45 protein-coding genes (1 of these 45 running past the window's edge) are annotated in these 57,671 nt (G+C 56.4%); 26 read left to right on the top strand and 19 right to left on the bottom strand.

Going from position 1 to position 57,671, the window contains the following annotated elements:
- The 8 genes from BLP93_RS10325 to BLP93_RS10290 all read right to left on the bottom strand — a co-directional run.
- On the bottom strand, window positions 1-1,338 hold the 5' portion of the coding sequence (locus BLP93_RS10325; protein ID WP_092121022.1) for an NAD+ synthase. It extends 360 nt beyond the left edge of the window; 1,338 of the gene's 1,698 nt are visible here — the first part of the coding sequence; the start codon lies at window positions 1,336-1,338; its stop codon lies beyond the left edge, outside the window.
- A gap of 66 nt (window positions 1,339-1,404) precedes the next feature.
- Entirely contained in the window at window positions 1,405-1,938 is a 534-nt protein-coding gene (gene ybeY / locus BLP93_RS10320) for an rRNA maturation RNase YbeY (protein ID WP_092121019.1), read from the bottom strand.
- A complete protein-coding gene (locus BLP93_RS10315) occupies window positions 1,865-4,183 on the bottom strand; it encodes an HD family phosphohydrolase (RefSeq protein WP_092121016.1) in 2,319 nt (772 codons plus the stop codon). Before BLP93_RS10315 ends, ybeY begins: the two co-directional genes overlap by 74 nt.
- Window positions 4,143-5,120, bottom strand: a complete 978-nt coding sequence (locus tag BLP93_RS10310; RefSeq protein WP_092121013.1) for a PhoH family protein — start codon at window positions 5,118-5,120, stop codon at window positions 4,143-4,145. Before BLP93_RS10310 ends, BLP93_RS10315 begins: the two co-directional genes overlap by 41 nt.
- Window positions 5,121-5,290: 170 nt before the next feature.
- Window positions 5,291-6,334: a GTP 3',8-cyclase MoaA gene (gene moaA, locus BLP93_RS10305; RefSeq protein ID WP_092121010.1), complete on the bottom strand. Its 1,044-nt coding sequence runs from the start codon at window positions 6,332-6,334 to the stop codon at window positions 5,291-5,293.
- Window positions 6,335-6,379: 45 nt separating this feature from the next.
- On the bottom strand, window positions 6,380-7,921 hold the full coding sequence (locus BLP93_RS10300) for an NFACT RNA binding domain-containing protein (RefSeq protein ID WP_092121007.1): 1,542 nt from the start codon (window positions 7,919-7,921) through the stop codon (window positions 6,380-6,382).
- A 159-nt stretch (window positions 7,922-8,080) separates the two neighbouring features.
- Window positions 8,081-8,443 carry an RNA polymerase-binding protein DksA gene (dksA, locus tag BLP93_RS10295; protein ID WP_092121004.1) on the bottom strand — a complete coding sequence of 121 codons (363 nt, stop codon included), beginning with the start codon at window positions 8,441-8,443 and terminating at the stop codon, window positions 8,081-8,083.
- A gap of 272 nt (window positions 8,444-8,715) precedes the next feature.
- Complete coding sequence (locus tag BLP93_RS10290; RefSeq protein ID WP_092121001.1) at window positions 8,716-9,684, bottom strand: Tim44 domain-containing protein; 969 nt, start codon at window positions 9,682-9,684, stop codon at window positions 8,716-8,718.
- A gap of 213 nt (window positions 9,685-9,897) precedes the next feature.
- Here BLP93_RS10290 and BLP93_RS10285 point away from each other — a divergent pair, with 213 nt between their 5' ends.
- The 3 genes from BLP93_RS10285 to BLP93_RS10275 all read left to right on the top strand — a co-directional run bounded on the left by BLP93_RS10285 (window position 9,898) and on the right by BLP93_RS10275 (window position 14,183).
- Window positions 9,898-11,592, top strand: a complete 1,695-nt coding sequence (locus BLP93_RS10285) for an FAD-dependent oxidoreductase (RefSeq protein ID WP_092120998.1) — start codon at window positions 9,898-9,900, stop codon at window positions 11,590-11,592.
- A 127-nt stretch (window positions 11,593-11,719) separates the two neighbouring features.
- On the top strand, window positions 11,720-13,180 hold the full coding sequence (gene thrC, locus BLP93_RS10280; RefSeq protein ID WP_244148718.1) for a threonine synthase: 1,461 nt from the start codon (window positions 11,720-11,722) through the stop codon (window positions 13,178-13,180).
- A gap of 22 nt (window positions 13,181-13,202) precedes the next feature.
- The gene (locus BLP93_RS10275; protein ID WP_161946284.1) at window positions 13,203-14,183 is read left to right on the top strand and encodes an HD-GYP domain-containing protein; all 981 of its coding nucleotides are present in this window, start codon (window positions 13,203-13,205) and stop codon (window positions 14,181-14,183) included.
- Window positions 14,184-14,357: 174 nt separating this feature from the next.
- On the opposite strand, the gene BLP93_RS10270 is transcribed toward BLP93_RS10275, so the two are convergent.
- The 5 genes from BLP93_RS10270 to BLP93_RS10250 all read right to left on the bottom strand — a co-directional run bounded on the left by BLP93_RS10270 (window position 14,358) and on the right by BLP93_RS10250 (window position 18,552).
- Complete coding sequence (locus BLP93_RS10270) at window positions 14,358-16,133, bottom strand: aldehyde ferredoxin oxidoreductase N-terminal domain-containing protein (RefSeq protein ID WP_092120992.1); 1,776 nt, start codon at window positions 16,131-16,133, stop codon at window positions 14,358-14,360.
- On the bottom strand, window positions 16,126-16,560 hold the full coding sequence (locus BLP93_RS10265; protein ID WP_092120989.1) for a 4Fe-4S dicluster domain-containing protein: 435 nt from the start codon (window positions 16,558-16,560) through the stop codon (window positions 16,126-16,128). Before BLP93_RS10265 ends, BLP93_RS10270 begins: the two co-directional genes overlap by 8 nt.
- Before the next feature lie 225 nt (window positions 16,561-16,785).
- Window positions 16,786-17,313, bottom strand: coding sequence for a DUF6691 family protein (locus tag BLP93_RS10260; RefSeq protein WP_092120986.1), 528 nt, complete (start codon window positions 17,311-17,313; stop codon window positions 16,786-16,788).
- Window positions 17,310-17,825 carry a YeeE/YedE thiosulfate transporter family protein gene (locus BLP93_RS10255; protein ID WP_153304283.1) on the bottom strand — a complete coding sequence of 172 codons (516 nt, stop codon included), beginning with the start codon at window positions 17,823-17,825 and terminating at the stop codon, window positions 17,310-17,312. Before BLP93_RS10255 ends, BLP93_RS10260 begins: the two co-directional genes overlap by 4 nt.
- A 238-nt stretch (window positions 17,826-18,063) precedes the next feature.
- The gene (locus BLP93_RS10250; protein WP_161946283.1) at window positions 18,064-18,552 is read right to left on the bottom strand and encodes a Spy/CpxP family protein refolding chaperone; all 489 of its coding nucleotides are present in this window, start codon (window positions 18,550-18,552) and stop codon (window positions 18,064-18,066) included.
- Between the two features lie 875 nt (window positions 18,553-19,427).
- Between BLP93_RS10250 and BLP93_RS10245 the strand changes: the two genes are divergently transcribed.
- Genes BLP93_RS10245 through BLP93_RS10235 form a run of 3 tightly spaced genes read left to right on the top strand, consistent with a single transcriptional unit; the run spans window position 19,428 to window position 21,539 of the window.
- On the top strand, window positions 19,428-19,991 hold the full coding sequence (locus BLP93_RS10245; RefSeq protein ID WP_161946282.1) for an RNA polymerase sigma factor: 564 nt from the start codon (window positions 19,428-19,430) through the stop codon (window positions 19,989-19,991).
- Window positions 19,991-20,659, top strand: a complete 669-nt coding sequence (locus BLP93_RS10240) for an isoamylase early set domain-containing protein (protein WP_092120977.1) — start codon at window positions 19,991-19,993, stop codon at window positions 20,657-20,659. Before BLP93_RS10245 ends, BLP93_RS10240 begins: the two co-directional genes overlap by 1 nt.
- The gene (locus BLP93_RS10235) at window positions 20,634-21,539 is read left to right on the top strand and encodes a hypothetical protein (RefSeq protein ID WP_139162976.1); all 906 of its coding nucleotides are present in this window, start codon (window positions 20,634-20,636) and stop codon (window positions 21,537-21,539) included. The genes BLP93_RS10240 and BLP93_RS10235 overlap by 26 nt, the downstream gene beginning before the upstream one ends.
- A 139-nt stretch (window positions 21,540-21,678) precedes the next feature.
- Here the strand turns inward: BLP93_RS10235 and BLP93_RS10230 are convergent, their stop codons facing one another.
- From BLP93_RS10230 to BLP93_RS10220, 3 genes are all read right to left on the bottom strand, one after another.
- Window positions 21,679-23,289 carry a PP2C family protein-serine/threonine phosphatase gene (locus tag BLP93_RS10230; protein ID WP_092120969.1) on the bottom strand — a complete coding sequence of 537 codons (1,611 nt, stop codon included), beginning with the start codon at window positions 23,287-23,289 and terminating at the stop codon, window positions 21,679-21,681.
- 247 nt (window positions 23,290-23,536) lie between these two features.
- Entirely contained in the window at window positions 23,537-24,160 is a 624-nt protein-coding gene (locus BLP93_RS10225) for a class I SAM-dependent methyltransferase (RefSeq protein WP_092121245.1), read from the bottom strand.
- Window positions 24,161-24,218: 58 nt separating this feature from the next.
- Window positions 24,219-25,232: a chromate resistance protein ChrB domain-containing protein gene (locus BLP93_RS10220; RefSeq protein WP_092120966.1), complete on the bottom strand. Its 1,014-nt coding sequence runs from the start codon at window positions 25,230-25,232 to the stop codon at window positions 24,219-24,221.
- 153 nt (window positions 25,233-25,385) lie between these two features.
- Here BLP93_RS10220 and BLP93_RS10215 point away from each other — a divergent pair, with 153 nt between their 5' ends.
- The 17 genes from BLP93_RS10215 to BLP93_RS10135 all read left to right on the top strand — a co-directional run bounded on the left by BLP93_RS10215 (window position 25,386) and on the right by BLP93_RS10135 (window position 50,214).
- The gene (locus BLP93_RS10215; RefSeq protein ID WP_092120963.1) at window positions 25,386-25,952 is read left to right on the top strand and encodes an HDIG domain-containing metalloprotein; all 567 of its coding nucleotides are present in this window, start codon (window positions 25,386-25,388) and stop codon (window positions 25,950-25,952) included.
- A 34-nt stretch (window positions 25,953-25,986) separates the two neighbouring features.
- Window positions 25,987-26,283 carry a hypothetical protein gene (locus BLP93_RS10210; RefSeq protein WP_208596618.1) on the top strand — a complete coding sequence of 99 codons (297 nt, stop codon included), beginning with the start codon at window positions 25,987-25,989 and terminating at the stop codon, window positions 26,281-26,283.
- 313 nt (window positions 26,284-26,596) lie between these two features.
- On the top strand, window positions 26,597-27,856 hold the full coding sequence (locus BLP93_RS10205) for an MFS transporter (protein ID WP_092120960.1): 1,260 nt from the start codon (window positions 26,597-26,599) through the stop codon (window positions 27,854-27,856).
- 60 nt (window positions 27,857-27,916) lie between these two features.
- Window positions 27,917-31,063, top strand: a complete 3,147-nt coding sequence (locus BLP93_RS10200) for a PEP/pyruvate-binding domain-containing protein (protein ID WP_092120957.1) — start codon at window positions 27,917-27,919, stop codon at window positions 31,061-31,063.
- A gap of 3 nt (window positions 31,064-31,066) precedes the next feature.
- Complete coding sequence (chrA, locus tag BLP93_RS10195) at window positions 31,067-32,377, top strand: chromate efflux transporter (protein ID WP_092120954.1); 1,311 nt, start codon at window positions 31,067-31,069, stop codon at window positions 32,375-32,377.
- A gap of 364 nt (window positions 32,378-32,741) precedes the next feature.
- Window positions 32,742-33,521 (top strand): FadR/GntR family transcriptional regulator, encoded by a 780-nt coding sequence (locus BLP93_RS10190; RefSeq protein WP_092120951.1) that lies wholly within the window; start codon window positions 32,742-32,744, stop codon window positions 33,519-33,521.
- A 97-nt stretch (window positions 33,522-33,618) separates the two neighbouring features.
- Window positions 33,619-35,265, top strand: a complete 1,647-nt coding sequence (betA, locus tag BLP93_RS10185) for a choline dehydrogenase (RefSeq protein WP_092120948.1) — start codon at window positions 33,619-33,621, stop codon at window positions 35,263-35,265.
- Between the two features lie 64 nt (window positions 35,266-35,329).
- A complete protein-coding gene (locus BLP93_RS10180) occupies window positions 35,330-36,274 on the top strand; it encodes an ABC transporter substrate-binding protein (protein ID WP_092120945.1) in 945 nt (314 codons plus the stop codon).
- A gap of 241 nt (window positions 36,275-36,515) precedes the next feature.
- Window positions 36,516-36,971, top strand: a complete 456-nt coding sequence (locus tag BLP93_RS10175; protein WP_244148716.1) for a 4Fe-4S dicluster domain-containing protein — start codon at window positions 36,516-36,518, stop codon at window positions 36,969-36,971.
- Window positions 36,964-38,817 (top strand): aldehyde ferredoxin oxidoreductase family protein, encoded by a 1,854-nt coding sequence (locus BLP93_RS10170; protein ID WP_092120942.1) that lies wholly within the window; start codon window positions 36,964-36,966, stop codon window positions 38,815-38,817. The genes BLP93_RS10175 and BLP93_RS10170 overlap by 8 nt, the downstream gene beginning before the upstream one ends.
- 216 nt (window positions 38,818-39,033) lie before the next feature.
- Complete coding sequence (locus BLP93_RS10165) at window positions 39,034-41,238, top strand: CehA/McbA family metallohydrolase (protein WP_161946281.1); 2,205 nt, start codon at window positions 39,034-39,036, stop codon at window positions 41,236-41,238.
- Between the two features lie 178 nt (window positions 41,239-41,416).
- A complete protein-coding gene (locus BLP93_RS10160) occupies window positions 41,417-42,022 on the top strand; it encodes a four helix bundle suffix domain-containing protein (RefSeq protein WP_092120936.1) in 606 nt (201 codons plus the stop codon).
- 213 nt (window positions 42,023-42,235) lie between these two features.
- Window positions 42,236-43,681, top strand: a complete 1,446-nt coding sequence (locus BLP93_RS10155) for a DUF3375 domain-containing protein (RefSeq protein ID WP_092120933.1) — start codon at window positions 42,236-42,238, stop codon at window positions 43,679-43,681.
- 41 nt (window positions 43,682-43,722) lie between these two features.
- Window positions 43,723-44,376 carry a DUF4194 domain-containing protein gene (locus BLP93_RS10150; RefSeq protein WP_092120931.1) on the top strand — a complete coding sequence of 218 codons (654 nt, stop codon included), beginning with the start codon at window positions 43,723-43,725 and terminating at the stop codon, window positions 44,374-44,376.
- Window positions 44,366-47,821: an ATP-binding protein gene (locus BLP93_RS10145; protein ID WP_092120928.1), complete on the top strand. Its 3,456-nt coding sequence runs from the start codon at window positions 44,366-44,368 to the stop codon at window positions 47,819-47,821. Before BLP93_RS10150 ends, BLP93_RS10145 begins: the two co-directional genes overlap by 11 nt.
- Window positions 47,822-47,937: 116 nt before the next feature.
- Window positions 47,938-49,152, top strand: a complete 1,215-nt coding sequence (locus BLP93_RS10140; RefSeq protein WP_092120925.1) for a DUF3322 domain-containing protein — start codon at window positions 47,938-47,940, stop codon at window positions 49,150-49,152.
- Between the two features lie 123 nt (window positions 49,153-49,275).
- The gene (locus tag BLP93_RS10135; protein WP_092120922.1) at window positions 49,276-50,214 is read left to right on the top strand and encodes a glycosyltransferase family 9 protein; all 939 of its coding nucleotides are present in this window, start codon (window positions 49,276-49,278) and stop codon (window positions 50,212-50,214) included.
- A gap of 309 nt (window positions 50,215-50,523) precedes the next feature.
- On the opposite strand, the gene BLP93_RS10130 is transcribed toward BLP93_RS10135, so the two are convergent.
- Both BLP93_RS10130 and BLP93_RS10125 read right to left on the bottom strand, forming a co-directional pair.
- On the bottom strand, window positions 50,524-51,135 hold the full coding sequence (locus BLP93_RS10130; RefSeq protein WP_092120919.1) for an L-threonylcarbamoyladenylate synthase: 612 nt from the start codon (window positions 51,133-51,135) through the stop codon (window positions 50,524-50,526).
- Window positions 51,132-51,722: a TrmH family RNA methyltransferase gene (locus BLP93_RS10125; protein WP_092120916.1), complete on the bottom strand. Its 591-nt coding sequence runs from the start codon at window positions 51,720-51,722 to the stop codon at window positions 51,132-51,134. The genes BLP93_RS10130 and BLP93_RS10125 overlap by 4 nt, the downstream gene beginning before the upstream one ends.
- A 160-nt stretch (window positions 51,723-51,882) precedes the next feature.
- On the opposite strand from BLP93_RS10125, the gene BLP93_RS16665 reads away from it, so the two are divergent.
- The 3 genes from BLP93_RS16665 to BLP93_RS10115 all read left to right on the top strand — a co-directional run bounded on the left by BLP93_RS16665 (window position 51,883) and on the right by BLP93_RS10115 (window position 57,147).
- Window positions 51,883-52,068, top strand: a complete 186-nt coding sequence (locus tag BLP93_RS16665) for a hypothetical protein (RefSeq protein WP_139162975.1) — start codon at window positions 51,883-51,885, stop codon at window positions 52,066-52,068.
- Between the two features lie 29 nt (window positions 52,069-52,097).
- Window positions 52,098-56,285 (top strand): DEAD/DEAH box helicase, encoded by a 4,188-nt coding sequence (locus BLP93_RS10120; RefSeq protein WP_092120913.1) that lies wholly within the window; start codon window positions 52,098-52,100, stop codon window positions 56,283-56,285.
- A 67-nt stretch (window positions 56,286-56,352) separates the two neighbouring features.
- Window positions 56,353-57,147, top strand: a complete 795-nt coding sequence (locus BLP93_RS10115; RefSeq protein WP_161946280.1) for a hypothetical protein — start codon at window positions 56,353-56,355, stop codon at window positions 57,145-57,147.
- Window positions 57,148-57,342: 195 nt separating this feature from the next.
- Here the strand turns inward: BLP93_RS10115 and BLP93_RS17210 are convergent, their stop codons facing one another.
- Window positions 57,343-57,636 (bottom strand): transposase, encoded by a 294-nt coding sequence (locus BLP93_RS17210; RefSeq protein ID WP_425248224.1) that lies wholly within the window; start codon window positions 57,634-57,636, stop codon window positions 57,343-57,345.
- Window positions 57,637-57,671 lie beyond the last annotated feature (35 nt).

Here is a 57,671-nt window from a genome sequence, read left to right as displayed (position 1 = left end):
GTCCGCGATGACGCCCAGCCCGCCGGCCATGTCTCCGTACATGGTGCAATAGCCTACGGCCAGTTCGGATTTGTTGCCCGTGGTCAACAACATGGCCCGGTATTTGTTGGACAGCGCCATGAGCAGATTGCCGCGGATCCGGGCCTGGATGTTTTCCTCAGTCACGTCGCGGTCATGTCCGGCAAAAGCCGCGTCCAGACTCTGATCAAAGGCAGCCATCAGACCTTCAATGGGCAGGGTCAGATCCGAGATGCCCAGGTTTGCGGCAAGCTCCAGAGCGTCGTCGACGCTGGCTTGGCTGGTGTACGGTGAAGGCAGCAGCACGCCCAGGACATTGTCCGGTCCCAGGGCCTCGGCGGCAATGGCCGCCGTCAGGGCCGAGTCGATGCCTCCGGAAACGCCGAGCAGGGCCTTGGAAAATCCGAGCTTGTGCAGATAATCCCGCAATCCCAGAACAAGGGCGTTCCAGACTTCTTCCTCGCGGCAAACCGGGGGAAGGCAGTGGAGTCCGGTTGCGTGCGCGGCGTTGGGAGGCGCATCTGTGTCGGATGCGGACGATGTTTTGCAATTTTCGGCGATGTCGACCACGATCAGGTCCTCGGCAAATGAGGCCGCCGTGGCGATTATTTTGCCCCGGGAATCGAAGGCGCAACTGCGGCCGTCAAAAATCAGGTCGTCGTTCCCGCCGACCTGGTTGACATAGACCAGGGGCAGGCGGTGCTTTTTCGCCATGTCCTCGAGCATGCGCAGCCGGATGGCGTGTTTGTCCAGATGAAACGGGGATGCTGAGAGGTTGATGATGCATTGCACGTTCTGACGGGCCAGGTGTTCCACGGGATCGGAGCGGTAACGCCTGGACTTCCAGAAATCCTTGTCGTTCCAGATGTCCTCGCAAATGGTCACGCCGATGCGCCATCCACGCAGCTGGAACCAACCCGGAGCGTCGAAGGGTTCAAAGTAGCGGTCTTCATCGAAAACATCATATGTCGGCAGCAGGGTCTTGTGAAAGGTGGCCTCGACCACGCCGCTGCGCAACAAGGCCGCGCAGTTCCACAGGGCGCGGCCCTGGGACTGGGTGTTGTGCTCGGCCAGACCGGCCAGAACAGGTGGCGCATCTCGCAGTTCCAGACTGAGATTGCGCAGGACGGCCCAGCTTTTGTCGATGAAACTTTTGTTCAGCAGCAGGTCCCGAGGCGGGTACCCCAGCAGCGACAACTCGGAACAGACGCACAGATCCGCGTCCTGTTCGGCCGCCTTGCGGGCCGCAACCGCAATTTTGCGGGCATTCCCTTCAAGATCGCCGACAAGGTAGTTGTTCTGGAGCAATGCAATGCGCATATGGGACTCGATGTGGGTTGGCATGCCGAAGGAGGACGCGCCGGTCAGTGCCGGAGCGTTCCCGTCTTAAGATTCTGAATTCGCTGAATAGTTAACGAAATGTGTGCCTTGCATCAAAACCACGGTGTTCTCCGTCATTTCCTCCATGAGCTCTCCATGTTCGTACCCGGCCAGGTGGAGCAGGGCGTGGGTCAGGAGGCGGATGAAATGACTTTGGGGATCCTGCTGGTAGAGAAAGGCTTCCCGAAGAACCGCATCAGCACTGACAACAACCGAACCGAGATTGTCGTAAGATCCCGGGACGGAATTCTCAAGGGGGAAGCTGAGGACGTTGGTCGGCCCCATCCCGCCCAGGTGTCGGCGGTGCAGATCCGTGATCAGCTGATCCGAGGTGATGCGCAGCTCAACGCCCGCTCCCTGAAGCTGGTTCGCTGCCATGATCCGCTCCAGAATCTCCCGCAATTCCCTCCGGTTCAACGGCAATACGGGATGGCGTGAAGCCTCCGGATCTACCAGTAGGGTGATATCAGCGGGCCGCGGCGATGCGCAGCGCCGGGGCCTTGGCCGTTTCGACTTTGATCGGTGTTGTGGTTGCGGCATTGGCTCGGGGTTGGGGGTAGTCGATGCGTTGATGAAAGATTCCCGTAAGGATGCGCTGGAACGTCTCGCTGAGGATATTCAGGTCCTTCAGACTGAGATCCGAGTCGTCGAGCTGGCCCTCATTGAAGACCGCGCGCACTAGATTTTGAATATGATTGCGGACCCGACTCGGGGTGGGGTCCACCAGGGTTCGGCTGGAGGCTTCAATGGCGTCGGCCAGCAGGATTATCCCGGCTTCCTTGGTTTGCGGCTTGGGGCCGGGATAGCAGAAATCCGCTTCCCGGATGTTTTCCGTTCCTCTTTCCTCCTTCTGGGTAAGTGCTTTCTGGTAGAAGTAGGAGATCAGACGGGTGCCGTGGTGCTGCTGGATCAGGTCCGTGATTTCCGGTCCCAGCTTGTGCTTGGCAGCCAGCTCCGCGCCTTTTTTGACGTGGGAGATGAGAATCAGGGCGCTCATGGACGGTGCCAGCTTGTCGTGCTTGTTCTCGCAACCGAACTGATTCTCGATAAAGTAGTGGGGATTCTTGACTTTGCCGATGTCGTGGTACAAGGCCGCCACCTTGGCCAGGAGCGGATTCGCGCCGATGGCCTTGGCTCCGGCTTCGGCCATGTTGGCGACGATGAGGCAGTGATGGTAGGTGCCGGGAGCATTGACCATCAGATCCTGGAGCAGGGGCTGTTCCAGACTCATCATTTCCAGGAGCTTGAAGCGGGAGGTGTAGCCGAACAGATATTCCACCACCGGGCTGAAGGCCAGCAGGAGCAGGATGGAAAGCACGGCGCCCGTAGCGCTGAACATGGCTCCGGCGGCAAACCAGCTTACGCCTTGAAAATCCAGGAGGTTGAGGGCCGCCCAGGTTCCCAAGATCAGGGCGAGCAGCGGCAGACCGGTACGCAGAATGTCGGTTCTGGTCTGGGCTCCGCGCAGCAGCATGGCGCACCCCACCGCACCCATAAGGTAGAACAGAAACACGTCAAAGCCGGCATGGAGCATTTGGGTGCAGAGAAAGGCCAGCAACGCTCCTGAAAAAATGCAAATCAGCAACGGGAAAAACAGGGCCAGAACTCCGGCAGCTCCGGCAATGGGCAGGCTGTACACAAAGACGTCCGGGGTCAGGTACAACAATTCCTGGCTCAGGGGGAACCTGGAAAACGCAACGAATTTGGCCATGGCGGCAAAGGTAAGCATGACCAAAGCCAGAAGCAGGGCGTCCTTGGGGGTCAATCGCTTGTTGATGCTGTTGGCGGCCTGAAAAATCGCCAGGGTGAAGAGCAGGGAGATGACCAGAACGCCGCTGAAGCGATCCCAGTTGTATCTGCCGGTCTGGTCATGGAAAAAAGCCTGCATCTTGCGCTGCTGGTCCGCGGAAACACGCTCGGACTTGCGGACGATGATCTCGCCCTTCTTGATCTGATAAAAAACCGGCTCCACGGCCAGCTTGGCGCTGTTCAGGCGGGTCTGGGTGGCTTCCTGGTTCAACGTCAAATTCGGCCGCAACAACGGGGAGAGCAGTTCCTCGGCAGCCCGGCGGACCGACACGGGCAGGTTCAGGTTGTCGCGCAGGTGCCGGTCCAGATTGCGCAACAGGACTTCCAGATCCGGAAAATCCAGGGCGTTGAGGTGGAGCTGTTCAGTCTCCGAGGACAGTTCCCGGACAATCACGCCCGTGGTGATATCCGAGACAAATCTGCGTTCCGAGAGAATCCCCTTGCTGTAGGCTTCCTCAAGCCAGGGAACGATTTTGGTGACGATCAGATCATGGAAGGACTGCTTCCGCCATTCATTCCATACCCCGGCCGGAATGCGGATATTCAATTCCTCGGCCACCAGGTTCTGGATATCGGCCAGGTTTTCCGGAGTGGATGAGTGAATGACGTCCAGCAGATTGACGATTTTCCTGGCCATTTGGGCAAAAGGAATCTGGGCCAGATCAAAAACCGGAGGCTGGGTCTGGGCCACCATTTCCCGGCGCGTGCGCGTGGAGATGTCGTCCTCGATAAGCAGATCCCTGGGGGCGGTGACGTCGTGGGTGGCAATTTCCCCCTGGACGAAGATTCGTCCGCCGGGTTCAATGCTGACTCCGGAGAGGGCCGCTACAAGAACCATGCAGGCCATGAACACCAAAAGGCTGCCGGCACTGTTTTCCAGGGGCCGGGCGGTTTTTGGTGAAAGCAGGACGTCAGCCTTGACGGCCCCTTTGGCGCTATTCTTTTTTGGCGAAGTCTTGCTGTGAGTATCGGTCATAGGCAGTGACAATGCGACCAACGAGCGGATGTCGAATGACGTCTTTATCGTTAAAATGAATGAATTGGAGGCCGGATACCTTTGAGAGAACCCGTTCAGCTTGAATCAAACCGGATCTGGCATGGATCGGCAGATCGATCTGGGTAATGTCTCCGGTGACCACTGCCTTGGAGCCGAAACCAAGTCTGGTCAGGAACATCTTCATCTGTTCAGGAGTCGTGTTCTGGGCTTCATCCAGAATGATGAAGGAGTCGTTGAGCGTGCGGCCGCGCATGAACGCCAGGGGCGCTATCTCAATCATCCCGTCCTCCAGCATTTCCTGGACCTTGCGAAACTCGACCATGTCGTGCAGGGCGTCGTATAATGGTCTGAGGTACGGATTGATCTTTTCGGCCAGATCGCCGGGCAGGAAGCCGAGTTTTTCCCCGGCTTCCACGGCGGGCCGGGTCAGCACCAGCCGCTTGACCTCTTTCTTGATCAGTGCCGATACCGCCATGGCAACGGCGAGGTACGTCTTGCCCGTACCGGCCGGGCCGATGCCGAAGACCAGATCCTTCTTGCGAATCGCCTGGAGGTAGTGGCGTTGGTTGACGGTGCGCGGCGTGATGGTCCGCTTCGGAGAAACAGCATACACGACGTCCTTGAAGACGCTTTTGATGTCGGCCTTGGGATCCTGGCTCAGAATGCGCCAGGCATGGTCCACATCCTGGGTGGTGATTGTTTGATTGGCCCGTAGCAATCCGTGGAGCTGGACCAGGCAGTTCGCGACCAGATCCACAAGTTCAGGTTCCTGTCCGTTGAGGACGGCGACCGAGCCGTGACTGTCCACGGAAATACCGCTCAACTCGGCAAGTTGCAGCAGGTGAGCGTTGTGCGGTCCAAACAGTTTTTGCGCCTCCGCGGCGCTCTGGAATTCCAGACGACGTTCAATGGTCATTATTTTGAGAAACACCTCATATGCTTAATGAGAGAAGAGGATGCGATTTACGCAGGGACTCTGTGCGGGCACATTACCCAAGGACCCGTGTCCTGTGCGGGCGAGAAAAGAGTGGATGCGATAAGTATGCCATAGTGGCACGCCGCGCCGCTGCGTTGATCCGATAATGATCAGCCCCCGATAGCCGACATGATCTTGCGGCAAACGGAGCCTTGGCGACCTTGTGCCGCGAGAATTTCGTGTCCCATGGGTTTGATTTTGCCGGCCCGGATGATCACGCGGCGCAGATGCTCCCGCCCCAGTTTGGAAGAACGCAGAATCGGCCGCAGCCGATATTCCTTGTCCGAGAACAGACAGGTGCGCAAACGTCCGTCCGGAGTAATGCGCAATCGGTTGCATTGCCCACAGAAGTGGGAACTCATGGGGGATATTACCCCGATTCGGCCCTTGCCGCCGACAATTTCAAACATCCGGGCCGGCCCGTTCCGTTTGCCTGATTCCGTGACAGGCTTCAGCTGGACAACCTCCTGGGCCTGCTGGAGTATTTCCCTGGAGGTCCAGACTTGATCGGGACGCCAGACGGTTTTTTCACCCACGGGCATAAATTCGATGAAGCGCACGTCCAAAGGCTGGTTTTCGGCCAGGCGGATAAAAGCCGCCAGTTCGTCGTCATTGATGCCCTTCATGGCCACGACATTGATCTTGATCCGCAATCCATAATCCAGGCATTGATCGATTGCGCCGCGGACAGGGAGAAAAAAATCCCGCCCGGTGATGCGCTGGAACTTGGCCCTGTCCAGGGTGTCCAGGGAGATGTTCAGCCCCTTGATGCCGATTTTCTTGAGTGCGGGGATCTTGCCGCCCAGCAGGGTTGCGTTGGTGGTCAGACGCATGTCCAACTGGGGGTGGGCATCCAGAATTCGTTCCAGAAAATGCAAAAAATTTTTGCGAATGAACGGTTCGCCGCCAGTCAGCCGGACTTTGGAGATGTTCAGCGTCGAAGCCACGGCAATCAATTCCAGGCACTCCTCATAACTGAGCATCTGGTCATGGGGAAGCATTTTCAGTCCTTCGCAGGAACGGCAGTACAGGCATCGCAGATTGCATCGATCCGTGATGCTCAGGCGCAGATAATTGATGGACCGGCCATGCTGGTCGGTCATGGTTTCCGATTGCGCGGAAGGAACGCGAACACGTTCTAGGGGTTGTGTCATGGGCTCAGGCCAGAATGCAGATGGTAGTTTTCAGGAACAGGAAGATCAATAGGGCTTTCCGTCTTCCACGACCCGCAATATTCTTTCTAAATTTGGGTCCAGAGTGACATGGAGCGTTTGGTGGACTCGGTCCACTCTGGCCAAACCAGGCGTACCTTTGACGGCACGAACGTATTTGACCTGCGCGCAGATAATCGTTGCGCTGTCGGAGCTGGAAAAATGGCTTGCCAGTCCGGCCAGACCCGCTGCCTCGATCATGGTTTGTTCTGGAACGTCCTGTTCCGGAAAATCGCGTTTCAAGATCAGATGGGCTCCGGGACCATCGGCCGCATGAAACCAGAAGTCGAAGGAACTTGCCGTCTTGGTGAGCAGAGCGTGGTTGGCTTTCTGGTTCTTGCCGCGCAACATCACAAAACCGTCGCTACTCAAAAAGCGGTGCAGGGGCAAGGATATGCTCTTGCGATCAGGAAGCTTTCGTTTCCGGTGGGATGCGTTCTTTGGCTCCGGCGTGGTTCGCTGCACCGTAGCATGAGCCGGAGAGGCTTCCGTCTTGATCGCTTCCCGACGGCGTTGAACATGGACCAGACCGCGTCGGCCCTTGTCGGCGAGCCGGAACCAGCGTTCCATGTTTTCCAGGATTGTCAACTTTGCATCCAGAACAAGATCGACCATGGTGTCGTCATCTTCCGGAAGCGTGATTCGCTCAAGCCTGGAACGCCCGGTGACCTGGGCCGGAAGTTGGTAGAGGTTCCGGCGGATCAACTGGGCCCTCTCCGCCAACTGTACGAAACCCAACAGGCGCTGTTCGTCGGCATCCAGGTTTTTCAGCAAGCGTTTTTTACGCTTGTGGACCCGCACTGTGGCGAGCTTGTCCACGGATGTCTTGTCTTGAAAGAAAATTTCGTCGGCAAGCAATGTTGCCGCCATGAAGGCGGTTGAGCAACGTGTTTCCGTGCTGGTCCTTCGGATTGGCTCAGGAAGGATCCAAGGGCAGGCGAAACTCTGGCTCGAAGGGGACTGATAGACGAAAAAACTGTCCGGCGGCAGCCCGGAAGCAAACCCGTTCAGCAGCGTATTACCTAAGTCTTCGGGCAGGTTTTGCAAGGTCTGGCGCATGAGTGGAGAAACTTGGGGGTGTGCATGCCATATCTGGGAATCTCCATGAATCTGTTCAAGCGAAGGCCAACTGGATGCATCATTTCCCCATTCCGGGGCCTGGTTTTCGAGACCAACGCCTTTTTTTGCATCCAGAATCAACCATGATGTCGGTTCTTGCAATCCCATGCCCATGGCCAAACGGCGATGCACCCAATCCGAGCGGATTTCCAGGATGCGCTTGCCCTGGATTCTTTTGCGCAGCCCCATGACCTGGGATGTGGGGGTTGCAGGATTCTCCGGGAAACGCGAGGAGAGTGTCATGGAAACGCTTTCGGGGTGGTGGGAAAACAGAAGATGGCGAGGATGCTCCCCAGGTTGGAGGCGAAAAGTCCACAACCCCAGTCGCGGTGCGTAAATACGTTCCAGACGCCTGCCAAGAACCATGGGCTGAAGTTCTCGGACTAGATGACGATAAAGAAGAGCCTCCATTGGTGTTGAAGTTCAAAGGGTGATTACGCCCCACGGTTGTAATGAAGCCGTTGCGCATGGATTTGCCAAAGATGGCCAAAGGGACTGAGCAACGTCAAAATCCGCGACAGCGTGTCCAAAGCCCGGAGGCGAATCCGACGGCCGGCGTGCATGACCCGGCTACTCGCCGCGCAGGCTTTCTTCCTCTTCCCGAATGCTCTTGCATTTGATGCACAGCGTGGTCACCGGCCTGGCCTTGAGTCGCTCGATGCTGATGTCCTCGCCGCAATCTTCGCACATGCCGAAGTTTCCACTCTGGATACGACCGAGGGCCTCCTGGATTTTGGGGATGAGCTTACGTTCACGATCCCGGAGGCGCAACATGAAAGACCGATCCGTTTCCATCGTCGCCCGGTCCGCCGGGTCGGCATGGACCTCCCGATTGTCGGTCATTTCATCCAGGGATTCTAATCCGCGCTGGCTGAGATCCTGCAGGGTGTCCTTGAGCAGCTTGTCGAAATAATCCAGGTCGATCTGTTTCATTTTAACTCCATGATCTGCAAAGTTGGTATGTTTTTGCGAGGCAGAAAAACCAAAGTAATCCGGACCTCGGCCGGATGATTACGTTGTGTGTAATTATCCGGCTGTAGCGAATCAAGAAATATAAAAGTGTACAAAAATAATTGCAATATCTGATGGAGCAGTCACTAGTGCCAAAATTCAGGTCGTAAATTCACTTTGGGCATTTACGGGGACAACCGGCATGACGTCTTCGCCGGCTGTCCCCACATGGCGCCGAAGTCCAATCCTTTGCATCAATTGACTTGCTGAATGCCTTCCAACAGCCACATGCCGGTTCCTTCGGAAGGACGGCTGAAATGCCAAATCTCCTGAGTTTGCTTGGCTTCCTCGAGGGGATCTTCTCTGAGCGTCACGTCGAACAAAACGCTGCACACGGTATCTCCGTCCTCCTCTCGAACTTCCAGCAATGACGCTTCCACATGCAGCAGTTCCGTCTGCCCCATGACGGGTGCCGAACTCTGCTGGCGCTTGATTTCGGCGAAGACTTCCCGGGTTGTGAAATTGCGAATGTCATCCAAGTCCCGGTTGTTCCATGATGTCTGCAGACGGCTGTAGGCGGCCTTGGCTCCGGTGAGAAACTCAGCCGTATCGAATCCCTCGGGTACCTGAAGGCTTTGGGAGGTTGAATTTGCAGGTTCGGAATTCAAGGCGTCCCAGGCACTTTTTTCCTTGCCGCTGCTAGGTGTCGCTGTTGTTGAGGTTGATTGACGTTTATGAATGTATTCCACTTGGCTTGAAGGGGCTTGCTCAAGGTTTGGTCCGGCTGTCTGGGCAGCCATGCGGCGGGAGCGGATGAAGCGATACAGCAGATAAAGAATTCCGCCAAAGAGCAGGATGTCGAGGAAGTTGAGTCCGGAAAAGGCGCCCAGACCTCCGGTCAGCAGGGAACCGATCAAGCCTCCCAGGAGCAGTCCGCCGAGCATCCCTCCAAGCATGCCGCCAAAACCGGATCTGGCAGGTGTCTGCTGTGCGGTTTGCTGCTGAGTTTGCCGATTTTGCTGAGTTTGCTGCTGGGTTTGCTGTTGGGTCGGCGCTTCCCGCTGGGTCTGGGCGGGCTGTTGGGCCGGACGCTGTTGGCTGGGTCGGGAACCGAAGGACCTGCTTCCGCCAAGACGCTGGGCCTCGGCGATTTCCGCCAGGACAAATCCACCGATGGCCAAAAAGCAGATCAAGAATGCTAGAACAGTTTTTACACGTGACACGCAATACCTCCTGAAAAATTTTGCGAACCATAATGCAGTCAGGCATGGTGTCAAGTTTTGAATCCTCCGCCTCCAGGAGTCCCTCCCATTCTTTTGTCGCGGAACATCCTTGAACCTTTCCGGCTTCGGGTCTATTCAGGGTATTGCCGGTGCTGATGCGCCGATGATCGTCCATGAGTTGGTACGCATATCCGATTGAGGAGGTAGTGAATCATGCATGTAGTCATAATCGGCGCCGTGGCGCTTGGTCCGAAGGCGGCGTGTCGTCTGAAACGTTTGGCGCCGGATGCCCGGGTGACGATGATCGACCAGGGAGCCCGAGTTTCCTACGGCGGTTGCGGAATCCCATATTATGTTTCCGGGGACATCAGCGATGTCAAGGAATTGCAGTCCACGAGCTTTCACATGGTCCGCGATCCCAAGTTTTTTCATGGAGCCAAAGGGGTTGAGGTCCTGACCCGGAAGCGGGCCGATCGCATAGACCGTCAGTCTAGAATTGTTCATGCCACGGATTTGGAATCCGGTGATGCCGTGCAGTTTTCGTATGACAAGCTGGTTCTGGCCATGGGAAGCCGGCCTCGCAAGCTCGATCTGCCGGGAATAAACCTTAACGGCGTGTTTGCCGTGTCCAATCTGGAGGAAGCCGAAGGCATTCGGGCCAGAGTGGAGGCGGGCAAGGTGAGCAAGGCCGTGGTTGTCGGCGCGGGATTCATCGGCCTGGAAATAGCCGAGGCCTTGACGGACATGTGGGGCGTGCAGACCACGGTGGTGGAAATCGCCGATCAGGTGTTGCCCGGATTCGTCAGCGCGGATTTGGCCCGCATGGCCCAGAAACATATGCAGGAGCATGATGTTGCTTTTCGGCTGTCCGCCAATGTACTTGGCTTTGCCGGTGATGGACGTGTGGAACGCGTGCTGCTGGAGGGCGAGGAACTGGAGGCGGATCTGGTGATCATGTCCGCGGGCGTGGTTCCTAATTCGGAGCTGGCCGCTCAGGCCGGACTGGACGTTTCCTCCAAGGGCGCGATCATCGTCAACAGCCGGATGCAGACTTCGGATCCGGATATTTATGCCGGCGGCAATTGCGTGCAGGTGACAAACCTGGTCACGGGGCAGCCCGGCTACTATCCCTTGGGGTCACTGGCCAATCGTCAGGGCCGGGTGATCGGCACGAATCTGGCCGGAGGGGAGGCTGAATTTTCCGGCGCCGTGGGCAGTTTCGCCGTCAAGTTGTTCGAGATTTCCGTTGCCGGGACCGGCCTGAGCCCTGATGCGGCCAAAAGATCCGGATTTGACGCGATCCATTCCCATGTGGTCCAGGCTGACAGGGCGCACTTTTTTCCGGAAAACGAGTTGATGCATCTGGAAATGGTGGTGGAACGAACCGGCCGTGTACTGGGGGCTCAGGGGCTGTGCGCCAAGGGAGACGGCTTGGTGGGGCGGATCGGGGCCGTGGCCGCGGTATTGGGTGATCACCCTCATGTTTCTGTTATCAGTAATCTGGAATATCCGTATTCTCCTCCTTTTTCATCCGCCATGGATATTGTCAACGCCGCGGCCAATGCCGCTGAAAATATTCTGGAAGGCCGGACCTCTCCACTGAGCATTGCGGAGTTTTCGGCTCTGTGGGATAATCCTCAGCGCGATTTTCAGGTTCTGGATTGCCGTGGTCAGGCCAACGCTCAGCCGTTTCTTGAGAAATATCCCGATGTGTGGATGAACATTCCGCAGGATGAACTCCGGGAAAGATTGGGTGAAGTGCCCAGGGACAAAAACCTGATCCTGGTCTGCAATGCCGGCGGTCGCTCCTATGAATCTCAAGTAACACTTGAAGAAGCCGGCGTGTCCGGCTCCCGGAACCTCCAGGGCGGGGTGGCCGCGATTCGCAGGAGCGGGATGGACATTTAGATTTCGTGTGGCTGCCATTGCATCGAAACGGCATCGATTTCGATGACGATTTCGATTGTGATTTCGAATTTTCGGAAAGAGGATATTTCAACTTTCCAAGGACACTATCAACCTTTCAGAGTTTCCCATGACCAATTCATTTTACGATCAATTCCCGTCTCATCGCGGACGGATGGAATATGTTTGCCTGGGGTGCCGGGCCAGATTGGACATTGATGAGCTGTACTACACCTGTCCCCAGTGCAATGAAGTTCTGCTGCTGGAGGATACACAGTTCGATGAGCTGCGGCGCACCAGTCCGGAGCAGTGGCGGGAGGCCTTTGATCTGCGGGCGGCGACCCGTCGGTCCGACCTCAAGGGCATCTTTCGATTTTATGAATTGACCGCTCCGGTACTGGAGCCGGAGGACATCGTCTGGCTGGGCGAGGGCAACACCCCGATCATTCCGGCTTCCTCGGCGCTTGCAGGCCATGTCGGTCAGGATCTGGCCTTCAAGAACGACGGCCAGAACCCCAGCGCCTCGTTCAAGGACCGCGGCATGGCTTGCGCCTTCAGCTACCTGAAGGCCCTGATCCGGCGTCACGGCTGGGATCAGGTGCTCACGGTCTGCGCATCCACCGGAGATACATCGGCCGCCGCGGCCCTCTACGCGGCTTATGTCGGCGGCGCCATCAAGAGCGTGGTGCTGTTGCCTCAGGGCAAGGTTACGCCCCAGCAATTGGCCCAGCCCCTGGGCAGCGGAGCCGTGGTTCTGGAACTGCCCGGCGTCTTTGACGACTGCATGAAGGTGGTGGAGTATCTGGCCGAGAACTACCGAGTGGCCCTGCTGAATTCAAAAAACGCCTGGCGCATTCTCGGGCAGGAATCGTATGCCTTTGAAGTGGCCCAGCATTATGCCTGGGATATGGCGGACAAGGCCGTGTTCGTGCCCATCGGCAACGCAGGCAACGTCACGGCGATCATGAGCGGTTTTTTGAAACTGCACCGCCTTGGGATCATCGAGCAGTTGCCCAGGATCTTCGGCGTCCAGTCCGCACATGCCGACCCGGTCTACAAGTATTACGACGAGAGTGATCCCGCCAAACGCGCCTACCACCCGGTGACCGTGCAATCCAGCGTGGCTCAAGCGGCCATGATCGGCAACCCCGTATCCTTCCCCAGGGTCAGGCATCTTGCGGATCAGTATGAACAGGCCGGAGGACCGGGCATGTTCCATGTGGTTCAGGTGGAGGAGCAGGCCATCATAGAGGGCATGCTTCTGGCCAACCGCCACGGGCATATCGCCTGCACCCAGGGCGGGGAATGCCTGGCCGGCCTGCTGCGGGCCCGGGAGCTGGGCCTGATGCAGGCCCAAGAGACCGCCGTGCTGGATGCCACGGCCCATAGCCTGAAATTCATCGGATTTCAGGAAATGTATTTCGAGAACAGCTTTCCTTCGGAATACGGCATTACTCCTCGGGAAGAATTGATGAATGCACCACGACGGGTATTGTCGCCTGACGTCAAGGTACGTCTGTCGTCACGGGAATATACCCTGGAAGCGGGGCGGGCCGTGGCTGAAGTGCTGCACCTGCAAGCAAAACTATAAGCACATAACCATCAGCATGGACATGGATTCAAACTATCTTCAAATTCAGCCTCTGTTGTTGATGCTTACCGACAAGCATTTTGATTTCAACATCTATCTCTATCAAAACGACAACTATATCCTTTACGCGACACCGGAAAATTTCACGGAAGAACATCGGAGCAGACTGATCCGAAACGGCATTGAAAATCTGTACATCGACAACAGTGACAAGCTGACCTATGAGTTGTTCATTGAGAAAAATCTGCCGGATATTCTGGAAAGTTCCAAAGTTCCTCTGCAAGCAAAGTCGAAGATTTTGTACAACCACTCCCTGGATGTCGTTGAGTCATTTTTCATTCAGTCCGGCAAAGAGTATCTGAACAAGGAAAGTTACCAGAAGATGGTCGCTTTGGTAGACAACATCTACGGTTTTCTTGAAAAGAATCCCTATGCCATCCAATCCATGCGGAGCCTGATAGCAACCCACTACAGAGAATACATTCATTGCATAAATACGGCCTTATATGCCATATCCTTGCTGATTTACCATAACGAAGACTCTGGAAGGAAGCTTCGAAAATCCTTTGTTCGACAGGTGGGAGTGGGGGCGCTGCTGCATGACATCGGCAAGTCCAAGGTTCACCAGTCGATTCTTTCAAAACCCGCGGCCCTGACTTCGAATGAGTTCGAGGAAGTCAAAAAGCATCCTATATATGGCCTGGAGATGTGTCAGCACATGAAGTTGTCGCAACCCGTCACTCAATGCGTTATGTTTCACCACGAGAAATTAGACGGCTCCGGATATCCCAGTGGTACAAAAAATATTCCGGATCATGTGCGGATTGTCACCATTGCGGATATGTTCGACGCCATCACCTGCGACAGACCCTACCGGAAACACAAGGTAACAGGATTCGAGGCTTTGAAGATTATCTCTAAGGATGTTGAGCGTGGCAAACTTGATCGAGCCATGGTGGCTTCATTCATCAGGATGATCAGCCAGGGCATGATCCGGCTCTGATGCTTTCAACGGGACGCATTAGCCACAATGACCGAGGCGTGGCGAAAATGTACGGGAAACAATTGAAAAAACGTGAGGGAGGAAAATAACCGCCCTCACGCTTTTTGTTTTGCAAAAGCTGTGAGGGCGGTATGGAACACTGTTATGAAGTTTCTCGGGTACAACTTCTACAGGCTATGAATCAGACTCTGGCGCCGGTTTCGGCTCTTCCTTACCAAGTTCACGGATGGCCTTGATGTAGCCTTGACGTACGGCGTTCATATAGCCGGGATTCATCTTTCCGGCCCAAGTTTCGACTTCCATGCATCGCTTAGGGACAGTGGTCTTTTCAGGTTCGTAGCCCGTACTCAGGCGCACCTTCCACCGCAGGCGCTGCATGGCATCGGCGGCCTGATCCATGTTCCCGGCCAGTTCCGACAGGCCGACCGCTTCCAGGCATTCCGCCAGCAGTTCCTTCTTGTACACCCCGCGGGCGAAAAGGCAGGAGACCAGAGAGGTCAATAGAACCCGCTCCCGCTCATCATCCACGAGATATTTCACTGCCTTTTCCGGATCCTTGGCATGTTCCTTCTGGTCGTAGCCATACGCTCCGGTATCCAGGTGGGAATGCCGGAAGGAGAGTGACTGGGAAGCGTAAAAGGTTTCGCCGACGTAACCTGCCATTTCCTGGCCCAGAACACAGGCGAAATCCTCGCCGCCGTATTTTGCCGCGGCATGCTTCACGCCCTTGGCCAGATCGGCATAGAATTCATTCTTGGCGTGGCCCAGGCTCCAAATGGCCTCTTTGTAGGCCGCGACATTGCCGAACGCCAGGTCGTATTCCACCTGTTCCTTGGTCAACAAACTCTTTTCATAGGCTTCCGTGGCCCAGGCCAGGGCAACGCCCGTGCTCATGGCGTCCAGACCTTCCTTTTCCACTTCATCCATCAGTGCCAGGCAACCAGATGCATCCATCACGCCGATCATGGAACCCAGGCCGAAGATCAGTTCGTAGTCATAGGCCACCTGGCGGATCTGGAAGCGGTGTTCCTCCTGGAACTGTTCCCGTAGCAGCCCCACATGGATGCAGCCCACCGGGCACCCGGCGCAGGCCGTGTTGCGGATCAGCAGGTCCTTGGCAAAGGCTTCACCGGATATTTTCTCCACCTCCGGGTCCGTTGTCTGCTTCAGGTTGCGGATGGGCAGAGACTTCAGTTCGTTGAGCGGAGTGACGTTTCCCGGCGTGCCGAGATCATGGTACTTGCTCATCATTTCCGTGGCGGTCATGTCTTTGTAGACTCTTTTGAAGAGCTTGGCGTAGGCCTTGGAATCGGTTCCTGGCAGATCCTGGTCGCCGTCGCCGGAAACCACGATGGCCTTCACTTTCTTCACACCCATGACAGAACCCGCGCCCATTCGACCGAAATGGCGGTATGTGTCCACATTGATGCAGGCATACGCGGACAGGGTTTCTCCGGCGGGACCGATGCGAATGATGCTGCGGTGTCCCGAAGCGCCGGGAAAAGCCCGGCGCATGACCCGGCCGGTGGTCAGGGCGTTGGCGCCCCACAGGTAGTTGGCGTCCGCGGTCTCGATTTGTTTGGAGGCCACGTGCACGGCCACCGGCACCGTGGCCTGGCCTCGCACGACGATGGCGTCGTATCCGGCAAAACGCATGGCCAGGGCCAGACGCCCTCCGGCATGGGATTCGGAGTACTGATCATGGTGCGGGGATTTGAATCCGCAGACTACCTTGGACATCAATGGGAAATATCCCGTGAGGCAGCCGATGGCGAAAATCAGAGGCTGATCCGGGTGGGACCAGGGCTCTTCCGGAAGGCCGAATTTTTCGTACAGCGCCGCGGCGAGACCGCTGCCGCCGATATGAACATTCTTGTCGCCAAAGGAGATGATTTCGCCTTTGTCCCTGTCCAGGTGGACAATGCAGACCCGAAATGCGGTATCAGTCATTTTCAATTCCTCCCCGGCGGACGTGACCCTGTTTCTCGCGTAGTTCCAGACAGTTGTGGGGACAGAATTCCACGCATTGGCCGCAGTGAATGCAGACATAGGGCTTGTCTTTTTCATCCAGATAGATGGCGTCCACAGGGCAGGCCTCGGCGCATTTTCCGCACTGGATGCAGAGTTTCATCTTGACGATGACGCCGCCTCCCTTGCGCTGGGAATAGGCGCCCGTGGGGCAGACCTTGGCGCAGGGTGCCGGATCGCAGGCCAGGCAGACCCGCGCCTCAAAGCCCGTGGTGATTCCCCCGCTGGAGCCGATGCGAATTCCGGCGGCGCTCCAGGAGAATTTTTTATGTACCTGTCTTGCACAGGCCATGGAGCAGGAATGGCAGCCGATGCAACGGTCCATGCGTGAAGCACGCAATATCTTCATCGTGTTCCTCGATGGCTGAAGGTTGAAGAAAGCTCGTACCCAAAAAAGAACACATTAACTTTTTTTCGCATCGGGTGCAAAATCCGGAAACTGAGCTCCTGGATTGCGTGTTCTACGGTAACTATTCAGCAAATTCTGCTCATACGTCGGGAACTGGTCCGGCTTGCCTTGATTTTGCGGCCTCGCAAATCAAGGCAAGCCGGGTTTCGCGTGAAGAGCTGCGTCCTATAATCCCTTCTTATCAAACCATCGAAAAAGCAGGACCGCGCAGATAATAAACACCGGGATGACCACCCAGTGGTTGACGCCGAGCATCTGGGGGAGCGTCAATTTGCCCAGGTCGCCCCAAGTGTACACTGTGGCCGTGAGCCAGGGATAAGCCTCGGCGAAAATGCCGGCCCCCACCACCATGCCCAGGATGCCCCACAGTGCATCAAAACGGCCTTCACCCAGGGCGCCCATGGCCGTTCCGGGACAATATCCCAAAAGCCCCCAGCCCAGGCCGAAGATCAAGCCTCCGATAATGACCGGCCCAAGGACCAGAGACTTTACGGAGAGCTTGGCAACGCCGAGGTCCTGCAGGAGGTAAACCCCGACCATGCCGACAATGACGCTGGACAGCATGAATTTGATGATGGTCATGTCCATCAGTCTGAGCGCGCCCAATTGTTTGTCGTAGCGCAGAACGCGCCCCTTCTGGAGCAGGAAGCCGAAGAGAAAGCCGGTGATCAGACCATAGATCAAAGTGCTCATGACCTTTTCCCTCCATAGACGATGCGGGCCATGATCATCCCGCCAATAAAAAAGCACACCAGAGCCACAAAGCCGCTGACAGCCAGTTGAAGCGAACCGCTCAACCCATGACCGCTGGGTCAGCCGTCCGCGAGGCGGGCGCCGAACATGGCCACCACGCCTCCGGAAAAGGCAAGCACGGCACGCTTGACCGGAGTGTGCCCGAAACGCCTGTGCCACATGTCAGGCACGGACTGCCATCGAAATGATCCGGAAGTCGCTGCTGAAATCAACGAACCGAGAACTATGCCGACCACGAACATCCACTGCCAGTCTATGTGAGGAACCACCCTGGTAAAATACTCCAATTGCGCAACCCGTTCCGGTCCAAACCATTGTTCGATCATTCCCGCTGTCCGCACAAAAGATGTGGACGCACCGAAGAACTGGCCGGTCAACCAGACCGACATTACGCCGAGCAGACCGCTCAGGCCTCCAGCCACGTAGGGACTCCATCCACCATCGTTCTTCATGCTCACTCCTCCCTTTGAAGTTGGGTCGTCATACAGCAAACACAGCTTGATGCCGTGGAATTACTTGTATCACTTTTTAGGTGAAGGTCCAGCCTCTCAGGGCACAGTAGATTGTGATGTGTTGCACAAATATATGATCATAGCCAATGCGCGAAGTGGATGCGCCCTGCAGTGCGCGCCAAAAAAAAGCCGCCCTGTATCGAGGCGGCTTTTACTGTATTGCGTTAACAAACGTTGTTTAATGATCCGAATGTCCGGACATCATCGGGCACTTGTCCATGCTTCCCATCCCGGATCTCATGCCGCGGCCGCCCATGCCGCGGCCTTTGCCGCCGAGTGTGCCGGAGCGGATCAAATGTCCTGTTTCTTCGTAAATGGCGCGGCGAAGGTTATTTTTCATTCTCAAGGTTTCACCATGAAGTTGCGTGATTTCCTCGGTTACGGAATTGATGGCCTCCTGATTTACCTCGGGCGATGCCAGGAGGACATCCAGTTCCGCCTGTTTGGCACGCATACGCAGATTGTGGTGCATGACTTCCTGGCGATGGGACTCGACCATGTTCCGGACGGCTTGGCGCTGTTCCTCTGTCAGTGTCCCGTGAACGGGATGCGCATCCGTGATCTGGCCTTCTGATGGTTCAGCCCCGTGATCGTGTTGGGCAAGAACAGGGAAGGACAACAAAGCGATAATCAGAACTGCCGTGCTGATGGTGGAAATTTTCCGCATAACTGCCTCCGAAAGGTTAAGGTGAACATACTCAAAATCTATGTCGAGAATTAATGCCAATTGCATTATCAAAAAAAGGTAACCGCCACGCTCATCATGCCCTGTTTATAAGGTAATGCAGGCAGGGCATTGAAGCCGCCTGCGTCAGCAAGAACATAGCAGCGTCTACTTTTTATCCGTACCTTTTTTCATTACCCAGAACATCGCTGAGTTGACTTCAGCGGAAAATCTTCTCAGGCTGCGGCGGTTCCTTCACTGGAAACCGTGCCGAGTTCCGTGCCACGAACACATCTCTGGACAAAATCCGGCCTCGTTTTAATGTGGCTCTTGCCTTCAGTCCTCTGGCAGCGTTCAATTCTCTTGTCTGCACCGCCCAAGTTGCAGCCTCGAGCCAGTGAGAGTCTCGAGCATCGAGGCGATGTTTCAAAAGCCGTTCGAAGCTCCTGATTGCTGTTCGCTGCCGCTGCCTCTGAGGTCAAATGTATTCCGGACAACATCAGGCCAAGGCACATCGTTCCACATAACAATGTCTTCTTCACAACATCCTCCAGTCCAGGTTAAGTAATTGACGATTCTGATCCAAATCCGGTCCACGGTCCGATTATTCCGGATTATCTCAAACCATGCGCAGTCTGAGTGAAGGGCTTATGATTATATCTACGAAGTATTGTGCAAAAAGGTCACAAACAATGCGACATTTCATTCGTACAAGTGATTATATTCAGATATTTCAGTTCAAAACATCCACCGCCTTGACGAATTGTCCCCATGTTTCCCAGTTTTCCGTCGAGCAACATCATCAACCTGTGACTTTTTCCTTACAGGGAACGTATATTTGAAGTATGTACACCTTGCGGCGCTGTCGGCACGAATCCATGGAAATCGATGATCAAAGAATCGTTCTGCGTGTCCGTGCTGGTGAGCAGCAAGCCTATGCCGTGCTTGTGGATCGATATCAAACCCCTGTGTACAACCTGATGTTGCGCATGGTTCGTTGCGCGGATCTGGCTTTGGATTTGACACAGGACACATTTACACATGCCTACGAGAAGCTGAGCGGCTTTGATCAGAACAGGCCCTTTTTTCCCTGGTTGTACACTCTGGGTCTGAACATCGCCCGAGACCACCTGCGCGGGAATGACAAGGAACGCCATGTAACTCAAAGCCTGGACCAGATGTGCGAGAACGGCTTCGACCCGTCCGGTACGGATGACTCCGGAGAAGGCCCATATGAGCGAATATTGGAGCGTGGTCGGTTGAACAAGGCCCTGGCCAGTCTTCCGGAAGTGACCCGTGAGGCCTTGATTTTACGCTTTCGAGAAGGGCTTTCGTATTCGGAAATCGCTGAATCGCTGAATATAGGTCTCAGCAACGCCAAAATGACCGTTCAGCGCGGTCTTGAAAAAATGCGCAATCTCCTGCCGCGGGAGGACTTCTGATGACGAAACACACTGAAACTGATTTGGATCAATCTCGCATAGCGGGCTTGATCAGCCGTCTGGACTACAGCCTTCCGCCTGGCGACGTGACCGCAACGGTCATGAGACGAATCAAGGCTCAACACCCCGCACCCGCGGCTTCGCGCCGCCTGTTTCGGTTAACGGACCTGTGGCGGTGGCTGATCACGCCGAAACCCTTGCGCATCGTTCCCGCGGCCCCGCTGGGCGCGGGCCTCGTGGTGATGCTTTTGGTGTTCGTCCTGACCATGGGCAAGCTTGAAGAGCCAATGGGCGATCTCGCGGAGAACGAAGGAGCGGGCGCACAAGCCGGGCTGCCGGTTTCCGATATGGTTCTCGGAGGTATGGACCAGGACCTCCCGCTCGTCGTGTTTATGGTTCAGGCTGAGGACGCACGAAAAGTGTCCTTGGTCGGCAGCTTCAATAATTGGCGGGATCATGGATTTGAGATGCGGCCCGTGGAAAATCTGGAAGGTTATTGGGCCATCTCCGTGGCTTTGGAGCGAGGGCAACATGAATATGCGTTTCTCGTAAATGGGGAACAGATCATGGATGATCCCCAAGCCTTGCTGTCAGTGGACGATGACTTTGGCAACCGCAATTCCGTGATCATCGTGGAGGATCATGAACAAGCGTATGGATATTCTTAGAAAAACAATTTCCGTCGCCGTGCTGGGCATGACCCTGCTTCTGCCCCTGACTGTCATGGCCAATGAACTTGTCATGTTGCCGGGACGGGTTACGGATCGTGTGCTGGCTCTGGCCTATATCCACAACCTGCCTCGGCACGAGACGCAATCCCTGCTCGAATCTCTGGGAAAGGCGGCATCAGGCGGTCTTCCCGTGGAGCCTCTGTTGCGCAAGGTGGAAGAGGGGCTGGCCAAACGTGTTTCTCCGGAGCGCATCGTTGAGGCCCTGGAAACACTGTCCGGTCGTTTCCAGGAGTTTGCCCAAATTCTGGATGGAGTAGCGCCCCACACACCAAAAAATCGGGACGTCATCCTTCGAAGAATGCACAATCTGTCCACCCTGGGAATCACTCCGGAGGTCCTCGAGGCTTATCTTCATGGACGATCTCCGCAGTCCATGGGCGATGTGCTCAATGCCTTGGAAATCAAGGCCGGGTTGATGCAACACGGAATTTCCGATCAGGACGCGGAACACATCGTGAAAGCCGGTTTGACCGCCGGCTGTTTCCGCAAGCCCAAATGGAACCTGGTTCGATTGGCCCGCGCTGCCCGAGAGGCCGATATCCCCAAAGAACATATCGCGAGGTTGATTCTGGATATCGTGGAAGGACGGAAAACTGACCGGATCGTGGCTGAAGAGCTTGGGATCAACCTGGACAGGTCTCCTGGACGAGGCCGTCATGGCGGTGCGCATCGATTCGGAGGCCGGGAAGCAGGAGTCGGGCGGAGTGGCGAAGGAGCGGCGAGGGGACTGATGCAGACAATGGACGCAACTGCTCCCCGGCAATGCGACAACAATGGTGCAACGACTCAGGGTCCCGTCGATTCCCCCACGGACTGACGTATTTCGTGGTGCGGCGAACAGACACAGGCAACCTCTACGGGTGATGATAAGCACGCTTGAATTACGGCTTCGCGATACACTGATCAGCCTTTGTTGTTTTTGAAGAGCATCCAACTGGCAAGGCCCTTCAGTTTCGTCAGGCATACAGGTCGTCTGGAGTAACTTTGAGCACCACGAGGGTAATATCGTCTTCCTGGACCTGATCGCCCCGGAAGGAAATGACTGCATCGGTGATGATAGTTAATATCTCCTGAGCCGTACGGTGTGCGTTTCCACGGATGATCTCACGCAGCCGCTCCTTGCCGAAGAATTCTCCAGCCGAATTCGTCGCCTCCCAGATGCCGTCAGTGCCCATAAGCAAGATCTCGCCCGAGGCCAGGGCATCCCCTTCAAATTCCTGGTAGTGACGTTCCTGCACAATTCCCAGCGGTAAGCCGTTTCCACGCAGTTCGCTGAAACTGCCCGTCCGTGGGTTGTACAATATGCCTGGATCGTGGCCGGCGCTGACCCACCTGGGAACTTTCTCGTGGTCGACGATCAAGCAGAATAACGTCATGAACCTTCCTGTGCCGAAAGTATCCAAGAACATCATTCGATTCACATCGAACATGCATTCGGACAGTGAACCGGGCAGGGCGGTTCTTAATCGGATCAGAGAGCGGACCGAGGCCATGATCAGAGCCGAACCTATGCCGTGCCCGCTGACGTCGCCGATCATCACGAACACTCGTTCGTTGTCGATTGACTTGAAATAGTCAAAGTAGTCCCCTGTGATAGCATCACAGGGGATGCTTGTGCCGACTAGGTCTAGGCCGGCGAAGGACGGAGGTTTCTCAGGCAGCAGGCTACTTTGAATTTCCCGTGCCACTTCCAGGCTTTTCGTCAGTCTAAGATGTTCCTTAAGTCCCTCGATCATCAAATTGGTGTGTCCGGCGATAAATCCCAGTTCGTCATTGGTAACTGCCGGGACATGGCCGCTTAAATCACCATGGCTGACGCGCTGCAAAACGTCGGCATGGCTGCCAAGAAGCATCTTGAGATTACGCGTATACGAGAAAATAAGATTCACGACCATGAGCAGAAGTACGCCCGTAACGAAAAAGATTTCCATGATCACAACGCGGGCAAGGGCCGTGATGTTTTCCGCGGTCGCGATGGTGGTCGTGAGCCAATGCAGATCATGATATACAACGAGACTCAATATTGTCGCCGTCAAAACAGCGAGAGCCGTGGTCAAAAGCAGTAATTTGCGGGACACTGGAAAACGTGATTCCGGCGGGTAGCGGCCCAATCCACTGTATTTGGCTTGCAAAAAGACGCAACGGTCCTGTTCCAGGGCCAAGTCCAGGGCCAGAAACAACCCCATGGTCAGAAACCCCAAAAAAAGCATCAGACCGCTGTGCAGGAAAGGGAAGCCAAGAAAAAAAAGATTATGCAATGCAATATACAACCCAACGCCGACGAACAGGAGCAGATCCATCCAGAACTGGCGGCGGGATCGGGAAAAAAGAGGAGCTGAATCGACGATTTGCTGTAAAAGAAGTACACGGGCCAAATAGGCTAAAGCCAAGGGAGGCAAAATGATCAGGAAAACCCGCGGCAGCGGCAACGTATTGACGTAGGGACAAATTTCTCCGCCATAGAGGCTCATGACGATCAGGACAAAAAGGAAGTGATTCGTGGTTCTCAACAGCCCAGGAGCCCGGTGGAACAAATTCTTTGGAAATACGATAATTGGTGAGGACATAATTACACTATCTACTCATCTGAACACTTCGCTGCAAGCTGAAGCGTCCCTGGCCCTCGAGGCAGATCATTTATGGCAGAGTGGATCTGGGCATGATCCGAAACGACATAAATGACGCGAGAATTCAGCGCGTCCTTGAGCAAGACATTGCCGACGCCAGGCGCTCACGTTCCAAAACTTCGGGTTTTTTTCGTCAACGGCAAGCCTGGTGTGGTTAGGATGTATTCGCGCCGCCGTAGCGGCCTTGTCAGTCACTGTTTCTTCTCTGAAACAGGGCGTATATATACGGTCGTTGATCGCCGAACGGACTGATGTAATTAAATCTTTCCTGGCGGATGAGGGTGAACTGGGAACCGAGTCGATACGCCATCTCTTCTGCTGAATATCTGTGTAAATCCAATCCCGCACACCTGGGGGCGCCGTCCGGCGAAAACTCGGCAAGCAAAACAAACCCTCCATCCTTGATCACGGCGCGGAGATTGTCAAAATAGCCCTCAATTTCAGGCTCTTCAAGCAAGAAGTGCAGAACAGCCCGATCTATCCAGAGATCCGCGAGCGGACAATCCTTCGGCAGCGGCTTCGACATGTCATGATATAACCAGACAACTTTTCCGTTGTCCTGAATCCTGTCTTTCAGTTTATTGAGAGCCGCATCGCTGATGTCATTCAGCACAAGCTGATGACACCGGTTCAATAACTCGTCAACAAGCACGGAGGTTCCCGCTCCCGGTAGAAACACCGTGGCGGATTCCAGATGCGGAATCCCTTCAAGAAATCGCAGCGTCTGCGACGCATCGCCTTCATACCAACCTAGTTCAGGGTCCGCCTTGGCAGCGAATATCTTGTTCCAATGTTCAGTTGTATTCGGCATGTCTTTCTGCTCCATTTCATGAAAAACGTGAGTGAATGAATTCCTTGCATGCGTTATTTCAGACAGCTTTATTTGTTGTGGGATGTTTACGAAAGAATTCCAAGAGGCTGTCCAGTATCTGGAAGCCGTGCTTCAAGCGTTGCCCGTCGTCGTCTTCGCGCAGGACAATCCCGGCCATCAGCGCGGCGATGCCGGGTGATTCCGGCCTGGCGGGATGGTGCTCATCCAGATCTATGTCGTGAATGATCGCCCCCAGGGATTTCAAGGCTGAATCGTCCAGCAACCCGAAACGGCGGAGCATGACCTCAAAAGTACACTCCGCCCCTTCATGCGTGAATTCCGCCTCAGCCATGTCGAACCGCAGGTCTCCAGGCGATACGGATTCGGCATCGAAACGGAAAATGGCCTCTGAGTCAATGAACCGCCGGATCAACCAGGCGGAAGCAATGCGATCCACATGTATTCCCGGCCGCGTTACCCAGGTTCTGCCGATATACTCCTCCAGCCGCAGCGCCGCGTCCATTTCGGAGCTTTTGTCTTCCCCGGCCGCGGCCAAACGCAGCCACTTTTCCGCGCCGGCGAGAATGCTTTCCATTGCTTCGCGCCCAGGTGCACCGAAAAAATCCACGGCAACGATCCTGTCATACCGGGATCGCAACTGCGCCAACCAGGCCGCCGTTTCCTTTCGGCGGCCTTCATCCGCTGCGCAGGAATCATTCAATCCCTCGAAAATGGGGCGAGCCTCGGCGGCCAGTTCCCGGTACTGAGCATCACGGGCCTCAATAAACAACGACTTGATTCGATCGTTGTCAGCATTCCCGATGGCGACGTCAAAAGCAGCGCGACACGCAAATACACGTCCGCCTCCCTGCTCGATTTCCCTGGAGAGCCAGAGCAGCCCTTCGCGTTGGCGTACGTCGTCCGGCAGAACGTACACTGCGTTCTTCAGGGCCACGGCTCCGAGAGCGGCCAGGCGTCTGGCAGCCTTGGCCCGTAAGTACGGCGGCTTGGGCGGAATGTTGTGGATGCAGAGCAGCCAGGTGGAGCCCTGTTTTTCGTCAGTTGTCTTCATATTGACTCTTCGTTCAATTGCCTCAAATTCAAAAATATTAAAATGGCAGTTGACATAAAAATAAGGCGACATATGTGTCAGTTGATATGTATTCCGCATGAAATACCTATCTACTGACAGACTGCTCGTCAACGTCACTTTTCGGAGGTCAATATGAACCGAATCACCATGCTTCAAGAGGAAGACATCAACCTGCTCAAAAAAAGCGGCATGTCCGAGGAGGACATCACCCACAGCGTGCAGGTGGCGGAGAAAGCGCTGGAAATCGCCGAACGCATTCGCAAGACCAGCGGAACCGGTTTGGACATGGAGCTTGTCGGGCGCGGGGCGCTCTTTCACGACCTGGGCAAGGCAAAAACCCACGCCATGGAGCACGGCATGATCGGCGCAAGGATGGGCCGGGACCTGGGATTGCCCGAAGCCGTCACGGCCATCATGGAGAAGCACATCCGGGGAGGATTGACCGCCGACGAGGCGGTTGAACTTGGTCTGCCGGTCAAGGATTATACTCTTGGCAGGCTGGAAGAGCGGATCATCATCTATGCCGATCGATTGGTGGACATTATTCATGACGGCATCGTGGCCATCAGCAGTGAACTGGAGGCCGAAGAACGGTTCGAGGAAATTCTCCGGAACTTCCCCAAATACGGAAAAAATGAACCGACCATGGCTCGATATCTCGGCTATCACCAGGAAATACAATCACTGATGGCGGGTTAAGCCGCAACACCCTTCAACCGAAAGGAGAAATGCCATGCCTCCCGTGCACAAACACCTGGAAATCAGCGCCCGGCGCACCGGAAATCCATACAAGGAAGTCCATGAATGGATCGACCATCCGGACTTCAAGGACGAGCGTCACGACATCACCCGCGTGTTGGAGTTCGCCAAGGTGTTCACCGAAAAATTCGGCGAGGAAGCGGCCCAGGAATACGTCCAGCACCTGGCCGACGATCTCCAGGGCAAGTTCGGCCATCTCGTCGAGGATGTGCAGGCCATGATCGACAAGAATCTGATGTACTTCGGAGCCAAAAAAACCGGCGCCGATTGAATTCGTTCCACCTCTAAAGTGGGCTTTGCCCGCAACCCAAGCAGAAAGAATTTGAACCGCCCGCTTCTCTGGAGGCGCGGAGGACGCCAAGAAGAATTTTTGCCTTCAGCTGGAAAGATGCGGCAGGCAAAAGACTTCACGCCTGACGGCGAAGTGACATCACCCCGACAGGGGTGAGACATCCTTTTGGAAAGCAGCTCTTTCCCTGATTTCCAAAATGTTTCCTTGGCGACCCCTGCGCCTTGAGCGAAGCGGGCGGTTCAAAACTTCTTGTTTTTTCTTGCAGGCTATCAGGAGTAAGTCACGAAAATCCATGAATCCGAATCCCACGCCAACGCGTCCCATTCGCGCAACTGCCAGACTGGCCGATTTTCTGGCCCTGCACCCCGGCACCGTCGGCATACTGGCCATGGTCGTCCTGGTGGGCATGGGCGAGCGGATGGCCGAGCGCTTCCTGCCCATCTACATTCTGGCTCTGGGCGGAAGCGCCCTGGCCGTGGGCCTGCTCCAGGCCATGGACAACCTGCTGTCGGCCCTCTACTCCTTCCCCGGCGGATATCTCTCGGATCGCATCGGCGCCAAGCGCTCTCTGCTGATCTTCAACCTGGTGGCCATGGCCGGTTACGCCCTGGTGATCCTGATTCCCACCTGGCAGGCCGTGCTCATCGGCGCGGTGCTGTTCATCTCCTGGTCGGCCATTTCCATGCCCGCCACCATGAGCCTGATGTACACGGTCCTGCCCCAAGGTAAGCGGACCATGGGCGTGACCATGCATTCCTTGGTCCGACGCATTCCCATGGCTCTGGGGCCGATTCTGGGCGGTATTTTCATTGCGGCCTGGGGGGAGACCGATGGGATCAGGCTGGCTTTTGTCGCGGCCCTTGTCCTCGCCGGAGCGGCCCTGGTCCTGCAGCAGCGGATGATCCCGGACCGGCCGCCGGCGCCGACAACAACAGCAGACCGTTGCCCTCTGACCCCGGAGAAAAATCCGATCAGGCTCTATCGTCGCATGCCCGCCGCCATGAAAGGCCTGCTGGTCTCGGACGTCCTGATCCGTTTTTGCGAACAGATTCCTTACGCCTTCGTGGTCGTCTGGTCGATGCAGGTCATCGCCGAGCCGGTCTCGGCGGTCCAGTTCGGGGTGCTGACGTCTATTGAGATGGCCACAGCCATGCTGGTCTACATCCCCGTGGCCTACATGGCGGACCGGACAGTGAAAAAGCCGTTCATCACGGCGACCTTCGTCTTCTTCACGCTGTTTCCGCTGGTCCTGATGTACAGCCAGTCTTTCTCCTGGCTTGTCGGAGCGTTCGTATTGCGCGGCCTGAAAGAGTTCGGCGAACCCACCCGCAAGTCCCTGATCATGGATCTGGCGCCGGAAGACTGCCGGGCGGGCATGTTCGGCCTGTACTACCTGATCCGCGACGTTTTCGTCTCCGTGGCCGCGCTGGGAGGGGCCTTCCTCTGGATGATCAGCCCCCAGGTCAACCTCTGGACCGCGTTCGCCTTCGGTGTTGTGGGAACACTGGGGTTCGTTCTTTTCGGACGGGAGACGAGTCGAACGGCTTTGTAGAAATAGACGTGGTGCGCGTACCTGGGATACAAGGTTCTTACACAACCATGGAGCCGATCAATGCCTGATTCGACGCAGCACCCCCCCACCTGCGCGCCCTTGCCGACCATGGATGGAGCGCATGTCCAGCGTTATCGACATTTCAGGGACCTGTTGAACCACGGCCAGGTATCCCTCTTGCTCATAGCCGAGTTGGAGCAACTCTACTACGACATCCGACCGTTTACCCTGCCTCGCCTGGAAAGGGACGCTGATCGTCTACTCGCTAAAGTCCAAGCCATGATCTTTTCCCTGGAAAACATGACCCGGGAGAAGGAGATCGATTATCGAAATTCGTATTTGCACGGCACCCTGAAAAGTATTGAACGCTCCATTCGAGACGAGTTGAGGCCCTACTTCCGCTTGCCGACCACGGAATTCATTTTGCACCTGGAAGATGTGTCTGCGAATCATGGTCGGGCCGTCGGGGCCAAGGCGGCCAACCTGGCCAAACTGCAAAGGGATCTTTCCTTTCCGGTTCCGCGTGGATTTGTCGTCACCACTGCCGCATTTCATGCCTTCTGGGCCAAGACCGGACTGCAAGATAGAATTGAGAGTGAAATGGCCGAAGTGGACACGGAAAACCCCAAGGCTCTGGAGGTCATTGGACGAAAAATCCGTTCCTGGATCATGGAAACGCCTTTGCCTGACGATCTTGAAATGGCCATTACGCAAAGCGGGATGACCCTGACCCAAGAAGGATCAACGTCTCGCTTGGCCGTACGCAGCAGCGCCGTGGGCGAGGACACGGAGACTTCCTTTGCGGGCCAATACGAATCGGTCCTGAATGTGTCCCTGAAGGAATTGATCCGAGCCTACAAGACCGTCGTGGCCAGCAAATACTCTGCCGCGGCTCTTTCCTACCGCCTGCATCACGGTTTGGACGACCGGGAAACGCCCATGGCCGTGCTGATTCTGGAGATGATCGAGCCTCAACTGAGCGGAGTCGCATATACCGCTGATCCGGTCACTGAAGACCAACAAAGCATGCGCATCAGCGCGGTTTCCGGACTCGGCGGCGGACTTGTCGGGGGTTCGTCTTCTCCGGATTGGTCCTGGCGTCTCGAAAAAAAATCCTTTGGTATCCTTGAAGAGTCTTTTCACGGCCAGGACAGCGGCCTCATGAAAACGGATGGACTGGATCGGAAGCTCCTCAGCAATCTATGGCGGCTGACTCTGCGCATGGAAATCTTTTTTCAGCGGCCACTGGACATTGAATGGGCCGTGGATGCCGAGAACCATCTCTACTTCCTGCAGGCACGCCCACTCCTCGTGGTGAAAACAGACGCGGGAAGCGTTGTGGAGCTGTCCGACGAACAACTTGATCATCCCGTTTTGCTTGACGGAGGCCAGTGCGCTTCCGGAGGAGTGGCCGCCGGCAGGGTGATGATTCTGGATGCAACAGAGCTGGAGATCCCCGAAGAATCCTTGCAGCACATGGCCCAGGACAGCATATTGGTCAGCCCCACTGCTTCCACCGCACTCACTCCAATGGTCGGCATGGTCAGGGGTATCGTCACGGACGTCGGCAGTACTGCCAGTCACTTGGCTTCCGTGGCTCGCGAGTTCGGAGTCCCGGCATTGTTCAACACGGGTCAGGCCACCAAGATCCTGAAACAAGGACAGGAAATCACGCTTTGGGCCAGTAGAGGGCGAATATATCACGGTGTTGTCGAGGAACTGGCCCGGAACATCAAACCCCTGAAGCGCCCCGTTTTCGCCAGTCCCGGCCATCTGCGCATGCAACGCCTGCTTGATCTGATCTCCCCGTTGAACCTTACCGATCCTCTGGCTCCGGAATTTCAGAAGGCGCGATGTCTGACGCTTCACGACATTATCCGCTATTGTCACGAACAGTCTGTTCAGGAGATGTTCGCCTTCGGCAAGGACGTCGATGCGGCGCAACACGCCTTGCGACTGAAGGTCAGCATCCCCGTCCAACTCTATGCCCTGGATCTGGACGACGGATTCCGAACCGGCCTGACGACGTGCGACGAAATCAACGTGCACGACGTGGCCAGCGTTCCCTTTCAGGCCTTATGGCAAGGGCTCGCGCATCCCGGTCTGAACTGGACCAGCAACATCGCCTCGAGCGCCCGCGGTTTTTTGTCCCTTGTGTCAACCAATCCCGAGTCCGGAAGGGAAGACGCCCTGGGCGGAGCAAGCTACGCCTTTGTCTCACGGGACTATCTGAACCTGAACATTCGGTTCGGCTATCATCTCGCCACGGTGGACGCCCTTTGCGGCCCTGACCCTGAGCTCAATTATGTGACTTTGCATTTCGCAGGCGGCGTGGCTCCCTACTTCAGCAGATCGTTGCGCGCTCAATACATGGCCGAGGTCTTGAAGCGACTCGGATATACCGTCACGTTGCGCGGCGATCTGATCGAGGCGTCACAAAAACGACTGGATCAAACCTCTCTCCAGTTTGTTCTGGACCAGACCGGCCGTCTGCTGGGAAGCGCGCGCCTGCTGGACATGGCCATGAACAGTCCGGAGCAGGTGGTTGAGTTTACGGATGCATTCTTCGAGGGGCGGTATGACTATCATCAACCCGCTGACCCGGATGCGCCCGAGACGTATTATCTGATCAACGGATACTGGCGCAAGGTCACGGATGCGCAAGAGGACGCCGTTTTACAGGACGGCTCCCAGTTCGCCTCATTGGGCTCAGTGGCCGCGGCGCAAACCATGGGGCGCTTGATCGGAAAGCGGTATCAGGAGTTCTTGGACACCATCGAGGCGTACTACTACTTCCCCTTGGCTATCGCTAAGGACAGCCTGATGGGAAACGGCGTGGCGCATGTGCAAGTCAAGCCCGTATCCGGCGATATTGACCAAGCCGGCGGGTTGGCCTTCGGGATCCGGGATTGGGACAACTATTTCGTATTCCGGATCAACGCCCTGGAGGACAACGCCATTCTCTTCGAGTTCCGCAACGGCAAACGGTTGCAACGACAAGAAGTGGAAATTCCCATTGCCGCGGGATCCTGGCACGATCTGCGTGTGGAGCATGGCGACGGCGAAATCAGGGCCTACCTGAACGACAGCCCAATCATGACCCATCAGGCTGACCGCCCCCTGCAAGGCTATGTCGGTCTCTGGACCAAGGCCGACTCGGTGACCTTGTTTAGGAAGCTGCAACTACAAAAAATGTCTACAGGTTGAAGCATGCCTTCTGATGCTCGGCCCAGGACACCCGCATCCTTCAAAGAGGCGTTAAAGTTCTGGATTAAACTGGGGTTCATCAATTTCGGTGGTCCAGCTGGACAAATCGCCATCATGCACCAAGAAGTCGTGGAGAAGCGGGGCTGGATCACTGAGGGCCAATTCCTGCGGGCTCTCAATTTCTGCATGCTGCTCCCGGGACCGGAAGCTCAGCAACTTGCGACATACATCGGGTGGAGGCTGCACGGAATTCCAGGCGGCATCGCAGCCGGAGCGCTGTTCGTCATCCCGTCGATGTTCATTATCCTGCTCTTGAGCTATCTAGCCGTTGCGCACATCCATATTCCCGTCGTCGCAGCGGCATTTCACGGCATCCAGGCCGTGGTGGTCGCCGTGGTGCTGGAGGCCCTTCTGCGCATCGGGAAAAAAGCTTTGTACCATCCTTACCTTTATGGATTCGCAGCTGGCGCATTTATCGGCATCTTCTTTTTTCAGATCCCTTTTCCAATGGTTTTAGCCGCTGCCGCAGCCGGTGGATTGCTTCTGCAAAACCGCCTTCCGCATGTTTTCTGCAAGGATAATTTTGATCATCAATCTGGGGAGTGCCGAGTATCTGTTGTTTCCGACGAAACGGCCGATCACAACCGTTCCTGGCGGCATTTGTTGCTGGTTATTCTGACATGTTTCATTTTATGGGCAGCGGTTGTCGGAGTACTCTTGATCTGGCGCGGATACGAGGACGTGTTGACGCAGATCGCCCTTTTCTTCACCAAGGCAGCATTTGTTACTTTCGGCGGGGCCTATGCTGTACTCAGCTACATCTCCGGTTATGCGGTTCCCCAAGGATGGCTGACGACAGATCAAATGCTCATCGGCCTGGGTTTGGCCGAATCCACTCCCGGGCCATTGATCATGGTAACGCAGTACATCGGCTTTTTAGGCGCCTGGAACCTTCATGGATCGGCTCCCCAATTTCTGAATGCAACCTTGGGAGCACTGATTGCTACATATGTTACATTTTTGCCGAGTTTTCTGTTTATTTTCGTTGGCGCTCCGTTCATAGAAGCATTAGCGGGCAACCAGCGCTTACAGGCCGCTCTGACAGGTGTAACCGCCGCCGTCGTCGGCGTGATCCTCAATCTTGCCGTCTGGTTCGGATTGAATATCCTGTTTCCGGAACCAGGACACGTGGACGGCTTTGCTCTAGTAACGATACTGGTTTCTTTTGTTTTGCTCAGACGCTTTCATTTGCCGATCCATGCCCTCGTTCCCTTGGGCGCGATCGCGGGAATTCTCTGGAGCATTGCACGGTAACGGACTGGTTAGTTTAGGAAGGCAGAAAGACAACACCCAACCGCTTCATCGATACCCTCAACCCCTCCGACAAGTCCCCAGCAAGCACATGGGCAATGATTGCAATCATTGTTTCGGCCACCGCTTGCAAATTTGACAGCCCACAATCACGTCAGCAGTTGCCAACCAATTCTGGACCATTTCGTTTCGTAATGGGAACTTAAAATGTTTTTGAGGTTGACAATTCATTGTACGCCTGTAGAATGGTCCTTCCATTGTGCGCGCAAAGCCTGCCTGGATTTTTAATTATTTTTTTCATTACGCACTAAATTAATTTATATTTTAATTCATTAACCTGAAATTGATGATGGTTTAATGGTTGATAATGGACCGTCCATTTGCTTTGGGAAAAACAGAAATTCTTCAAGGAATATGTTCCGCTCCGGCAAAAACCGGTCGGGCGGGCGAGGAAATTGCCCTGCAAATCCAGGCAGCCGTCCTGGATGGAAAGATCAAGCCCGGCGAACGATTGCCCAGCGAAAGAGAATTGCAAGCCCTGTTCAAGACAGGTCGCGGCGTCATCCGTGAAGCCTTGCAGGTTCTGAAGCACAAGGGGTTGATCGAAATCCACAAGGGGGCCAAGGGCGGCGCTCACGTTAAGAACATTGAAGTGATCAGCATCAGTGAATCTTTTGCCCTTTTTTTGAAGCAGAACAATACCGACCCCATGCATCTCATCGAATTTCGGGAGAGCATGGACTACATCATCACAGATCTGGCCATCGCCAAGGGCCACGGCGAGCAGAAGCAGTTGCTCGTGGACAAGGCTGATCAACTGGCCGCGGCTGTCGAGAATCAGGCGACAACCATGGAGATGCTCGCGGAACTGGATCGAGAGTTGAATCTGCTCTTTGCCAGGATGGCCGGGAATCCGATTTTCGAATGGATCATGCAGGCCGTTCAGATCGGGTTCAGTTCCATGGACAACGCCCTGTACGAAGATGCCGAGTACCGTCGGTACGCAGTGGAAAACTGGCAGCATACCGCTCGGGAGATCGCCGCTCATGATCCCATTAAGGCCAAATCCTACATCAGTTTCCATTACATGATCCTGCGCAAAAAGGTGGAGCAGCTTCGCCGGCCGCAATCGTCTGAAAATGGATAAGTCTCAATGATGGACGCCAAGTTGTCGGGGGCATGCCGCCGGTCCTTATCGGAAAAGAACCACCACATTACTCAACTCAAAAAACACGGGGAGATATATGGCAAAAAACACATATGATGTGATTATTATCGGAGCAGGAACCGCCGGCAGCATTCTGGCAAATCGGTTGAGCGCCGATCCGGACCGCAAGGTTCTGGTGCTGGAAGCCGGGCGATGGGATCACAAGCTGGATTTCCGCATCCACATGCCTTCGGCGCTGTCCTTCAACCTGACCAATGAATTCTATAATTGGGCGTACGAATCCGAGCCGGAGCATTTCATGCACAACCGGCGCATTGCTCAGCCGCGCGGCAAGGTGTTGGGCGGTTCAAGCTCCATCAACGGCATGATCCACATCCGCGGCAATGCCATGGATTATGAGAAGTGGGGGGCCATGGAAGGATTGGAGACATGGGACTACGCCCACTGCCTGCCCTATTTTCAGAAGATGGAATACCGCCTCAAGGGCGCTGACGAATATCAAGGCCGGACAGGAGGGCAGTATCTGACAACGCCCAAGAACGACAATCCACTCTTCGACGCCTTTTTCGCTTCGGTCCAGCAGGCCGGATACCCCCTGACCAAGGACGTCAACGGTTATCAACAGGAAGGTTTCGGCAAGTTCGAAAGCACGACCTACCGCGGCAACCGGTGGAGTACGGCAAGGGGATATCTGCATCCGGCTCTGCACCGATCCAACCTGAAGCTGGTCTGCAAGGCCCTGACAACCAAAATCCTGTTCAACGGCAATAAAGCCATCGGCGTGGAATACCGCACAGGCAGGAAGGTTCATCAGGTTTTTGGCGGTGAGATCATCTGTTGCGGCGGGGCCATCAATTCACCGCAACTGCTTCAGCTTTCCGGAGTGGGCAACGGTGGCCATCTCAAGGAGAAAGGCATCCCCGTGGTCCGGGATCTGCCCGGCGTGGGCGAAAACCTGAGAGATCATCTCGAAGTGTACATCCAGTGCGCCTCGAAAAAGCCGGTCAGCCTGTATCCGGCCCTCAAGCCGTGGAACATGCCCAAAATCGGCCTGGAATGGCTGTTCCTACGCAAAGGCATCGGGGCCAGCAATCATTTCGAGGCCGGCGGCTTTGTGCGCAGCAACGATGAATTGGACTATCCGAATCTGCAATTCCATTTCCTGCCCATCGCCATCCGCTATGACGGCACCGCGCCCAGCGAAGGTCATGGCTATCAGCTGCATGTCGGGCCGATGTACAGCGACGCCAAGGGGTCAGTGACCCTGAAATCCAGCGATCCGGCCGTGCACCCCAGGATCAAGTTCAATTACCTGTCCACGGAAAAGGACCGCAAAGAATGGATCGAAGCCGTCAATTGCGCCCGGAAAATTTTCAATCAGCCGGCCTTTGCCGAGTTCAAGGCCAAGGAACTCTCACCGGGCGAGCACATTGCCACCGACGAGCAGATTCTGGATTTCGTGGCCCGAGAAGGAGAGAGCGCCTACCATCCGAGCTGCACCTGCAGGATGGGTTATGACGACATGGCCGTGGTGGACAAGAATTTGAAGGTGCACGGCCTGGAAAACCTGCGCGTGGTTGACGCTTCGGTGATGCCGGAAATCACCAACGGCAACATTTGCGCCCCGGTTCTGATGATCGCGGAAAAGGCCGCGGACGTCATCCTCGGCAACACGCCGCTTCCGCCGTCCAATGCGGGTTATTATCGACATAAAAAAGCATAATGAGCAGGCAACTGATGATTTCAGAATCATTATTGTTTCAACCATCCAACCAAGGAGAGGATTGATGGGTAAGAAATTTCGTGTACTGGCTATGGCAATGGTCATGTTCTGCATGGTCGGATTCGCTGGGAATGCTTTTGCTTCCAAGGACGTACGATTCGTCTACGTTCCCTGGACATGCGTCACGGTGAAGACCGAAGTGGCGACGCACCTGTTGAACGCGCTGGGGTACAACGCGTCCAGCATGCTGCTTTCCGTGCCCATTGCCTACCAGGCCATGGCCTCAGATCAGGCGGATATTTTTCTGGGCAACTGGATGCCGACCATGCAGAGCATTGCCGAGCCGCACTTCGAAAGCGGTCGGGTGCAGCAGTTCTCCGTGATTATGGACGGCGCGAAGTATACCCTGGCCGTGCCCACCTATGCCTATGAAGCCGGTTTGCGCGACTTTTCGGATATCGCAAAATACGCGGACAAGCTGGAAGGCAAGATTTACGGAATCGAAGAGGGCAACGACGGCAACGAAGTCATCGAACTGATGATCAACGAAAACATGTTCAACCTGGGCGACTTTGAACTGGTTCCTTCCAGCGAGACGGCCATGCTGACCCAGGTCCAGAACTTCGCCCGCAATGAGAATTGGATCGTCTTTCTCGGCTGGTCTCCGCACTGGATGAACAAGATCATCGACATGTCCTACCTCACGGGCAGCGATGAGCAAACATTCGGCGAAAACGACGGCACGGCCACGGTGTACATCAACATCCGCACCGGCTTTGACCAACAGCAGCCCAACGTAGCCACGTTCCTGAACAACTATCTCGTGCCCATCGAAATGGTCAACGATGCCATGAACATGCTCCATCAGGACAGCTCCATGGCCGAACTCGATGCCGGAATGGCTTGGCTGCGCAAGAACCCCGAGGTCTACCGAGGCTGGATGGACGGCGTGACCACGGCGGACGGCCGACCCGCCTTGCCCGTGATCGAAGCCCTGATGGTTCAGTAGCTGTCCCTTCGCGAATCAGTTTCGCAACAACAACATCAGTGGGCCGGGATTAACCTCCCGGCCCACTTTTCTTCCCTCATTTTCAAATCTCACAATCGAAATCGAAATCGCAATCGTAATCGAAACAACCCCCAACGATAAGCGAAATCATCCCAATCAACTGCAGCCGCACGACCCTAACATCGAATCCATCCGTCCCCCCCCCGGACAGAGGATCCTTCACCCCCAATCGGATCAAATCATGAAACAGAACCGTCCCCCAATCTTCATCCGCACCCATTTTGACGCCTGTACGGGCTGCCAGCTTTGTCAGGCCGCCTGTTCGAACCAGAAGTTCGGAGGCTATAATCCTCGCAAATCCATGCTCTCCATCCGGCGGATGTGGGAGAACATGGTCCATATTCCCGTGGTTTGCGAACAGTGCGCCAATCCGATGTGTCTCCGGGCCTGTCCGGTAAAGGCCATTTCCCGGGATGAGCAAACCGGAGCCGTGGTCATTGACCGGGAAACGTGCATTTCCTGTGGATTGTGCAGCCGGTACTGTCCCCTGGAAATGATCCATGTTGATCCGGAGAGCGGCAAGGCCTTCAAGTGCGATCTATGCGGAGGACGTCCGCAGTGCGTTTCGGCATGTCCGGTGGGGGCTTTGGAACTTGTATCGGCAACCGACAGCCAAGAGGAGGAGCGGGATGAATAGCTCAGCCATGGGCGTAATGCTCCATGTGGACCTCACCGGAGGCGAGTTTCACGACATCATGGTGCCGGACTGGCTCCAGGAAAGGTATGTCGGCGGCAAGGGCTTTGGGGCGAAGATGCTGTTGGATCTGGTGCCGCAAGGGGCCGATCCCCTTGGGCCCGACAACGTCCTGATGTTTCTCGCGGGCCCGCTTACGGCCACCCCGGCTCCGGCCATGCGCGCCTGCGTTGTCACCAAGTCTCCGCTGACCAACCTGTTTCTGGATTCCTACTTCGGCGGCATGTTCGGCCCTGAGATCAAGTATGCAGGGTATGACGCGCTGATCATCACCGGACGCTCCCCAGAACCTGTCTATCTGGCTCTGGACCATACCGGTTCCAGGCTGCACTCGGCCCGGGACGTCTGGGGGCTGGACACGCTCCTGAGCAATCAGCGGATCAAGCAGCAGCTCGACGATGAGGGGTTCAAGATCGCCAACATCGGCCCGGCCGGAGAAAATCTCGTTCCCTACGCCCTGATCTGCTGTGAATTCAACCGTCAGGCCGGGCGGGGCGGAGCGGGCGCGGTGATGGGCTCCAAGAACCTGAAGGCCATTGCCCTCAAGGGCAACAAGCTGGTCCACGTTCACGACCCGGAGGGATTCAAAGAAGCCCTGGCCCAGGCGAACCGCGAAATTCAGGACAGCGCCGAATGCCGCTCCCTGATGGTCTCCGGTACGGCGGCCTCGGTGGAGTTCGCCAACGAGGCCGGCCTGATCCCGGCCAACAACTTCAGCGACGGATCATCGCCCCTGGCCCAAAAACTGGGCGAGAAAGGCCAGGCCCAAAAGCTCTGGCTGAGCCGCGCCGCCTGCTTCGGCTGCCCCATTGCCTGCACCCAGATGGGCGCAGTGCGCTCCGGCAAGCATGCTCCCTTTGTCACCGATATCGTGGAGTATGAGTCCGCGGCCATGCTCGGCACGAACCTGGGCATCGGCGATCCGCGGGCCGTGGCCCATCTGACCAAGCTGTGCGACCTGCTGGGGCTGGATTCCATGTCCACCGGAGCCTGCCTCGGCTTTGTCATGGAGGCCGCCCAAAACGGCCTGCTCGGGCAGTATCCGGAAGCGGATCAGCCTGCCTTCGGCGATGTTGCCGCGGCGCAGCGCCTGATCGAGATGATCGCCCACAGGCAGGGAGAGTTCGGGCGTCTGCTTGGCAAGGGCGTCCGCGCCGCCGCCGCGGTGGTTGGGCCGGAAGCCGAGAGCCTGGCCCAACACGTCAAAGGCCTGGAAATGCCGGCCTGGGGACCGCGCGGTGCGCCGGGCATGGGACTGGCCTACATGACCGCGGACCGGGGAGCCTGCCACCAGCGCGGATTTCCCGTGGGCTACGAAGCCACGGGCATGGAATGGCGGGGCAAGCCCGTGCAGGCCCTGGCCCTGGAGGGCAAGGCCGAACTGGTTGTCGCCCTGCAAAACTACCTGGCCGGAACGGATTGTCTGGTGAAATGCGACTTCGGCGCCATGGGCGTTCGGCCGGAAACCTATGCCCGGCTCCTGAACACGGCCACGGGGATGGATGTGGACGCCGACTTTTTCGATCTGCTGGGCGAACGAATTTGGAACACCACCCGCGTATTCAATTTGCGTGAAGGCATGGACATCACCCAGGAACGCCTGCCCAAGCGATTCGTCCAAGACCCCCTGCCCAGCGGCCCCCACAAGGGGCACCGCATCACCGATGAAGACATGCGCTCTCTCCTGCAGGACTACTACCGGGTGAGGAACTGGGACGAGCAGGGCCGTCCGACGCCGGAAACTCTGGAGAGGACGGGAGTTCAAACCTTAAAACGGGTCGTCCTGTAAAATTGATGCTGAGAAGACCCAAAGGAGGTACTGCAAGCCCGGGGAACCACAGGTTTGGCTATTTGAACATCAAAAATGCCATTAACATCAACAAGCGAGGTACCAGTGAAATTTGCAGTAAATATTGCATGGACGTTTTTGTTCATTTTTTTATTGTCTTTGAATGCGCAAGCTGCTCAAAGCGGCGTTCAGGTGAAACAAGGGCCGACGGACATCGTGAATGGAATTGCTCTCCATGAAGAGGACATCACGATATCCAACGAGTTCTATAAGGTTGCCTTTGCCATCGGCACAACTCCTCCTTGGGGAATTCCGCATGGTTCCATCGTGGATTCGGCAATCATGGTCGACGGCGAATGGACGGACAACCGAACGGCTTTGATCGATTTTCTGCCTCATGGCTGGTCTGCATGGCCAAGCACCTACCAGGAAGTCCGTATCCTGGAACAGAGCGGCGACCGTGTGGTTGTTGAAATCAAACGGGATTATGATGAAAACATCGAGCTGGTGACGACATATACGATAGAATCCGGGAATCAGCTGCTTGCCGTCTCCACCAGCATGACGAACACCGGAACCAAAACCTATGATGATCTGCTGGCAGGGTACTCCTTGTGCATGTTGAGCGGATACATGTTCGGTCCATGGGGGACCACCGAGCGTGGTTACGGTCAGGTCGGTGAAGAGTGGTTTGGGGATTATGTGCTGGGGTATGATGAAAATTTCGCCATGGCGATTCATTACCCCGGATTTACTGATTTCGCTTGGGGAACAGGATGGCGTGATCTGTACCAGAAGCAAACATTGCATCCTCAAGACAGTGTCCGGCTTGATGCCTGGATCCAATTCGAAGATGTCGGCAGCACCGCTCAGGTGATGGAGGCGAATCTTCAGATCAAGGAACAACAGTATGGAAACGTCTCCGGAACCGTGAAGTCAACGGCCGGAGATATTGTTCAGAATCCGGTGGTGATCTTCGAAAAAGCCACGCCAGAAGGTGAGGATTTCCTCTATGCCTGGGCTGTCGGCGAGAACGGTTCATATGAAATCCCCTTGCCGGAAGGAAAGTACACGGTCCATGCCGCGGCCAAAGGCTACTCGTTGACCTCGAAGCAGGACGTCGCTGTTGCCGCGGGTGAAAACTTCGTTTTGAACTTCGGAGACATTGAAACGGGCGGGAACGTCGCAATCACTGTCGTGGACAAGAAAACCCAACGTCCCATGGACGCCAGGATCGAAGTCGTTGAAGGTCCGGAAATTCTCGTTGAATATGTCGGCGCAAAGACATTTTTCACCGAGTTGAATACGCCGGGAACAACGAGTTTTCTGTTGGCCCAGGGCGATTATGTACTGTCGGTATCGAATGGAGCCGGATTTACTTCCAGACCTGAAACAATTGAGCTATCCGTTACCTCTGAGGGAGATCACAATCTTTCTCAGGCCATCGAACTGCTGGTCGATCTGCCTGGATCCGGCTGGTATGCTTCGGATTTGCACCACCACTCGGATATCCTCGACGGCGTGACCCCACCGGAACTTCTGGTTCGTTCACAGCTGGCCAGCGGCCTGGATGTCATTTTCGTCAGCGATCATGATTCCATCGGAAACAACAAAACAGTTGGCGAGTTTGCCCAATCCAGAGATGTTCCCTTTGCTTCCGGGATTGAAGTGTCTCCGAACTGGGGCCATATCAATGTGCTGCCGATTCCCTTGGATGATCAGGATGTAGCCATTGACCCGTCCGGAACAGCCGCTTCGATCTTTGCCAAGGCGCGGGAAATGGACGCGCTGGTAATCATTGCCCATCCCTACATCACCTACGGATATTTTCACAGCAATGAACAGGACATGGTTCCCGGCGGCTGGGATGCCGATTTTGATCTGATCGAAATCAACGGCGCCATTTCCACAAAAGACAACCACAAAGCGCTGCAAAGAACCTGGGAGTTCTGGAACAATCAGGAGAAGTACTATCTGGTTGGAGGCAGCGACGTGCATGACGTTCTGCGGTATCCTTCCGGCAATATCAGGACCATTGCCCAGGTGGACGGAGATTTCAGCCTGAACAAGTACTATGAATCCCTGAAGAAGGGTAATTCCTATGCATCCTATGGTCCTCTCGTCTATCCCGAACACAACTTCGGTGAAACCGTTCAGGTGGATTCAGGTAATTTTGAACTGAATTTCAAAACCCTCTCCGTGAATGGGATCGCCAAGATCACCGTTGTCACGGAAGGTTCCAAGTTCAACGATGAGTGGGAAATCGAAGGGTATGCCTTTCAGCAGACGTATGACGAGTCAGCTGAAGAATCCATTTCGGTTGCCCTCAATCCGGAGAAAGACACATGGTACGCCCTGGTAATTGAGGACACGGAAGGCAACTGGGCCATGACCAATCCGATCTGGGTGAATATCATCTAACAGTCAAACAAGATGGTGGTATTGCATCTTTCAGGTGCAATACCACCAATCCTCTAATATTTTTAAACCGCTTGCTTGCCATTTTTGTACTACGTTCGATAAGGTGCCCGAACGGCGCATCATAATATAGGTCCAATAAGTCCCATAGGACCCATACGTCCCATCAAGGACATCAAAAATGGCTGAAGAACCAAAACCCACAGGCTTCATCCCACCACACGGCGGATACCGTGAACTCCTCTCCTACAAGAAAGCGGTCGTCATCTATCTTGCGACGGTGCGCTTTTGTGAACGCTTTTTCAGGATGTACGACAGAACCGTGGATCAGATGGTTCAGGCGGCCCGTTCGGGCAAACAGAATATTGTTGAAGGGAGCATGGCTTCAGGCACATCCAAGTCAATGGAGATCAAGCTGATCAATGTTGCCCGTGCAAGCCTGGAAGAGTTGCTGGAGGATTACCACGATTTTCTGAAAGTGCGGAACGCCCGACTCTGGGACAAAGAGAGCAAAGAAGCCACATATGTGCGCAAGCTGGGAGCGCGGAAGGACGCCTGCTACGAAACCGTCAAGGACTTCATTGAAACCCGACCTCCGGAGATCGTGGCGAACATCCTGATTTGTCTGATTAACCAGGCCAACTATCTGCTCGACAACCAGATTCGCCAGCTTGAAAAGGCCTTTGTCCAGGAAGGGGGCCTCCGGGAGCGCATGACCCGAGCCCGGGTCAATGAACGGAACAAACAGGACAGGTTTAACGCCTTATGCAACAAGAGGCGAACATGATCAGGAACCTCAACCATTGCTCTGACAAGCCAACCTCGGGTGAATCTCGGAGACATGCTGACGGTGGCGCGACATTTACGCCAAGAAGTTGTGAGACAACAGCGTAATTCAGGAACCGGAGCGTGCATGCACGTCCAAGACTGCCTGGATTTCCTCGGTGTAATTGCATAGAGTTCTCGCCTGCGGACGAGTTTTGCCGGATGAGGACTTTGCATGCCCCTTGATTATGCCACCCTTGAGCTGCTGCGCCGTAATCACCCTTCCTGGCGGTTGCTGCGGGCGGATCATGCCTCTTTGACCATTTCTTTTCTGCACCGCGTTTTTCTCGCTTCCAATGTCCGGACCATGTCTCAGGCCGATCTGGTGGAGGCTCTGGAGGACGAACTGTATGTGCTGCGGGAGCAGCGAGGGGCGGAAGCCTTTCCCCGCTCGGCAAAGGACTACCTCAATGACTGGGCGGACAATGACCGGGGCTGGTTGCGCAAATTTTACCCTCCGGATTCCGATGAGCCCCATTTCGACCTGACTCCGGCCACGGAGAAAGCCGTGGTCTGGCTGGAGAGCCTGACCGAACGGGCTTTTGTGGGCACCGAGTCCAGGCTGTTGACCCTGTTCGAACTGCTGCGGCAGATGAGCCGGGGCAGCGAATCCGACCCCGCGGCCCGGATCGCCGAACTGCAGCGCCGGCGGGCCGAGATCGACACGGAAATGGAGCGCATCCTGGCCGGCGACGTCCCCTTGCTGGACGAGACGGGACTCAAGGACCGCTTCCAGCAATTCCTTCAGCTGGCCCGGGAACTGCTGGGCGACTTTCGGGAAGTGGAAGACAATTTTCGCGTGCTGGACCGACGGGTGCGCGAACGCATCGCGCTCTGGGACGGAGCCAAGGCCGCACTGCTGGAAGAGATCATGGGCGAACGCGACGCCATAGCCGACTCGGATCAGGGCAGAAGCTTTCGAGCTTTCTGGGATTTTCTGATGTCCCAGAGCCGTCAGGAAGAGCTGACAGGCCTACTGGAACATGTTCTGAGTCTGGCTCCGGTGGCTGAGATGGAGCCCGATCCCCGGCTGCGCCGCGTCCATTACGACTGGCTGGAGGCAGGCGAGCACGCTCAGCGCACCGTGGCCCGCCTGTCCCAGCAACTGCGGCGTTTTCTGGATGACCAGGCCTGGCTGGAAAACCGCCGGATCATGGACATCCTGCACGGTATCGAGTCCGGGGCCCTGGCCGTCCGCGACAACCAGCCTTCCGGCGGTTTCATGGAACTGAACGAGATGGGCGCGGACATCGAACTGCCCATGGAGCGGCCCCTGTTCTCTCCGCCCTTCAAGGCCCGCATTGCCGACGTGGAGCTGGAACAGGGCGAGGCCGACGTCGATGCTGATGTGCTGTTCGCCCAGATCGTGGTGGACCGGGAAGAACTGCGGCACAATATCCGCCTGGCCTTGCAGGATCGGGCCCAGATCAGTCTCGGTGAATTGACCATCCAACGCCCCTTGCGCCACGGCCTGGCCGAGCTGGTGGCCTATCTGCAACTGGCCGGGGAACGCCCGCACACGGTTGTGGACGAGGCTGTCACGGAAACCGTACAGTGGGAAGTTGCGGAAGACACCCTGCGCAGGGCTCGCTTGCCAAGAGTGATTTTTGTGCGGGATTGAATGGACGGAACAATTCACCTCTTTTTCACCAATCGCAATTCATGAACGAACACCCCCAACATCCATCATCTTCCGATTCTCCAACCGACCTTTCCTCCGTGGTCATCCCTTTGCTCAAGGGGCTGCTCTCCGTGGAAGAGCAGCCCGCTGTATGGAACGCCTTGCTGGGCCTTCAGGCCAGGGTGCGGGATTACGTCGCCGTGCTGGGGCTGGATCTGGTTCTGGACGAGGCCGAAGGCTATGCGTTTCTGCGTTCCCGGATTGAGATCGACGAGAAGGACGACGTCAAGACGCCCCGCTTGATTGCCCGGCGGCAATTGTCGTTTCCGGTCAGCTTGCTCCTGGCCCTTCTGCGCAAGAAACTGGCCGAGTTCGATGCCGGGGGTGGGGAAACCCGACTGATTCTCTCTCGGGACGAGGTGGTGGAAATGATCCGGGTGTTCCTGCCCGCGGGAACCAACGAAACCCGGTTGATCGACCAGGTGGACGCCCATTTGAACAAGGTCGTGGATCTGGGTTTTCTGCGCCGATTGCGCGGTCAGGACCGGATGTTCGAGGTGCGGCGGATCATCAAGGCCTTTGTGGATGCCCAGTGGTTGGCAGAATTTGACCGGCGGCTGGCGGCCTATCAAGAACATGCGCAGACCGGCGCAATCGCCGGGAAAGCCGCAAAGGAAGCGAAAGATGGCGATTGAACGGCAGATGTTCGAACTAATGGCCGACGACCGTCTGGCCGGTTTTCGCCTCCAGCGCCTGGAGATCTACAATTGGGGAACCTTTGACGGCCGCATCTGGACCCTGCGGCTGGACGGGCAGAACGCCCTGCTGACCGGAGACATCGGTTCGGGCAAGTCCACCCTGGTGGACGCGATCACCACCCTGCTGGTCCCGGCGCAGCGCATTTCCTACAACAAGGCGGCCGGCGCCGAGGCCCGGGAACGCAGCCTGCGTTCCTATGTGCTGGGCTTTTACAAGTCCGAGAGAAGCGACACCACGGGCAGCGCGAAACCCGTGCCCCTGCGCGACGAGCACTGCTATGCCGTGGTCCTTGGCGTGTTCCGCAATGCCGGATACCAGAAGACCGTCACCCTGGCCCAGGTTTTTTGGATGAAGGACGGCCAGGGGCAGCCGGCACGATTCTACGTAGCCTGCGAACGCGAGCTGTCCATTGCCGAAGATTTTTCCAGATTCGGGACGGAAATGGACAAGCTGCGCAAACGGTTGCGCAGCTCCGGCGTGGACGTTTTCGACAGCTTTCCACCGTATGGCGCGTGGTTTCGGCGGCGTTTCGGGATCGACAACGATCAGGCCCTGGAATTGTTCCTGCAGACAGTCTCCCTGAAGTCCGTGGGCAATCTGACGGATTTCGTGCGCATGCACATGCTCGAACCTTTTGACGTGGCGCCGCGCATCGCCGCCTTGATCGGCCACTTCGACGACCTGACCCGTGCCCATGAGGCCGTGCTCAAGGCCAAGCGGCAGGTGGAACTGCTCACGCCTTTGGTGGCGGATTGCGATCGGTATGCGGAGCTGATCGTGGGAGCAGCGGACTTGCGGGCTTGCCGGGAGGCTTTGCGGCCGTGGTTCGCCGGATTGAAACTGGAACTGCTGGACAAGCGCCTGGACGGCTTGCGCGAAGAGCTGATCAGGCACAACGGGCTGGTGGGCCGCCTGGAAACCCAGTGGCGGGATCTCCAGGCCCGGGAGCGGGAACTGCGCCGGAGCATTGCCGAGAGCGGAGGGGACCGTATTGCCCGCATTGCCGAGGACATCCGCCTCAAGCTGGAGGAGGCCGGGCATCGGCGGACCAAGGCGGACCGTTACGCGGAGCTGGCCGCGGCCGTGAACCTCAAGCCGGCGGGAGACGAGGATCATTTTCTGGACCAGCGCCGGACGTGCGGCGAGCTGCTGGAGAATGCCGCCCAGGAAGAGACCCGGGTGCAGAACGACCTGAGCGAGAACATGGTGCTGTTCAAGCAGGGCCGGGATGAATACGCCGAGCTGAGCGTGGAAATCAAAAGCCTGAAATCCAGGCGCAGCAACATTGACGAAAAGCAGGTGGCCATGCGCCGCTCCCTGTGCGCGGCCCTGGAACTGGCCGAAAAGGACATGCCCTTTGCCGGGGAGTTGATCCAGGTCCGCGAGGAGGAAAAGGACTGGGAGGGGGCCATCGAGCGGGTGCTGCACAATTTCGGGCTGTCCCTGCTGGTGCCTGATGAGCACTATGCCCGGGTGGCCCAATGGGTGGACGCCACGCATTTGAAAGGACGCCTGGTCTACTTTCGGGTCCGGACCATACGGGGGGCCGGCCGACTCGCCGTACCCGAACTGCATCCGGATTCCCTGGTCCGCAAGGTGGCCCTGAAGCCGGATTCTGCCCTGTACGATTGGCTGGAACGGGAAATGGCCCACCGTTTCGACGTGGCCTGCTGTCCGACCCAGGATCAGTTCCGGCGGGAGACCAAAGCCCTGACCCGGTCCGGACAGATCAAGATGCCCGGCGAACGCCACGAAAAGGATGACCGGCACCGCATCGACGACCGCGGCCGCTACGTCCTGGGCTGGAGCAACGAGGCCAAGATCGCGGCCCTGGAGGACAAGGCCAGGCGCCTGGAAGATCGCCTGGCCGGCATCGGGGCACGCATCGCGGCCCTGCAAAAGGAGCAGAAAACCATCAAGAGCCGCCTGGAAGCGCTTTCCAAGCTGGACGAGTACCGGGATTTCCGGGAACTGGACTGGCGTAGCCTGACCCTGGAAGTGGCCGATCTGGAAGAGGAAAAACGCGGCCTGGAAGCCGCCTCGGACATCCTGAAAACGCTGACGGCCCAGCTCCAGGGCGTGGAAGCGGATCTGGCCAGGATCGAGGCCGAGCTGGGCAGCGCCCGGGACGTACGTTCCAAGGCCGAACAACGCCGCCATGACGCCCAAGAGCTGCGGGATCAGACCAGAATCGTGGTCGACGATGCCGGACCGGAACAGACCGCCCGATTCGGGCAGTTGGACGAGCTGCGCGGAGAAGCCCTGGCCGGACGGCTGTTGACCGTGGAGTCCTGCGACAACCGCGAGCGGGACATGCGGGAATGGCTGCAGGCCAGGATCGACGCGGAGGACAGGAAGCTGTCCCGGCTGCGGGAGAAAATCCTCGCCGCCATGCAGTCCTACGGCACGGAATTCCCCCTGGAAACCCAGGAGGTGGACATCTCCGTGGATGCGGCCGGCGAGTACCGGGCTATGCTGGAGCAGCTCCAAGCCGACGATCTGCCGCGCTTCGAGGCCCGGTTCAAGGAACTGCTCAACGAGAACACCATCCGCGAAGTGGCCAATTTTCACTCCCAGCTGTTCCGGGAGCGGGAAACCATCCGGGAGCGCATCCAGCGGATCAACGAATCCCTGACCCAGATCGACTTCAATCCCGGGCGGTACATCCTTCTGGAAGCCCAGGCAGTGGCGGATCCGGACATCCGGGATTTCCAGGCCGAGCTCAAGGCCTGCACCGAGGGCTCTCTGAGCGGCTCGGAGGATGCGCAGTATTCCGAAGCCAAGTTTCTGCAGGTCAGACGGATCATCGAACGGTTTCGGGGCAGGGAAGGGCAGTCGGAAATGGACCGCCGTTGGACCGCCAAGGTCACCGACGTGCGCAACTGGTTTGTCTTCGGAGCCAGCGAGCGCTGGCGGGAGGACGGCGCGGAATATGAGCACTATGCGGATTCCGGCGGCAAGTCCGGCGGCCAGAAGGAAAAGCTGGCCTACACCGTGCTGGCGGCCAGCCTGGCCTACCAGTTCGGCCTGGAATGGGGGGCGGTGCGTTCCCGATCCTTCCGGTTCGTGGTCATTGACGAGGCCTTTGGCCGGGGCTCGGACGAATCCGCCCAGTACGGCCTGAAACTCTTCCAGAGCCTGAACCTGCAACTGCTCATCGTCACCCCGCTTCAGAAAATCCATATTATCGAGCCCTTTGTCTCCAGCGTCGGCTTTGTCCACAATCCGGACGGACGAACCTCCTCCTTGCGCAATTTGAGCATCCAGGAATACCATCAGGAAAAGGATCGCCAACGGCTGCCTACCGAATCGAAACTTCCGAACGGGGCAATGATCGCCGGTTTGGAGGAAGGCAAACCCGATTTGGCAGCCTTTCGATAACTTCCTGTCGACCCGGAGTTGAGATCCGGATTGTCTTTTTTACGACCTCATGAATTCTTACCCCGGTTGGTAACGATCCATCCGGCTCCCATGCGGAACCTTCTCGATAAGGCGCAATGACCAAACTCACGAACTGGACCACTCCGCTGGATTTGCGCAATCAGGTGCGCAGGCTCTGGGATCGGGGAGTGCTGCCGGCGGCCTTGGTGAGCAGAGAGACTGGGGAAGGGCTCTTTCCCCTGAAGCTCTCCCTGAAAGCTCCCGGAAGCCGCGACCTGGCCGAGCGGTACGATGAGGTTCGGAACTGGATTGCACTGCTGGACCAGGAGGCCCGGCACTACCGGGTGCTGCGCCGGGAGATCAACCATCGCATCCTGGGCGTCAATACGATTCCCGCCCAGGTCTGGGTGGACACCCTGGAACAGGCTTTGGCCCTGATCCAGAAGGGCAGGGATGCCAGGCTGTTGAGCGAGCTGGCCGCATTGACCCTGGAACGCCGACCGGAATTGCTGCCCTGGCTGGCCAGACGCCCTCTGCGCGCCCTGGAGCTGACCGGGCAGTGGCACCTGTTGCTGGATATCGTCTCCTGGCTGCGTGAACACCCACGCCCCGACATCTATCTGCGGCAGGTGGACATTCCCGGTGTTCACACCAAGTTCATCGAGACCCATCGCGGAGTGCTGGCGGAACTGCTGGACATGTCCCTGCCCGCGGAGGCCGTGGATTCTTCGGCCTGCGGCGTGAACGGATTTGTCCAGCGCTACGGCTTCCGCACCAAGACGCTGAGCGTCCGCTTTCGCGTTCTGGATCCCAACGTGGCTCTTCTGCCTTCTGTTCCGCCCCGGAAAGGCGACCAGGATCTGACCCTGGCGCATGAGGACTTTGCCTGCCTTGATCCGCCCCTACAACGGATCTTCATCACGGAGAACGAGATCAATTTCCTGGCTTTTCCCCCTATACCGCGGAGCATGGTCGTCTTCGGCTCGGGATACGGTCTCGACAGGCTGGCCGAGGCCGTCTGGCTGCATCAGCGCGAAGTGCACTACTGGGGCGACATCGACACCCACGGATTCGCGATTCTGGATCAACTGCGATGCTGTTTTCCGCACGTCGTCTCCCTGCTCATGGACAACGAGACGCTGCTGGCGCACAAGGAGTTCTGGAGCATCGAACCCCGTCAGGAAACCCGAGTCCTGCCGCGCCTGACCGCCAGTGAACGGATGCTCTACGACGATCTGCGCTGGAACCGAGTGGGGGAACAGGTCCGCCTGGAGCAGGAGCTGATTGGATTTGACTGGATACGGAAAGCCATTGCTACGTTGGGAGTTTGAACCTTTTCTTCAATTTGATCTGAGGCTTGATTCAACGGATATACTTCAGCTCGTCTCCGACCATCCCATGGCAAACGTGCCACACTGGGGTGCGGCGGTCCCAGGGAAGGGCGCCCGAACCTTATGTCGACCGACTCCACAATTTTATTAATCCATCGCGGTGGCCTGGGTGATTTCCTGATGGCCTGGCCGGCGATGTGGAACATCTGCGTCCGATTCTCGAACAGCAGAATCTACTGGATCGGACCGCAGAGCCGTCTGCACTGGCTACGCCCGCTGGGCGTGCAGCCGAGCCCCAGGGATCTGCAACAGGTTTTCGATTCGCTCTTCGGACGTGAGGATTGGCCCGAGGAGTTTGGGGAGACCCGGATATTCTGGTTCGTACTGGACGCGCACCCGCCGGTTCCCGACCATCCGAATTTACACATATTGCCCGGCATACCGCCGGAGACGGAGGAACAGAAAATCGACATCCCTCTGATTCCTCCCCGCGAATCCTATCTCCAGCACCTTGATCGCCTCGGCATCCATGGTGATGGGTCATGGCAGGCAGCCTGGCGCGACCTGTTCGGCAGGCGTTCCGGACAAGCGATTCCAGGTAACGGCGTTCTTCTGTTTCCCGGGGCCGGTCATGTGATCAAGCAATGGTCCGTGGTACAATTTTTTGAACTAGCAGATTGGCTGGAGAAGCAGGGTAGGGTGGTGCGTTTTGTTCTCGGCCCGGCTGAGACGGATCGAGGGATGGATATCCGGGATTTTCCCGTAATCTGCCCCAATACGCTGGAAGAGTTGCAGAATCTGCTACAGCATGCCGAGTTCGTGGTGGGCAATGATAGCGGCCCCATGCATCTGGCCGGGATGCTGGGCGTACCGGGGGTGGTCCTGTTCGGTCCGGCATCGGAAAAGCAGTGGGGGCCGCCGGGTTTGCGGCCAGTCGGACTGGATCTCTCCTGTCGTCCTTGCACCCTGGCCGGTCGCATCACCTGCGGAAATCCCGCATGCATGCAGGGAATTACTCAGGATATGGTGCGCAGGGAGATTGAAAGGCTGTGGAAATTCTGATTCGGGTTTGGGAGAGGAACCCTTTTTTCGCAGCAAAAAACCGGTTTTGCTGAGGGTGGGCTGCCCAAAAACAAAACCGGTTTTTGCAAAAGGAGGAAGGTTGATTAGAGTATAGCAATCATAATGCCAAACTTGTTTTGTCGGTTGGTTTTGTGTGACGTGGACATCTAAGATAGGAAAATCAATGGTTTCGAGTTTAATCTTCCGGATCGTCTCGCTTTTGGAGATGCAATTTCTTCCCCGAATGGTTCAAAAAACTATACCGAAAAAAACAAACTCTGATTTCTCTGGGGGGTCGGTTCAAAAAATTTAACTGATCTGCCAGCCGGCCTCCTGGAGTTGTTTTGAAGTCACGGCTCCTTCACGAAAGATCTTCAATCGACCGTCTGCCAGGATCTGAACCACGGTGGATGGCAGGCCGCCAGCGGGATAGGGCGGCAGGTCGACGACCATGTCTACTTTCTCGACCAGGGCCGGGTCCAGGTCCTGAGGCCGTCCAGCTGCCGGCTCGCCGCCGGGATTGGCGCTGGTGGCGACCAGGGGGGCTCGACAGTGGAGGGCCAGGGCCTGCGCCGTGGAGTGGGAGGTCCAGCGAACCGCGACAAAGCCATGTGCATCCTGGATCAGCCTGGATAGTCCGTGCCGGGCCGGAACAAGGATGCTCAGGGGCCCGGGCCAAAAATTTCGTATTAGACGAGAAAGCTCCGCATCCTTCCATTCCGTGATCATATCCAACTGGTCCAGGGCGCCGATGATCACCGGCAGAGGCTTGTTCCGGTCGCGCTGCTTGAGGTCGCTGATCCGCTCCACAGCCTGAAGAGAGGTGATGCTCGTTCCCAAGGCATAGAGGGTTTCCGTGGGATAGATAACAACCCCGCCTCGAGCAATGGAATCGGCAGCCTGCAAAATAGCGTTACTCATCGCTCCATCCATGAGCAGACATGTTTCTCCATTTCTTCGGGATCGAAGCTTGGTCGGTCGTAACATCCCCGCAGCTGGCGCTGCCGCCAGGCCTCGTAAAGGATCACCGCCGCGGCTACGGACACGTTCAGGCTTTGGATCATGCCCTGCATGGGAATGAACAAGTTGTCCGGGATCAGCGCATCCAGGGCCGGGTCCTGGCCGCGGTGCTCATTGCCCAGCACGATGGCCGTGGGCCCGGTGAAGTCCCATTCCGGCAACGGCCTGGCCTCGCTGGTCAGACTGGTACCGATGATCTGATACCCCTGTTCACGCAAACCTTTAATCATGGCCGCGGCATCATTGTGCCGGACTCGGTCCACCCATTTCCTGGCCGAGGCCGAAGCCCGCTTGCCGACGAGGGGAAACGATTCACGCGTGTAATACAGCTGCACCCCATGCACCCCGAAGGCGTCGCAACTACGGAGGATGGCCGAGACGTTGTGCGGATCGTGGATATTGTTCAGGATCAAGGTCAGATCTTTCTGCCGTTTTGCCAGAACCTCCCTGATACGCTGGATACGTTCTTCCGTGATGGATTTTCTCATGGTTTTAATAATTGTTGTGATTGCGGTAATGCATATTAAAAAATTAATACGGGACTAACCGATTTGCTCTGCAAAAGCTCCTAACGCAGTACGGTTGCTTGTTCATTTTCACCAAAGATTAATGTTGTGTCGGTAAAGGAGTTTACGAGTCAGTAAAATCATGGCAAATCCTGATTTTAGTCAGGCAGGTGCCAATCTGCTCGATCAAATAATGTGGGTTGATCAAAAATGCAATTCAAGACCAAGCCTGTCAGTTGTTGAAAAAAGCCCGATTCCGCAAGCTGTTCAAAAAATCAACTTTTGTTGCAACGTAGCCAGCGGGGATTTTTCAACAACCTCCCAATGATTCCATCTCACCTGAGGAACACACCATCCATGAACTTCAGCGACAACCAACGTAAACTGGAAACCCTCCTTGCCAATCTCCAACATCTGTCTTCGGATGACCAACGTATTCTGCAAGTCCTGACCGTGGCCTGGAAACACCTGACCATCACGGAACTGCAGAAAATACTGTTGCATCTTGACTGGCGGGACAGCCGGGGAACACCACTGCATCAGGCCGTCACCAAGGCATGGCAGGAAAGAATGGAACGTTTGCATCTGCTTTCCGTCAAAAATGCGCGTTTCCAATGTAACGAGATGATTCGAGAAGAGCCGGCTCGGACCTTGGCCCTGGAAAAAAAGTATGCGGAGGTGCACAGGGTCGTACTCAAGCTTCTTCCATTGCCTGAATTTTCCTGGAACAATCCCATGGATTTTTCGAAAGGCTACCATCGCATGCGCACGGATCTGTATCTGGGGAAATATTCGGATGTAATGCGCGGCATCAGTGGTGTTTCCTCGACGTGGGATCTGCTGCCTTCGCACGAGGTTGCTCAGCTAGCAAGGCTGTGTCTTTATCCTCTGAACCGCTCCTGGGTGGAACAGTTGCCGGACGTGCTCAAGTTTCAGGTCCTGGGAACGTCCCTGATGAAGGGCATGGAGGATCTGATCCCTCGAAACACGCATTTTGAACTGGCCGAAAAATGGTTTCCGAAGATGGCCCAAAACCATTCCGGACCGAAATATGTAATGGCCCAGCAATATCTCATCCGGGGCAACCTCCAAAGTGCCCGGGAGTTGCTGGGTGTGGACCAGAATTCCACTGACTTGAGTCTGTTGGGGTGGTGGCACTTTGTGCGGGGAGAATACGACCAGGCCATGGAGGCCTTCGATGCCTGCATAATCATCATGAAACGTGAAACCCGCAAACGCAACGTGCGAATTCCGGGCATGGCCGGAATTTTTCATAATCTCTGCCTGTTGCGTCGGGGCGAGCCGGAGGATTTGCGACTCATCCCCAAACAAGCCGGATTCATGGCCAAGGGTGAGATACCTGATCCGTATGCAGAAGTATTTGCGGCCTTTGCAGATGCCGCCTTGATTTTACTGGGTGAAAAAAAGCCATCCTCCTGCAAGGATTTGGCAGGTACGTACAACCTGCAACATTTTCCGTATCCGGCCTTGTTCCGGCCTTTGATCAGGTCCTGGTTGGGACAGGATCCCATCGACAAACAACTAAAAGCCTTGTCCGATAATTATCACATCGCGCTGAGCGGAGGGTATCTCTGGTATGCCGAGGAGGCGGAGATGCTGCTCAGGAAAATGGGCAAAATCAGAAACAAGAAGAGCGTCAAAGAGAGCGCCAAAGAGAGCAACAGGGAGCGAACCGACGTTCCCCAAAAAAATGAACATTGGGCGTCGATTACGGAACTCCTGAAACCCAAAGCCTCCTGGGAACTGGCTCTGGATGCCCTGAAAAACATTGGAGCAACCGTCAGTCCCAGTGCTCGGGGAAGTGGCGGCGAGACGCGCATGACCTGGCGGCTGCGCTGCCTCGGCGAGGTGTGTGTTCTGGAACCCCGGGAGCAGAAGCGAAAAAAGAACGGCCAGTGGACCACCGGGAAGAATGTTTCTCCCTACCGGCTTCATGATTCACCAGAGGATTTTTCCTCTTTGACGGACCATGATCGGCGCATTTCACAGGCTTCGTTCGGAAGGATGTCCGGAAGCTATAGCCGGTACGGTGGTGGGTATTCCATTCAGGATTTGGATCAGGCCTTGTTGGCAGCGGTAGGGCATCCCCTGATCTTCTGGGAGGATGATCCGGAGCGCCCGGTGGAGCTGGTCAAATCCGAACCGGCGCTCCAGGTTCTGGAAGAGAAGGAAAAACTGCGGCTGCGCATCGATCCCACGCCTGTTGCGGGTCGCAATTTGGTGCGCCGGGAAGAGACGCGCCATCGTCTGCGCCTGGTGCATTTTGACGAGCGACATCTCAAGATCGCGGATATTCTTGGGCTCAAGGGATTGACCGTTCCGGTTACGGCCAAGGAGCGGGTTCTGGCCAGCATTGCCGAGATTGCTCCGCTATTGGCCGTCCACTCCAATATCGGCGGCAGCCCGGTTCAGGCCGAGGAAGTGGCCGCGGATTCGCGTCCGGTGATCCGCTTGCGTCCAATAAATGGAGGACTGGGCATGGAGCTGTTTCTGCGGCCCATTGCCGGCGGCAACCTGCTGATTCGACCCGGAGAGGGCGGCAAGACCCTCTTTGCGGAAGTGGACGGACGACAATACTGTGCTGTTCGAGATATTCAGGCCGAACAGCTCGCGGTGAAAAAGGTCCTGGAAAGCTGCCCGGTTCTGGATCCGGATGCCAACTGGTCCTGGTTGATCGAGGATTCGGAAGAGGCTTTGGAGACCTTGCTGCAATTGCAGGAACTGGGAGAGTCCGTCGTCCTGGAATGGCCGGAGGGGCAACGGATCAAGGTGGTCCCGGAAGCCGACTCGAGCAAGATGCGGATCAGCGTTCGTCAGCGCAAGGACTGGTTCAGTCTGGAAGGAGAACTGCAGCTGGAGGACGGCCGGGTCCTGGAGATGGCGCAGTTGCTCGCCCTGCTGGAACAGAGTCCGGGACGGTTCATTCGCCTGGAGGAGGGAGACTTTCTGAGCCTGACCCGCGATCTTCGCAAACGTCTGGACGCCGTCCGCGGATACAGCGATGCCGGCCGCTTCAACCCTTTGGCCGCTCCGGCCATGGAAGACGTGTTGCAGGGCATGCGGGTCGATGCGACCAAGCCATGGAAAGATCTTTTGCGGCGCCTGCGGGAGTCCCGCGATTTGACTCCGGAGGTTCCCACGACCTTGCGCGCTGAACTGCGGGATTACCAAGTCGAGGGGTTTCAGTGGCTGGCCAGGCTGGCGCACTGGGGAGCCGGAGCCTGTCTGGCCGACGACATGGGACTGGGCAAGACCATTCAGGCCCTGGCCCTGATTCTGACCCGTGCCAAACTCGGGCCGACCCTGGTCCTGGCGCCCACGTCGGTGTGCATCAACTGGATGGACGAATCCGCACGATTTGCACCCAGCCTGCGTCCGCTGCGCTTCGGGCCCGGAGCACGGGAACAGATGCTGACCGAGGCCGGGCCCTTTGATCTCATCGTGTGCAGCTATGGCCTGCTCCAGACCCAGTCCGAGCAATTGGCCAAGGTGGAGTGGAGCACCCTTGTCGCGGACGAGGCCCAGGCCATCAAGAATGTTTTCACGAAACGCTCCCGGGCGGCCATGGCCCTGCCGGCAGGGTTCAGAATGATCACCACGGGCACGCCCATCGAAAATCACCTGGGCGAACTCTGGAATCTGTTCAATTTCATCAATCCCGGCCTGCTGAATTCCATGGAGCGGTTCAATCGCAAATTCGCCGTGCCCATCGAACAGAACAAGGACAACGAGGCTAGGCGGCGGCTGAAAAACCTGATTCGACCGTTCATTCTGCGGCGTTTGAAAAGCGAGGTCCTGGCCGAACTGCCGTCACGGACCGAGGTGGTGCTGCCCGTGGAACTCAGCCCGGAGGAGTCGGCCATCTACGAGGCCATTCGGCGCAATGCCCTGGAAAAAATGTCCGAACCCATGGATCAGCCCGGCCAACAGCGGATCAGAATGCTGGCTGAGATCATGCGCCTGCGCCGGGCCTGTTGCCATCCAGAACTGGTCATGCCCGGCAACGGGGCGACCAGTTCCAAGTTGCAGGCCTTTGGCGAAATCCTGGATGAACTCCTGGAAAACCGCCATCAGGCCCTTGTTTTCAGTCAATTCACGGGTCATCTCAAACTGGTCCGCGACTATCTGGATAAACGCAAGGTCCACTACCAGTACCTGGACGGTTCCACGCCCATCAAACAGCGCCAGGCCGCGGTGAACGCGTTTCAGGCCGGGGAAGGGGACCTTTTCCTGATCAGCTTGAAAGCCGGTGGTTTCGGACTGAACCTCACGGCGGCGGATTACGTGATCCACATGGATCCCTGGTGGAATCCGGCGGTGGAGGATCAGGCCTCGGACCGCGCCCACCGCATCGGCCAGCAACGACCGGTAACGATCTACCGCCTGGTGACCAAGGGCACCATCGAGGAAAAAATCCTCGACCTCCACCGCCACAAACGCGACCTGGCCACCAGCCTCCTGGAAGGCACGGACAGCGGGGCCAAATTGTCCCTGGAGGAAATGCTGGAGCTGCTCAAGGAATGAGCTTGGCAGCCTACTCAAAACATGTGGCAGCATAACCTGGAAGTCATGATCTGACCCTCAAAAAGGAGTGGGAACCATGAGAAGTATTTTAACGATGGGCTTGATTTTAATCGTGCTCAGCCAAACTCAGGTTTTCGGGCGATCGGTTTACGATCCTTCCGCGGAAGAAGCCTATATCAGCGTGGAGGGGACGACGGCGACCTTTGCCGGCAGTATTTCCGACCTGAATGTGACGAAATTTTTGGATTCGGTCGAAGGACGCGTGGTGGAGACGCTGGTCATCGCTTCCGGGGGCGGTGAAATCAATGCGGGCATGCGGCTGGGAGAATGGGTCTTTGACAATCAGGCGGATGTCGTGGTCGAGAAAATGTGCATGTCGTCCTGCGCCAATTACGTCTTCACGGCAGGGCGGCGCAAAATCATCAACGCAAACGCCATTGTGGGGTGGCATGGCAATGCGTTGCAGAAGAGGGGAATAACTGACGCGGATGTACGGGCAGAGTTAATCCAAGCCTACGAGCAACTTGATGAACAGGCGAAAAATAAACTCGATCTGGAAGGTATGCTCGCGCAAGCCATCCAACAGACGCGCGAATACATGGAGAACAGCAAGGCCAAGCAAGCCCGGTTTTTTGAAAAAATCGACGTCGACGAGTATATCTGCCGAGTGGGAAACGAGGAGTACGGTGTCAGGGATTTTTTTCTGCTTTCCGTTGAAGACATGGCAAAGTTTGGCGTGCGGGATGTGCTGGCTCCGGATGATTACGAGCTTACGGATCTGGAGCCGTACCGGCGCATGGGGAAAGGTGTCGAATTTATCCGGCTGATAAGTTCAGAAGCAGTAAGTCGAATGATCAGGTGACGGGTGGGATGTCGGTAGCCGGAAGGCAGAAGTGGAGGTGGTGAAGCCGAGGGCGTAAAGGGAGTGGAAGGATTGAGGGATGTGGGCATCTCATTTGTACGTACGAACCTTCCTCATCAAAAAATTCCAAAATAAGCGGCTCTGATTAAATCAGAGCCGCTTATTTCGTCGAGCCTGAAAAATCCGATATTTTCGTTACAGGATCATCATAGAAGGCTGACGGGTTGTGGTGCCGAAAAACAGCCAAAGCGTAAAAAGGGCAAAAAAGTGTTCGAACTTCCGAATCCACTTCCTGAAATTGAATGCCGCGGCAGCCATGAACAGGTTGATCGCGTCGCCGAGAACCCCTTTCAGGTAGTTTCGGGACAAGCGATGATCCTGTTTCAGGTGACCAATTATCGGCTCTATTCCTGCTCTACGGCGAAAACGCTCACGGGCGATCCGCCGTTGATAGGGGCTATCGCTTTTCTTCGGACGCCCTGGCCGCAGGATTTTGGTGTCGCCTACATTTTGGTAGCCCCTGT

This window comes from Desulfonatronum thiosulfatophilum, from assembly GCF_900104215.1.
Classification (GTDB): Bacteria; Desulfobacterota; Desulfovibrionia; order Desulfovibrionales; family Desulfonatronaceae; genus Desulfonatronum; species Desulfonatronum thiosulfatophilum.
This window is presented reverse-complemented; position numbering and strand designations above follow the sequence as displayed.

Coding starts and splice junctions, on each gene's coding strand:
- ybeY (WP_092121019.1), bottom strand. CDS start 1,938: ATGCCGCAACCACAACACCGATCAAAGTCGAAACGGCCAAGGCCCCGG.
- BLP93_RS10315 (WP_092121016.1), bottom strand. CDS start 4,183: ATGACCGATACTCACAGCAAGACTTCGCCAAAAAAGAATAGCGCCAAA.
- BLP93_RS10310 (WP_092121013.1), bottom strand. CDS start 5,120: ATGACCATTGAACGTCGTCTGGAATTCCAGAGCGCCGCGGAGGCGCAA.
- moaA (WP_092121010.1), bottom strand. CDS start 6,334: ATGACACAACCCCTAGAACGTGTTCGCGTTCCTTCCGCGCAATCGGAA.
- BLP93_RS10300 (WP_092121007.1), bottom strand. CDS start 7,921: ATGGAGGCTCTTCTTTATCGTCATCTAGTCCGAGAACTTCAGCCCATG.
- dksA (WP_092121004.1), bottom strand. CDS start 8,443: ATGAAACAGATCGACCTGGATTATTTCGACAAGCTGCTCAAGGACACC.
- BLP93_RS10285 (WP_092120998.1), top strand. CDS start 9,898: ATGCATGTAGTCATAATCGGCGCCGTGGCGCTTGGTCCGAAGGCGGCG.
- thrC (WP_244148718.1), top strand. CDS start 11,720: ATGACCAATTCATTTTACGATCAATTCCCGTCTCATCGCGGACGGATG.
- BLP93_RS10275 (WP_161946284.1), top strand. CDS start 13,203: ATGGATTCAAACTATCTTCAAATTCAGCCTCTGTTGTTGATGCTTACC.
- BLP93_RS10270 (WP_092120992.1), bottom strand. CDS start 16,133: ATGACTGATACCGCATTTCGGGTCTGCATTGTCCACCTGGACAGGGAC.
- BLP93_RS10265 (WP_092120989.1), bottom strand. CDS start 16,560: ATGAAGATATTGCGTGCTTCACGCATGGACCGTTGCATCGGCTGCCAT.
- BLP93_RS10260 (WP_092120986.1), bottom strand. CDS start 17,313: ATGAGCACTTTGATCTATGGTCTGATCACCGGCTTTCTCTTCGGCTTC.
- BLP93_RS10250 (WP_161946283.1), bottom strand. CDS start 18,552: ATGCGGAAAATTTCCACCATCAGCACGGCAGTTCTGATTATCGCTTTG.
- BLP93_RS10245 (WP_161946282.1), top strand. CDS start 19,428: ATGGAAATCGATGATCAAAGAATCGTTCTGCGTGTCCGTGCTGGTGAG.
- BLP93_RS10240 (WP_092120977.1), top strand. CDS start 19,991: ATGACGAAACACACTGAAACTGATTTGGATCAATCTCGCATAGCGGGC.
- BLP93_RS10235 (WP_139162976.1), top strand. CDS start 20,634: ATGAACAAGCGTATGGATATTCTTAGAAAAACAATTTCCGTCGCCGTG.
- BLP93_RS10230 (WP_092120969.1), bottom strand. CDS start 23,289: ATGTCCTCACCAATTATCGTATTTCCAAAGAATTTGTTCCACCGGGCT.
- BLP93_RS10225 (WP_092121245.1), bottom strand. CDS start 24,160: ATGCCGAATACAACTGAACATTGGAACAAGATATTCGCTGCCAAGGCG.
- BLP93_RS10220 (WP_092120966.1), bottom strand. CDS start 25,232: ATGAAGACAACTGACGAAAAACAGGGCTCCACCTGGCTGCTCTGCATC.
- BLP93_RS10215 (WP_092120963.1), top strand. CDS start 25,386: ATGAACCGAATCACCATGCTTCAAGAGGAAGACATCAACCTGCTCAAA.
- BLP93_RS10210 (WP_208596618.1), top strand. CDS start 25,987: ATGCCTCCCGTGCACAAACACCTGGAAATCAGCGCCCGGCGCACCGGA.
- BLP93_RS10205 (WP_092120960.1), top strand. CDS start 26,597: ATGAATCCGAATCCCACGCCAACGCGTCCCATTCGCGCAACTGCCAGA.
- BLP93_RS10200 (WP_092120957.1), top strand. CDS start 27,917: ATGCCTGATTCGACGCAGCACCCCCCCACCTGCGCGCCCTTGCCGACC.
- chrA (WP_092120954.1), top strand. CDS start 31,067: ATGCCTTCTGATGCTCGGCCCAGGACACCCGCATCCTTCAAAGAGGCG.
- BLP93_RS10190 (WP_092120951.1), top strand. CDS start 32,742: ATGGACCGTCCATTTGCTTTGGGAAAAACAGAAATTCTTCAAGGAATA.
- betA (WP_092120948.1), top strand. CDS start 33,619: ATGGCAAAAAACACATATGATGTGATTATTATCGGAGCAGGAACCGCC.
- BLP93_RS10180 (WP_092120945.1), top strand. CDS start 35,330: ATGGGTAAGAAATTTCGTGTACTGGCTATGGCAATGGTCATGTTCTGC.
- BLP93_RS10175 (WP_244148716.1), top strand. CDS start 36,516: ATGAAACAGAACCGTCCCCCAATCTTCATCCGCACCCATTTTGACGCC.
- BLP93_RS10170 (WP_092120942.1), top strand. CDS start 36,964: ATGAATAGCTCAGCCATGGGCGTAATGCTCCATGTGGACCTCACCGGA.
- BLP93_RS10160 (WP_092120936.1), top strand. CDS start 41,417: ATGGCTGAAGAACCAAAACCCACAGGCTTCATCCCACCACACGGCGGA.
- BLP93_RS10155 (WP_092120933.1), top strand. CDS start 42,236: ATGCCCCTTGATTATGCCACCCTTGAGCTGCTGCGCCGTAATCACCCT.
- BLP93_RS10150 (WP_092120931.1), top strand. CDS start 43,723: ATGAACGAACACCCCCAACATCCATCATCTTCCGATTCTCCAACCGAC.
- BLP93_RS10145 (WP_092120928.1), top strand. CDS start 44,366: ATGGCGATTGAACGGCAGATGTTCGAACTAATGGCCGACGACCGTCTG.
- BLP93_RS10140 (WP_092120925.1), top strand. CDS start 47,938: ATGACCAAACTCACGAACTGGACCACTCCGCTGGATTTGCGCAATCAG.
- BLP93_RS10135 (WP_092120922.1), top strand. CDS start 49,276: ATGTCGACCGACTCCACAATTTTATTAATCCATCGCGGTGGCCTGGGT.
- BLP93_RS10130 (WP_092120919.1), bottom strand. CDS start 51,135: ATGAGTAACGCTATTTTGCAGGCTGCCGATTCCATTGCTCGAGGCGGG.
- BLP93_RS10125 (WP_092120916.1), bottom strand. CDS start 51,722: ATGAGAAAATCCATCACGGAAGAACGTATCCAGCGTATCAGGGAGGTT.
- BLP93_RS16665 (WP_139162975.1), top strand. CDS start 51,883: ATGGCAAATCCTGATTTTAGTCAGGCAGGTGCCAATCTGCTCGATCAA.
- BLP93_RS10120 (WP_092120913.1), top strand. CDS start 52,098: ATGAACTTCAGCGACAACCAACGTAAACTGGAAACCCTCCTTGCCAAT.